Source organism: Paraburkholderia rhizosphaerae (assembly GCF_004366595.1).
Taxonomy (GTDB): domain Bacteria; phylum Pseudomonadota; class Gammaproteobacteria; order Burkholderiales; family Burkholderiaceae; genus Paraburkholderia; species Paraburkholderia rhizosphaerae.
Genome location: NZ_SORE01000005.1, coordinates 286,649 through 343,556, shown reverse-complemented (window position 1 = coordinate 343,556; position 56,908 = coordinate 286,649). Strand labels below are relative to the sequence as shown.

Here is a 56,908-nt window from a genome sequence, read left to right as displayed (position 1 = left end):
GGCGCTCCGGCCTTCAGCGCCTACAGCGCGAGCAAAGCGGCAGTACGTAACCTTGCGCGGACCTGGGCGGAGGACCTGAAGGGCACCGGCATCCGGGTGAACGTTCTCTCGCCGGGGGCGACGGCGACCGAACTCGCGAAGGAAGCGCTAGGCGAGGAAGGTCAGAAGGTCTTCGCGTCGATGACTCCGCTCCAGCGGATGGCTGATCCGTCAGAGATCGGCGCAGCGGCCGCCTTTCTCGCCTCGCCTGACAGCAGCTTCATGACCGCGAGCGAACTCGCCGTTGACGGCGGTCTTGCGCAACTCTAAGGAGAGAGATGAAATGACACAGCCACTAAAGGGCAAAACCGCTCTCGTGACGGGCGCATCGCGGGGCATTGGCCGAGCCATCGCCGAGCGTCTCGCAAAGGATGGTGCACTCGTCGCGCTGACTTATAACGCCAGTCAAACAGGCGCGGACGAGGCGGTCGCCTCCATCGAGAAAGCGGGAGGCACGGCATTCGCGATTCATGCGGATCTTGCTGACCCGGTAACCGTCCCGTCATTGTTCGACAAGCTCGACGACACTTTCACCCGACGCAACGGAAGCAAAGCGCTCGACATTCTCGTCAACAATGCCGGCAACTCCGGTTGGGTCGGCTTCAAGGACGCGACGCCGGACAGTTGGGACACCTTGATGGCGGTCTACGCACGCGCGCCCTTCTTCATTGTTCAGGCTGCTCTGGAGCGTCTTGCCGATGGCGGACGCATCATCAACATTTCTTCCGCTGCCGCCACGAAGCCCGTGACCGCCGCGCCCGTCTATTCGATGGCGAAGGCGGCCATCAACAACCTGACCCATGCGCTCGCAGCCGAGCTCGGGCCGCGCGGAATTACCGCGAACGCGGTCGCGCCGGGCTACACGCGAACCGACGCGAACGCCGCCTTCCGGGAGAATCCCGAACTCGTGAAAGCAGTCGAGGCCCAAATCGCGCTGGGACGCTTTGGTGAGCCATCGGAAATCGCCGCCGTCGTGGCATTCCTCGCTTCCGACGAAGGTCACTGGGTGACCGGCCAGACAATCGAAGCGAGCGGCGGCTACAAGCTCTAACTGCACTTGAAGTCGAAGGAGAATCTCATGAGCTATGCAATCATCGGTTTCGGCAAGATTGGCCGCGCGCTGGCCAACGCGTTCGCCCGCAATGGCCTCGAAGTATCCGTTGCCACCACGCGGGAGCCGGCGAGCTTTGAATCCGACGCAGCCGCCATCGGGCCGACGATCATTCCCAAAACGCTGGCGGAAGCCGTCAAGGCGGACGTCATCTTTCTGGCAGTCCGTTTCGAGTCGCACCCGGAGGTCGCGAAGGCGCTTTCCAACTGGAACGGAAAGACCGTCATCGACGCCATGAACACGCAGGCCCCACTTGAGGAATCAGGTGGGCTCCCATCCTCTGCATTCGTCGCGAAGGCGTTCACCGGAGCCCGTTTGGTGAAAGGTTTCAACCATCTGGCTGCTGGCGTCCTTGACCAGGACCCTGCTATACAGGGTGGCAGGAGAGTCGTGTTCCTCGCGAGCGACGATGCTGCAGCCGCTGCGGATATTGGTGCGCTTGCGAAAAATCTCGGTTTCGCGCCGATCCAACTGGGCGGGCTTTCGGAAGGTGGATGGCTTGTGCATGCGCGCGGAAAGAACTGGGGTCACCTGATCTTCAAGGACCTGGTCAAGTTCGATTGACGATTGTGGTTGAACCCAGAGGTCCAGCCGCGTCGTGCCTGGTGAAAGCTAGCTGATCGACGCGACGGGCGGTGCCCGGCTCTAAACGTTCCCTCCGCCAGATAGAAAGACCGCACCGACATTAAAGGCAGGTTGGTTTTTCAGTTAGGCATCCTTCTAAACGAAGTGGAATGGTCCGACATCAAAACGCGCAGAATAACAGAACAACTGGGCCGTCTTTGGGGCCGTCTTTGGGACCGGCTATCCGGTAGAAACCGTTCACTTTGCCCCCGCACTCGCAGTCGCGCAACGCAGCGCAAGCGCGACGGCCGCAATCGCTGTTTCAGTCGGCATCCCGCTTAAGCACGCCGCCGATCCAACGCTCTTCCGAAGCCATCAGATGAGCGCGCATCGCGGTCTGCGCAGCGAGCGGGTCGCCGGACTGCAGTGCCCGCAGGATATCCTGATGCTCTCTCACGGCGTCGGTCCATGTCGCCGCGCTCTCAGTGTGACCTCGCATCGCTGCCGCAATGGGATCGTGGCGGCTGTCGAACAGTTCGCCCACAAAGCGGGCAAGCACCGAGTTACCGGCCGCCTCCGCGATCAACATATGGAACTGCCGGTCGGCGTCCACCGGCGTCTTGCCGGCTGCGGCGAGCCTACGCATCCGCTCCACGGTCCGCCTCAACCGGTCCACCATGGCGGCCGTCATACGCGCGGCGGCAAGCGCCGCAACACTGCCCTCGATGGCCGCACGCGCCTGCATCAGTTCCGATGGACTGTCGCCCAACGCGCCAACCGCGTTTTCATCGTCCGCCCCCGTGTCGCGCACGTAGACACCCGACCCCATCCGGATTTCGACGCGGCCACCGATCTCGAGTGCGATCAACGCTTCGCGCAATGACGGACGAGACACGCCGAGTCTTAGCGCAAGCTCGCGCTCGGGCGGCAAACGCTCGCCGACTGGAAATTCACCCTGGCGGATCAGGGTAAGAATCTCCGCAGCGACGGATTGGTAAAGCCGCTTGGGCTCTTGTGATTTCATGAACGGCCAGCATCCGGTACACAGAAGGCGCTCGAACCAGCGCCGTGGCGAAGTCTAGCAGCGGCCGATGCGAACCCGCAAATGAACTGGTTTACCCGGGAACGTTAGAATTGGTAAGGTCAGTTCTTTAATTTCAAACTGGATTGACCAAGCGCCGATATTGCGCTTTAATGTGTCGCAATTGAGCTGGCCCGCGCGACGGGTCAGCCGTCACAGGAGACACGATGAGCACGCTTCGCAGCCTGCCTGACTTCGCTCGCAAGCCGAACAGCCGCATGTGGGAAGGAGAGATTCTCCGGCTCGAAGGCATTCGCAAGCAGTTTCCCGGCGTGATCGCGCTCGACGGCATCAACCTCGATCTGCATTGCGGCGAAGTCCATGCCATTTGCGGTGAAAACGGAGCGGGCAAATCGACGCTGATGAAGATCATCAGCGGCCAGTACCGTCCCGACGAAGGGAACATCCTTTACCGCGGCGAGCGGGTGACTTTCCGGTCGACGTCCGACGCCCAGGCGGCAGGCATTGCGATCATCCACCAGGAACTGAACCTCGTTCCCGATCTTTCCATCGCAGAAAACCTCTATCTCGCGCGTGAACCCAAGCGCGGCCCCTTTGTCGACAGGCGCAGGCTCAACGCCAATGCCAGCGAATGTCTCGCCCGCATCGGACTCACCCTCGCACCCACCACCAAAGTCGGCGCGCTTTCCATCGCGCAGCAGCAGATGGTGGAAATCGCGAAGGCACTGTCGCTCGACGCGCAGGTGCTGATCATGGACGAGCCGACCTCGTCACTGACGGAGTCGGAAACCGTCCACCTCTTTCGCATCATCAAGGAATTGCGGGCAGACGGCGTGGCGATCCTGTACATCTCGCATCGTCTCGACGAGATGGCGGAGATTGTCGACCGAGTGACGGTGTTGCGGGACGGCCGCCATATCTCGACCGACAACTTCGCGGCGCTTACCGTGAACGATGTTGTCGCGCGCATGGTGGGGCGCTCGCTCGACGATGCTTATCCGCAGCGCCAGTCGGTACCGACCGACGAAGTGCTGCTGAGCGTCAACGACCTGCGGCGCGAAGCGGTGTTCGGGCCGCTTTCGTTTGAACTGCGCAAAGGCGAGATACTTGGCTTCGCCGGCCTGATGGGCGCAGGACGCACCGAGGTCGCGCGCGCGATTTTCGGCGCCGATCCGCTCGACGGCGGAACGATTTCGCTGCGCGGCGAGCCAGTCACGATACGTTCGCCGCGCGAGGCCATTCGCCACGGTATTGCTTACCTTTCCGAAGATCGCAAGAAAGAAGGCCTCGCACTCAGCATGCCGGTCGCTGCGAATGTCACGCTAGCCAATGTTCGCGGTATCTCGTCGCGTGCGGGCTTCCTGCGGTTTAACGAGGAAGCGCGTGTGGCGGACCGCTATGTGCGCGACCTCGCGATTCGCACGCCTTCGGTCAATCAGATCGCGCGCAACCTTTCCGGCGGTAATCAGCAAAAGGTCGTGATCGGCAAGTGGCTGTATCGCGGTTCGAAAATTCTGTTCTTCGACGAACCCACACGCGGTATCGACGTCGGTGCGAAGTTCGCCATTTACGGCCTGATGGACCGGCTTGCTGCGGATGGCGTGGGCGTCGTGCTGATCAGCTCGGAATTGCCCGAGTTGCTCGGCATGACGGATCGGATCGCCGTGTTTCACGAAGGTCGCATCGCGGCGGTTCTCGAAACAAAACACACCAGCCAGGAGGAGATCATGCACTACGCTTCGGGGCGCACCCATGCTTGAAATAACATCGGATCGCACGCAGGCCGCCAATCGCTCCGCACAACAGCGGCGACGCGAACTCATTCAGAAATTCGCGGCATTGGGCAGTCTTGTGGTGCTCGTAATCGCGTTCTCGATTGCGAGCTCCGCGTTCTTCTCGGTCGACAATCTTATGACCGTGGGTCTGCAGGTCACTTCGATCGCCTATCTGGGCGTGGCCGCGACCTGCGTGATCATCACCGGCGGCATTGATCTTTCTGTCGGCTCGGTACTCGCACTTGCCGGCGTTTGCGCGGCGCTGCTCGCCAAAGTCGGCGTGCCGGTGCCGGTCGCCATGCTCGGCGGCATTCTGGTCGGTGCGCTGTGTGGCCTCATCAATGGCATCTGCGTCACGCGCATGGGCCTGCCGCCGTTTATCGCGACGCTCGGCATGATGCTCGTCGCTCGCGGGATGGCGCTGCAGATCACCGGTGCGCGTCCCGTATCCGACCTCGGCGAAGCATTCGGCGAGCTCGGCAATGGTGCGTTGTTCCGCATCTCCCACATCGGCGCGGACGGCTTTCCGGACACGACCTTTCCGGGCATTCCCTACCCGGTCGTCATCATGGTCGTGCTGTTCGTTGTCGTCTCCGTTCTGCTTTCGAGGACCTCGCTTGGCCGTCACATCTACGCGGTCGGCTCGAACGCGGAAGCCGCGCGGCTGTCCGGCGTCAATGTTCAGGGTGTCAAACTTTTTACGTATGTGCTTTCCGGCGCCCTCGCCGGCGTAACGGGATGCGTGCTGATGTCTCGGCTCGTGACCGGGCAGCCGAACGAAGGCGTGATGTACGAACTCGACGCAATTGCGAGCTCGGTGATTGGCGGAACATCGTTGATGGGTGGCGTCGGTACGATTTCGGGTACGGCCATCGGCGCATTCGTGATCGGCGTGCTGCGCAACGGGTTGAACATGAATGGCGTTTCGAGCTTCATCCAGCAGATCATCATCGGTGTGGTGATTCTCGGCACCGTCTGGATCGATCAGCTTCGTAACCGCAGGCGCTAAGCACAAGCCTTTAAGGCAGTCAGAAGAAGTCCAACCACTAAAGACAGGAGCGAGACATGAAGAAGAGCTTTCCGATGCTGGCACTTTCCGCACTGCTATGTGCAGCATTCAGTACAGGCGCGTACGCGGCGGGCGGTGAGATCGCCGTGATCGTCAAGACCGTCAATTCGAACTATTGGCAGAACGTGCAGAAAGGCGCAAACGCCGCGCTCGCCGACGCGAAGGGCTACACGATGACGTTTCAGGGGCCGGCTGCCGAATCGGATATCACCGATGAGGTCAATATGGTCGTGAATGCGGTCAACCGGCATGTCGCGGGCATCGTGCTCGCGCCGTCCGATCCGGACGCGCTCGTTCCCGCGATCAAGCAGGCGTGGAACGCGCATATCCCGGTCGTGCTGATCGATTCGGCCATTTCCGCTTCGGGCAAACAGTACTACCAGTCGTTCCTGTCGACCGATAACGAGAAGGCGGGCGAGCTTTGCGCGCAAGCGCTGATCGATCGTGTCGGACAGACCGGCAAGATCGCGATCATGTCTTATGTGCCTGGCGCTGGCTCCGAAGTGAGCCGCGTCGGAGGCTTCCGCAAGTACATCGCCAGCCACTCGAAACTGCAGGTCGTCGGGCCGTACTACTCGCAATCGCAGATGGCAATGGCCTTGAACCAGACGACCGACGTGCTGTCCGCCAATCCCGACCTCAAGGGCATCTTCGGCGCGAACGAGCCGACGGCGGTCGGCGTGGGCCGCGCGCTCAAACAGTCGGGCAAGGCGGGCAAGCTCGTCGCGATCGGTTTCGACGGCAACGAAGATCTGCAAGGGTTCGTGCGCGACGGAACCGTGCAATCCATCGCTGTTCAGGGCTCGTGGCAGATGGGACACAAGGGCATCGAAACGGTCATCGGCGTCATCGAGCACAAGCCGGTGCCGAAGCAGATCGATACGGGCGTCGTGATGGTCGACAAGCAGAACCTCGATTCGCAGCAAGCAAAGGACGTCCTCTATTGACAGAGCCCCGACGAATCGTGTCGGACCCGCCGCGTCGCAGGTGCGCCGCGCGGGTCTGGTCAACGGATCGATGAAACTCACTTAGGGATCCATACTCTCTCATGAAGGCAAGCGAAAAACGCAATCTGCCGCGCAGCGGTCTGTCGATGACCGCACTCGGCCTCGGCTGTTCCCAATTCGGCGGACTCTACCGGCCGATGGCGGCCGCCGAAGCGGCCGCGCTTGCCGACGCCGCGTGGTCCGCCGGATTGCGTTACTTCGACACGGCGCCGTATTACGGCTACACGCTTTCCGAGCGGCGCGTCGGGCATGCGCTCGGCGCACGCGAGCGCAGTGCCTACACACTAAGCACGAAGGTGGGCCGGCTAATGCGCCCCGACGCGAGCGTCAAACCTGGCGATGACGGCTGGGCCGAGCCGCTACCGTTCCGTCCTGTGTACGACTACACTTACGACGGCATCATGCGCTCATACGAGGATAGTCAGCAGCGTCTCGGGCTCGCGCAAATCGATGTGATTTATGTACACGATATCGGCCGCATGACGCACGGTGGGCAGCACGCTCACTACTGGACGCAACTGACTGACGGCGGCGGCTTTCGCGCGTTGCTTGCGCTGCGTTCGAGCGGCGAGGTCGGCGGAATCGGCCTTGGGGTCAACGAGTGGGAAGTCGCCGCCGATGCGTTGAACGAAGTCGAGCTCGACGCGATCATGCTTGCGGGCCGCTACACGCTGCTCGAGCAGACCGCGCTGGAACCGTTGCTCGATGTCTGCGTGCGTCTGAAGACCGCGATCGTCGTTGGCGGCGTATTCAACTCAGGCGTGCTGGCCGGCAACGGCAAGTTTAACTACGCGGATGCTCCTGCCGAGGTTGTCGAAAGAGTGAGTCGGCTTTCGGCTTTGTGCGAGCGCTTCGAGGTGCCGCTGCCCGCCGCCGCGCTGCAGTTTCCGTTCGCTCACCCGGCAGTCGTGTCGTGTGTCGTCGGTGCGCGCAGTGCATCGCAGCTTCAGCAAAACATTGCGTGGCTCGATCAGTCGATACCAGCGGATTTTTGGGCAGCACTACGATCCGGAAACCTGATTGACGCGCAGGTGCCGCTTCCGGAAGGGCACGCATGACTCGTCTGTCCGTCTTTTGCGTCGGCGCGGAAAACGCCACGGCTTTTCTTCCGCTCATGAGGATATCAACATGCTTAGCGTAATTTGCGACTCTCCCGGTGTGCTTCGCGCGCACCAATCCGACGTTCCAGAGCGCAAGACTGGAGAAGTCTTGCTGCGCGTGAGCCGGGTTGGCATCTGCGGCACCGATCTCCATATTTTCACCGGCACTCAGCCGTACCTTCAGTATCCGCGCGTGATGGGCCATGAGCTCTCCGGCGTCGTCGTCGAAGCGGATGGCGATTCGGGACTCGCTCCCGGCGACGGCGTATATGTGATGCCGTATCTTTCGTGCGGAACATGCGTTGCCTGCCGCCGGGGCAAGACCAACTGTTGTGTGAACATCAAGGTGCTTGGCGTTCACCGCGACGGCGCGATGACCGAGTATCTGAGCGTGCCTGCCCAGTTCGTTCACAAGGCTGAAGGCGTCTCGCTCGACCAGGCGGCGATGCTCGAATTCCTCGCCATCGGCGCGCACGCGGTGCGACGCGCGAACGTGCAGGCGGGACAACGGGTGCTCGTCGTGGGCGCCGGTCCGATCGGCATGGCGGCCATGATCTTCGCGAAGCTGCGCGGCGGTAACGTCGTGTGTCTCGACACGCGCGCCGACCGGCTCGCGTTCTGCACTGCGCAGCTCAACGTAACCGCCGCGGTCCCGGTCGGGCCCGACGACACCGCGCAACTTGCGTCGCTGACGAACGGTGAATTTTTTGATGTCGTTTTCGACGCAACCGGCAACATCGACGCGATGAACCGCGGCTTCGGCTTTGTCGCCCATGGCGGCACCTACACGCTGATTTCGATCGTGCCCGGCCAGGTCACCTTTTCGGATCCGGAGTTCCATAAGCGGGAGACGACCTTGCTCGCGAGCCGCAACGCGACGGCCGCCGATTTCGAAACGGTGCTCGAAGCGATGCGCGCCGGGCAGATTCCAGACCAGGCGCTCAACACGCATCGCATGCGCCTTGCCGACGTGCCGGAGGATTTTCCCCGTTTGCTGGAGCCGGGGCAGACGGTCGTGAAAGCACTGATCGAATGCTAAGGCAAGCCGCCACGCAATCAGGATTCCGCTTATGAGTACACCGATACTTCAATTTGGCACCAGCCGTTTCCTGCTTGCGCATGTCGCGCTCTTTGTCTCCGAGGCGCTGGAACGTGGCGAAGCGATTGGCGGCATCAGCGTTGTGCAGACAACAACGAACGAATCGAGCCGCGCGCGGATCGCGGCGCTTTCTCACGCGGAACACTACCCGGTACACATACGGGGTCGCGAAGCTGGCGAGGTGGTGGACCGGGTGGTCGAATGCCGGGTGGTGCGCAATGCGTGGTCAACCGATACCGACTGGGCCGCGATCCGTCGCGCGGTGATCGATGATGCGCGGGTCATCGTATCCAACACCGGCGATGCCGGTTATCAACTCGATGAGCGTGATTCGGCCGATCTGCTGGCGAACGACGCGCTCGTGCCGCACAGTTATCCGGCGAAACTGCTGGTGCTGCTGAATGCTCGCTGGCGTGAGCGTCCGCACCACGGTGTATCGGTCTACCCGTGCGAACTCGTCGACAGAAACGGCGATACCTTGCGCGATATCGTGCTTGGTGTGGCCCGGCAATGGTCGCTACCCGAGCCTTTCATCGGTTATCTGCGGGAACAGTGCGTGTGGGTGAATTCGCTGGTCGACCGTATTGTGTCCGCGCCCATCCATCCGGTAGGCGCGGTCGCGGAGCCGTATGCGCTATGGGCAATCGAACGGCGTGCCGGAATGGAGCTGCCGTGTACGCACGAGCAGATCGTGCTTACCGATGAACTGCGCCGTTATGCGCAGCTTAAGCTGTTTTTTCTCAATCTCGGTCATACGTGGCTGGCGGATCAATGGCTCAGCGAGCGCCGCTCGGCGCAAGAAACGGTGCTGGAGGCGATGAACGCCCCCCGCGTGCGCGGTGAACTCGAGGCGGTGTGGCACGACGAGGTGCTGCCTGTCTTTGGCGCGATGGGTCTGCAAAGCGAGGCCCATGCTTACGTCGCCAGCGTGCGCGAGCGATTCCTGAATCCATTTCTCGCACATCGCATTTCCGATATTGCCGCCAATCATCGCGAGAAGATCAGGCGCCGGATACAGCCGCTCGTCGAACTGGCGGATTCACTGTCGTCGCCGATCGCACAACCGCGATTGCGCAAACTGCTCGCGGCGAACGATCTGCCTCTGGCCAGTAAGGAGTAGTGGCGTCATGAAAGATCAGGACCTCATCGTTCTTCACGATGACGACAACGTTGCCGTCGCATTGCGGGCGCTCGAGGCCGACGCGTTCGTGGATCTGAACGGACAGCGTCTGCGCGTGCTGTCACCGATCCCGGCGGGGCACAAGCTGGCGCTACGCGACATCGCGCAAGGCGCTCAGATCACGAAATACCGGCAGACGATCGGCATTGCATTGCGCGATATTCTCGCCGGCGCGCACGTTCACGTGGACAACGTCGGCATGCCGTCGCAACACGACACTGAAGCGCGCGCGTATGCGACGGATACCGGTGCTGTGCCCGCTAAACGTGCGGATACATTCCTCGGGTACCTACGCGCCGACGGCCAAGCTGGAACGCGCAACTATATCGGCGTGATTGCCAGTGTGAACTGTTCGGCCACCGTGTGCCACGCGATCGCGGATGCATTTCGCGGCGATGCCCTCGACGCATTCGAAAACGTCGACGGCGTGGTTGCGATCACGCATCAGAGCGGATGCGGGATATCCTCGGCCGGGGAAGGCATGGCTGTGCTCCGCCGCACGCTGACCGGTTACGCGCGCAATCCGAATTTCGCGAGCGTGCTGTTCGTGGGACTCGGCTGTGAAGTAAACCAGATCGAGGGGCTAGTCGATCTGCTCGAAGCGTCTTCGTCCCGGCCGGTCCGCACGCTCGTCATCCAGGACGAGGGCGGCGTGCGCGACGCCGTTGCTCGCGGCGTCGCCATGGTTCGCGAGGAACTCCACGCGGCAAACCGCGCAACGCGCGCGCCGGTGCCGGCTTCGCATCTGAAACTTGGGCTTCAGTGCGGCGGCTCCGACGGATACTCCGGCATTACTGCGAATCCGGTGCTCGGTGTGGCGGTCGATCTGCTCGTGCGCAGCGGCGGGACCGCGATACTGTCGGAAACCCCCGAGGTTTACGGCGCCGAACATCTGTTGACCGCGCGAGCTGTATCGGCAGAGGTGGCGCAGCGCCTGATGGACAAACTGCACTGGTGGGAAGGCTACACGGAGCAGAACGGCGGCGAGATGAACAACAACCCGTCTCCGGGAAACAAGGCCGGCGGCATTACGACCATTCTTGAGAAGTCGCTCGGTGCGGTGTCGAAGGCAGGAAGTTCGGCGCTTAAGGCGGTCTACGATTATGCGGAGCCGGTTCGTGAAGACGGTCTCGTGTTCATGGATACACCCGGTTACGACCCGGTCTCGGCGACGGGTCAGATCGCGGGCGGAGCGAACCTCGTCTGCTTCACGACCGGACGCGGCTCAGTGTTCGGTTCGAAGCCCGTTCCTACGATCAAGATCGCGACGACGACCGCTCTTTTCGAGCGGATGCGGTCCGACATGGATTTCAACAGTGGTGCGACTATCGATGGCTCGCTGAATGTCGAGGAAGCCGGCGCGCGTCTGTACGATCTGATACTCGAGGTCGCGTCAGGACGCAAAACCTGCAGCGAGGAGAACGGCATCGGGGACCGCGAGTTCATCCCGTGGTTACGCGGCGCGATCATGTGACGGGGACGTTCGGTATGCGGGGTCGACAGATGGTGAAGACAGGAGTCCAACAACAACCCGAGATCGTTGCATTTGGCGAAGCAATGGTCGAATTCAGCCAGTGCTCGGTCGGCGGATCGGATTATCTTCAGGGATTCGGCGGCGACACATCGAATTTTTGTATCGCGGCCGCGCGCCAGGGCGCGAGGACCGGCTTTATCTCCGCGGTGGGCGGCGACCGGTTTGGACGTCTGCTTCTCGAGCTATGGCAGCGGGAAAACGTCGATACGTCCGCTGTGCGTATCGATGAAGCAGCGCATACCGGCGTGTATTTCGTTTCACACGGACCGGGCGGACATCAGTTCGAGTATCTGCGTGCGCATTCCGCCGCAAGCCGGTACGCCGCGGACGATCTTCCGCTCGATACGCTCGCGGCGGCTTCGGTATTGCACCTATCCGGCGTGAGTCTTGCAATCGGAACGACGGCCTGTGACGCGGCATTCGGCGCAATCGCGCATGCGCGCAAACACGGTGTGCAGCTGTCGTTCGACACGAACCTGCGGCTCAAGCTCTGGCCGCTTGCGCGCGCACGCGCGACGATGCTCGAGGTCATCCGCCAGACCGACATCTGTCTGCCGAGTTGGGACGATGTGACCGCGCTGACGGGGCTCGACACTCGCGATGCAATCGTCGACTTCCTGCTTGAACGCGGGCCGCGGATCGTGGCACTCAAGCTCGGAACCGAAGGGGTCTATATTGCAACGCCCGAGCGTCGGCAACAGGTGCCTGCGCATCCGGTGAGCGCAATCGACGCAACCGGTGCGGGTGACTGCTTTGGCGGAGCCTTCGTCGCGCGACTTTGTGCCGGTGATGACCCGTTCTCCGCCGCCCGTTACGCAAATGTTGCGGCTGCCCTGTCCACGCTCGGTTTTGGAGCGGTCGCGCCGATCCCCACACGCGCAGCAGTTGAGCAGATCCTGAGCGGAACGTCAGTGGTTAGCTAAAGGCCGCGCATGTGAATCGTCGGGCTCGGCGCCCGACGGCGCACCGCTCCTCTCAGGTGTCACAATTTGTCGCGGCCCTCACCATTTCAACGCGCATCTCCCAATCTGCCGCATAGCATTACCGAATAAAGTCGCAATAGAAGAGACGAATTGATGCAATACGCTTTAATGCACGCCTTTTTCTTCCATCATTTCCGATGAATCGATTGAATTAAACGCCATTTCACTTATCCTGTTTCAATAGTCGTGTGATGGTCCAAACCTGCAGTCCTCTTGTCGGAGGTCACGCACAATGAGTCCCTTCATCATCACCCTGCTTGTGCTGCTTGGCATCGGGTTGATACTCGCGCTGTGGCTCATGGGCATCTACAACGGATTGGTGGTCGCACGGAACCGCTTTGCAAATGCCTTCGCGCAGATCGACGTGCAGCTCAAACGCCGCTACGAACTGATTCCGAACCTGGTCGAAGCGGTCAAGGGCTACATGAGCCACGAGAGGGAGACGCTCGACGCTGTCATCAAGGCCCGTCATAGCGCGATGGCGGCCGAGCAGAAAGCCGCCGCCAACCCGAGCGACCCAGCGGCCGTGAGGGAGCTTAACCAGGCCGAGGCCCAGCTGGGCGGCACCCTCGGCCGGCTGTTTGCGCTGTCCGAGGCATACCCGGACCTCAAGGCCAGCCAGAACATGCTCGCCCTGCAGGAGGATCTGACCTCAACCGAGAACAAGATCGCCTTTGCCCGGCAAGCCTTCAACGACGCCGCCACCGAGTACAACATCCGGCGCGAGGTCTTCCCGGCTGTCACGGTAGCCGGCATGTTCGGGTTCAAGGAGGCGGCGCTACTCGAAACCGCGGAGGGCGAGCGCGCGGCGCCCAAGGTGTCGTTTGGGTAATGCGAATCGCCGCGGCTCTGTGTGCTTGATGCTCCCAAAGCCGCTCTGACCATGGCCACCAATTTCTTTCAGCAGCAGGATTCTGCCCGACGCAAGACCTCCCAGCTGGTGGTCTATTTCGTCCTGGCCATCGTAATTCTGATCGCGCTCGTGTACGGGCTGCTGGTGGCGCTCAGCATGTATGGCAGCCACGAGCCCGTGTCCTGGTGGCAGCCGGAACTGCTCCTGATTGCGGCGCCGGGGGTAGGCATTGTGGTCGGCGGTGCCAGCGCGTTCAAGGTGGCCCAGCTCGCTTCTGGCGGGCAGGCCGTTGCGCTGATGCTGGGCGGCAAGGAGGTGCCAGGCACGACCACCGACGCGCGGCAGAAGCGGTTGCTCAACGTCGTCGAGGAGATGGCGCTCGCCGCAGGCGTGCCGGTGCCCCCCGTTTATGTTTTGAATGAGCCCGGAATCAATGCCTTCGCGGCCGGCTACGCCCCGGGCGATGCCGTGATCGCCGTCTCAGAGGGTTGCCTCAACTACCTGAGCCGAGACGAACTGCAGGGTGTGGTGGCGCACGAATTCAGCCACGTCCTCAACGGGGACATGCGCCTCAACATCCGGCTGATCGGCCTGGTCTTCGGAATCATGGCGTTGTCCATCATCGGACGCAGCCTCATGTTCGCATCCCGCGCACGCTCGCCCGGACGGCGGGACTCCCAGGGCGGCGTGATGCTGCTCGGCCTGGGCGTGCTTGTGCTGGGCCTGGTGGGAGCGTTCTTCGGACGGCTGATCATGGCAGCGGTCTCCCGGCAGCGCGAATACCTGGCCGACGCCAGCGCGGTCCAGTTTACGCGCAACCCCGACGGCATTGGCGGAGCGCTCAAGAAGATCGGCGGGCTGGCCGAAGGGTCGCGCATCGGCAACCCCCAAGCTGTCGAGGCGGCTCACATGTTCTTCGCTAACGCCTTCGCCAGCGGTGGGCTCGCCGGACTGCTGGCCACCCACCCGCCCCTCGTCGAGCGCATCCGCCGACTCGATCCGCAGTTCGACGGCCAATTCCCGGAGGTGCGGCCAGTCGGTGTCGATCGGGAAGAACTTGAAGGCGCCCGCCGCGGCCGCACCCCGCCGCTCGCCGGGGTTCCGACGATACCGGGGCTGCCGCAGGTGCCAGTGCCGGTCTTGGGGTTCGCCAACGAAGTCGTGTCCCGGGTCGGCCACGTCGATCCTGACGTGATCAGTTACGCCCAAGGGTTGAACGACGGCATGCCCGATGTCCTCCGGGCCGCCGCCCAGGAGCCGTTCAGCGCTCGCGCGCTGGTCTATGCCCTTCTCATGGACCCACGGGCAGACCTGCGGGAACGCCAGCTGACCGCGCTGAAGGCCGGCGCTGACCCGCGGGACTTCGCCGAAACCTCGCGGCTGGTCGCCGCTGCCCACGCCCTGGCGGACACACATCGGTTGCCGCTCCTTGACCTGGCCTTGCCAGCCCTGCGGCAGATGTCGCCGCAGCAACACCGGGCGTTCCGCGCCCAGGTCGAAGTGCTTATCAGCGCCGACCAGCAGCTGAGCCTGTTCGAGTACACGCTCCGCTGTGTGCTGCATCGCCATCTCGATGCCCAGTTCCTGCGTCAGCGTCAGACGCGATCCGTACACAGCTCAGCGCAAAAACTGGTGCAGCCGGTCGCGACGGTGTTGGCGCTAGTGGCCTGGGAAGGCCACCCGGAACCCGATCATGCTACCCAGGCCTTCGATACGGGCATGCGCAGCTACATGGGCGACCAGCACAGCCACCGCTTGCCGCCCCGTGTGGAATGCTCGCTCGCCGCGTTCGACGCGGCACTGCAGGTGCTCAACGAGGCCGTCCCGCCCATCAAGCTCAGGATCGTCGTCGCGTGTGCGGCCTGCATTGTGGCGGACCAGCAGGTCACGCTCCGCGAAGCGGAGCTGATTCGGGCCATTTGCGATACGCTCGACTGCCCGCTACCGCCGCTCACGGTGGGAAAAGCGAAAGGACTATGAACGACATCGCCGCCGGGCGATCTCTGCCCAATGCTACGAGCAGAAGAGACTTTGTTGCCTGGCGCGGACAGGACGATCGCGCATGCCCGTTAGCTGGGGGTTGCTGATCGGGTTCGACGGTTCGAGGTCGAGGTGTCCGCCCCCGGCCCCGAGCCACTGCCGTCAATCCAGGATCACGTGCCGTTGGGCGCCCAGATGGGCGACACCGCACTCCAGTACATCGCCGGGCTTCATGAACCGGTCTTTGCCGAATCCCACTCCCGGCGGCGTCCCAGTCGCGAGGATGTCGCCTGGCAGCAGCGTCATATGCGTCGAAAAGTAGGCAAGCATTTCACCAATCGAGAACAGCATGTCGCTTGTGTTGCCATGCTGCTCGAGTTGGCCGTTCAGCTTCGTCCACAGATCAAGGTTCGCCCCATCGACACCGGTTGTCAGCAATGGACCGATCGGCGAGTAGCCAGGACGCGACTTGGCGCGCACCAGATGCTGCCGGCCCTCCGCGTCGACCTGGGTTGTGCGGTCCGAGATGTCGTTGATACAGACATAGCCGAAGATGTAGTCGGCCGCGTCGGCCGCTGCGATGTCCCGGGCTTCGCGCCCCACGACGATCGCCAGTTCCACTTCCCAATCCAGTTTCGTGCCGGGGCTCGGACCGCGCGAGATTGGGTCGTTCGGGCCGGCAAGCGAGGTCATCGCCTTCAGAAAGACTTCCGGTTCGGTCGGCGGCTTCATCTTGAACTCTTCGATGTGCTTCCTGTAATTGAAGCCGGTCGCGGCGACCTGACGGACGCCTTCGATCGGCGCGAGATAGGTATGTTCGCCGCGCAACGGATGGAGCGCAGTCGTATCGACCCGGTTCAGAACGCCACTCGCGATGGCTTGCGGTGTGATGTCCGCCACGACCGGACGCAGATCCAGATGCTCGCCACCGACGATGATGACGGGAACGGCGCTGCCGTTTACGAGGACTCGGGCAAACTGTTGCATATCAACTCTCCTTGAATTTGCGGCAAACGCGTCATCTGTATCGCGCGCGTCCGCCGTTCGATGGACACCTTCCGCAATCGCGGAATGGACGTGTTTCGTTTCGCGTCTGACTACAGAGTAGAGATTGGATGCATAATCGTCCAAGACGCGTTTCCTACACTTTCCATAAGTTTTTCTTATAGACAATGCTGCTTCGCCATCTCCGCTATCTGACCGCGGTCGTCGACCACGGGAGCTTTACCCGGGCAGCCCAGGCGCTGCATGTGTCGCAGCCGGCGCTGTCACAGCAGATCAAGGAACTCGAGGATCGCCTGGGCGCGCAATTGCTTGACCGAAGCGGGCGCCAGGTGCGCCCTACGGACAGGGGGGCCATGTACCTTCGTTATGTCCGGCGCATTCAGGAAGAACTGGATGAAGCCGCTCGCGCGGTGAAGGATGTCGAGGACCTCTCGATCGGATCGCTGCGGCTTGGTGTGACGCCGACCGTGGCGAACTATCTGATCGGCCCGTTGGTGCAGCGCTTCAGATCGAGGTACCCGGGAATCTCGCTGTCGGTTCGCGTCGCGTCGCAGCAGGAAGAAATCGAACCCGCGCTTCGGGACGACGAACTGGACCTGGGCATTGGGTTTGGCGACATGCCCGTAGAGGACATCGAAGTGACGCCGCTGCATAAGGAGCGGCTTGCGTTGATCGCCGGCGCGGGTCGCTGGCCCGCGCGCAAGACGGTCGTGACGCGAGCCGAGCTTCTAGCGACGCCGCTGGCATTGCTGGACGCATCCTTTTCGATCCGCAGGAGCGTCGATCGCTATTTCGCAAAAATGCGCGCACGTCCCGCTATCGTGGTCGAGGCGAACTCCATCACAGTACTGATCGAGATTGTTCGTCAGACAGACGTGGCGACTATCTTGCCGGCAAATGTCGCGGGGCCCGGTTTGAGCACGGCGAAATTCCAGCCGGAACTCGAACTCAGGCCCGCCGCCTTGCTTCAACGACGCAACGCTTACCGCTCTGCCGCAACGCAAGCGTTTGTCGCAATGGCGCTGGAGGCGACGGCATCGTTCGTGGAGGTGAATAAATAGGAGGTCGCGTCCGCGTCGAGCCGTCAAGCCGGCCAGGAACCCGGCAACAGGCGATGCACCGTCGTGCCTTCGCGTCGCGTCGAGATGCGCACGTGCCCGTCGGCATCGACGGGCAACGCGCCAGTGCGCACATCGTCAGGATTGCCACTCACCAGCGCGACCGAGCAATGCTAGATCTGCTGCTGACCGCCGTCGACGAACAACTCGATGCCATTCACGAAGCTCGCGTCGTCCGACGCGAGGAACAGCGCCGCGCTCGCGATCTCGCCGGGTTCGCCCAGGCGCCCCATTGGAATCAGGCTGGCCAGGTAATCGGCGAGACCTTGCCGCTCGCCGGCGTCCGGACCGGCGAGATCGAGCAGACCAGGCGTGCGGGTCGCGCCCGGGCTGATCGTGTTCACGCGAATGCGGCGGTCCTTCAGGTCGAGAATCCAGCTACGTGCGAAGGAGCGCACCGCGGCCTTCGAAGCCGAATACACGCTGAATGCAGCCGTGCCCGCGCTGCCTGCCGTCGAGCCGGCGAGAATCACCGACGCACCGACGGCCAGCAGCGGTAGCGCCTTTTGCACGGTGAACAGCACGCCCTTCACGTTGCGATTGAAGGTGTCATCGAAATGTTCTTCAGTGATGCTGCCAAACGGCAACAACGAACCGCCGCCGGCATTTGCAAACAGCACGTCGAGGCGACCCCGTTCTTCCTTGATCTGCGCATACAGCGCATCGAGCTCACTGAGCTTCGTGGAATCGACGCGTACACCCGTCGCGTTGCCGCCGGCTTCGCGGATGCTCTTCACCGCGGCATCTAGCTCAGCCTGACGGCGCCCGGTGAGGTAGACATGTGCGCCTTCTGCCGCGAAGCGCTGCGCGGTCGCGAGGCCGATGCCGCTGGTTGCGCCGGTCACGAGTGCGATCTTGTTATCGAGTGTGCGTGCCATGGTGCTTCTCCTTTCTGGGTGTGTCCGCGTTCGGTATTGGGTACTGCGATGTAAGGAGAATATCGACGCCTCTATCTTTTCGAAATAGAATTGATCGCAAACTAACGTTGCAAAAATGCAAAGATGAGGAAAAATGGCGAAGCTGCCTGACTTCGAAGGGCTCGCGATGTTCGCAAAGGTCGCCGAGGAAGGATCGTTTGCGGCCGCGGCGCGCGTGATGGGAGTATCCGTTGCGACGGTCTCGCGCGGCGTCGCCCGCCTCGAGGACCGGCTGGGCGCGCGGCTCTTCAACCGCACGTCGCGCCAACTGTCGCTCACCGAGTTCGGCCGGACAATCTGCGAGAAGGCCGGCGCGATTTATCGTCAGGCCGAAGAAGCGGAAAGTGCCGCGCGCGAGATGTCGGTACAGCCGCGTGGGCTGGTGCGCCTCGCCGTGCCGATGTCGTTCGGGCTGCGCTGGGTCGCGCCGCTATTGCCCGGCTTCTTCCGCGCGTACCCGCAGGTGTCGATCGACCTGCACCTGTCGGATGCATCAGTCGACCTGGTGGCCGAGGGTTTTGACGCCGCGCTGCGTATCGCCGCGCTGCCGGATTCGTCGCTCGTGGCACGACGGCTGTGCGCGGTCACGCAATACGTGGTCGCGTCGCCGCAATACCTGCAGCGCGAAGGGCGCCCTACGCATCCACGCGATCTGGTGGAGCGACCATGCCTCTCGTACGCGTATCGCGCGCGCAGCGACGTGTGGCGCTTCACGAACGACGCGGGGCATGAGGAGCCGGTCATGCCGACCGGTCCGCTACGCGTGACGAATTCCGATGCGCTGTTGCCCATGCTGCTCGATGGCCTGGCGATCGCGGAGCTTCCCGAGTTCATCGCCGGCGAATATCTGGCCGATGGCCGTCTCGAAGCGATTCTCACCGACTGGTCGCTGACGAAGGGTGGCCTCTACTTCGTCACGCCGTCGGCGCGCGCGCGTCCTGCGAAAGTTGCCGCGCTGTCCGACTACTTTGCCGAACACCTCTCCGAGCCGAGCTGGCGATGGCCAAAATGATAGCGGTTGCGAAAACACATATAGGGCTTTTAACTTCCTGAACAGCCACGGATCCGCGAGATCAACTCTCATACAGCCACCCGATTTCCTTCGGAAAACCCGAAGGTTTTATCACTAGTGGGCTGGCTCCACACACTGGAACGAAGCTGCTGAATTGACGTCGCCGCCCTTGTATTGAGGCCATTCCGGATAGTCGCATAACGGTCGAGTGCGGCCAGGCACGCCGGCCGTGTCGGTGGTCACCTGTCCGACGGGCGCCACTCCCGCTTCCGCCCATTGCTCGAGGGCCGTCAGCGAATCCCAGGTGGCATTGAAGACACTGCTCGACGCATGACCCATGCCGGGGATCTCGTAGTAGCGCACGAACGTGTTGACCTGATCGACGCCCATCTGCGCTTGAAGCCGTTGGTAATACTGCTCTGTCGCGCGAGTGCTCACCAGCACGTCGACCAATCCATGTACCAGCAGCAGCTTCCCGCCACGCGCCTTGAAAGCAGAGATGTCCGTGCGCGTATCGAGTTGCGAACTAAGCGCACTGATGCGGTCGGCCCAAACACCCGGTTGCTCCGGGTCGAGCGACAGCGAATCGAAGTTGGCGTCGCGCGCGACCGAATACTTGAGCCACTGGTCGGTCAGCACGCTGATGTAGGGCGCCGTCGCTGGCATGGTCTGAGCCGGCTGTGAGCTACCGAGTGCGAGGAACGTGACGACCGGCTCCACCGGTGAAGTGCGCGTCGAGATACCTAGATCCGCGCCCCAAACGTTGTAGCCAGGATATTGCGTCTCGCCGCTCGCGAGGGAAAAGCGGAAGTTGGTGGGCGTATTGATCGTTTCCAACGCCCCGATTTGGGCATCGGACAAACAATTGTCGCCGGTGTCCGCACCGTTGGCGCAGCGCAGCGGAGCGCCATTCAGGACGGCCGTTGCCGGATCGAACTGCGCATTGCATTGTTGCTGGTTGCTGATCAAACCGTCAGCAACACCATCGAGCGCGTCGCAGGCTTCCATCGCAGCGTCGTACAGCGATGCTCGCTTGCCCACGGAAAGATAAGCTCCCGGCTGCGCGAGCGCCCGGCTCATGCGGTGACCGCCGAGCAACGCTGCCGCATCGTCCCAGGCCGGATACCACGCGATGGCGCCGTCCCAGTCCGACGGCCAGCGCTGAATCGCGGCAAGCGCTTCGCGGCCGCCCGTCGATCCCCCGGCAAAATAGGCCTTGCCCGGCGTACTTGCGTAGCGCGCCTTGATGATCGCGAGCGCCGCGTCGTGCGTCTTCTTCAGCGCATCGCCGCCAAAATTCGCCAACGCTTCGTCATTCAATCCGAAGCGCCCGTCCTGCGACCCCAGTGCATTAGCCTGATGGCCCGAGTCGCTCGCGAACGTCGCGTAGCCGCGACCAAGCGGCGTGAGTTTGTCGACCGGACCGTTCGGCACGTTCCCTGTCACATCAGGGATGCTTCCATCGAAGCCACCGCCACCGAACATCACGACCTTCCGGTTCCATTGCGCAGGCAGCGCAACCTCGAACTTGATAGCCGGCGCCGACGGATCGACGGGGGCAATCTGCCCCGTCACCGCGCAGTATTCAGGCAATTGAGCAGCGCCTGCTCCGCTGGCAGCGACAGTTTTCGCCGCGGTGACCGTCGCTCCGGACGTGGGCAACCCGATCGTCGAAGCGGGCACTGCCATGCCCGCGAGCTGTTCACAGGCGACGCCTGCCACCGCCGGTGAAGCAGCGCCGTCGCCATCCCTGCCGCCGCAACCCGCGAGGATCAAAACGATCGCGAGGCAGGCCACGCGCGCGACCTTCCGACGACCGCGATGTATCACTGTCATGATGTCTCCGTTGTTCGTTTTAGCGGAATTCCACCGGCTTTTCGACGAGATGCCAGGACACGACGCCCTTCTAGAGGTGTTCGACGTTGCCGTCGACGCTAATGGCCTGTCCTGAGATGTGCTGACCCGCCGGCGATGCAAGGAACAGAGTCATGTCCGCGATATCGTCGACGGTGACCATCCGGCGCAGCGAAATCTTGCGAAGGTATTCGTCCTTCATCGCGTCGAAGGTGACACCTGTCGATGCGGCGCGCGCGGCAATCACGCGGTCCATACGCTCCCCCTGCACGACGCCGGGCAGGATCGCGTTGACGCGAATGTTGGCGGGTCCGAGTTCGATCGCAAGCGACTTCACAAGCCCGACAATCGCCCACTTGGTGGCGGCATACGGCGTGCGAAACGCGTAGCCGAGGCGACCGGCGACTGACGACATCGCAACGATGCTGGCGCAATCCGACGTTTCCTTCTGTATCGGAACAGCCCTGCGCAGAAAGTAGTATTGGCTGTTGAGGTTCGTCGAGATGGTACGGTCCCACTCATCGGGGTTGATTGCTTCAACTTCGCCCGTGGGCCCGGCGATGCCGGCGTTGTTGACGAGGACATCGAGTCCGCCAAGCCTTGTGCGGGCGTCTTCGATAACGTCGTCGACCTGTTGGCGGTTACCCACGTCGGCAACGCCGGCGTGAAGTTTCGGGTTCTTCTCTTTCGCACGCGCGATGGCTGACGGGTCGACGTCGCAGATATAGACGTTCGCGTCCGCCTCGAGAAACGCCTCTGCAATCGCGGCTCCGATACCGGACGCCGCACCCGACACCAATACGCGCAGCCCTGGTCGCGGCTTCAGGCGTTCAAGAATATTCATATCGTTTCGTGATCAGGTAATCGGCCAGAAATCCCGTGGAAGTCCAACCCGAACGTACTGCACGGATCAGCCCGGCGAATCGGCCTTCGACGTTTTCAGATGCGCTGCGGCGCCATGTCCGGCGCCGGGCCGCTCTTCAGCGCGAATAGCCCTCGCGAGAAGCGGCACGAGACACAAGCCGATGACCGACGCCGCGACAATCACGTTAAAGCCCGAGTCGCTTCTTTTGCTTAGCGTCTCTGTCAGCCCGAAGAGATAAGGACCTGCAAAGCCGCCCAACAATCCGACCGTGTTGATGAAGGCGAGACCGGCAGCGGCCTGGACACCCTGGAGGCGCTTCATCGCAACGGCCCAGTACGACGGCAATATGCCGCCCGCGAAGAAGCCGGTCGCGCCGAGAAGAATGATTTGAACCGTCTGGTTTCCCGTCGCGATGAACGCGCAACCGCTGACTACCAGACCCGCGGTCAGGCTGCCAAGAAATGCGCAGTCGTTGCTCACGCGACGATGAATGCGCGGAAGCGCAAGCACACCGACCAGGAAGCCAAACCCGACGCTGCTCGACAGCAGCCCGACGAGCAGTGGCGACGTCACATGCATCTGGCCAACGATGGCCGGCGTGAAGAAGTACAGGCCAACGAATGCCACCTGATTCAGGAAGTAAATCAGGCTGATAAGGATGGTGGTGCGCCGCTTGATCGCAGCGAGCCAGTCTGTCGAGAAGCGTTCCGCGTGACCGTGGACATTGACGACTGCGTGCGTTTCGAGGGCTTGCGCTTCCTGCGCCGTTAGCCATCTGACGGAAGTCGGCCGGTCGGGAAGCTTGAAGTAAATAACAATGCCCGCGACGATGGTCGGCACACCCTCCAGCAGAAACATCCATTGCCATCCGTGCAGGCCCCCAACGCCACCCAGTTGCATCAGTGCCGCGCCAAGCGGATTGCCGATGATCAGTGCGACAGACGGCGCGGTATAAATCCAGCCGACAGCGACAGCACGATCTTTCGGCGCGAACCATAGGGTCACCATGTACATCAGCGCCGGGAAGAGCCCCGCCTCGGCGACCCCGAGGAGAACGCGAAGGATGTAGAAGGACCACTCCCCTTGCACGAACATCATCGCCGTCGACAACACCCCCCAGCTCACCGCAATGCGTGCGATCCATCTGCGTGGTCCGACGCGATGCGTTGCAAGATTGCTGGGCACTTCGAGAAGCGCGTAGCCGATAAAGAAAATACCCGCCCCGAGCCCATACGCAGCGGCACTGATACCCAGGTCCGCGGCCAGAGCGGTCTTGGCAAGCGCGACATTCGTGCGGTCGATAAACGACAGGAAATAGATCGCGCACATCAATGGGATAAGCCTGACCATCGCCTTGCGCGTGGCAAGTCGATGAATGACGCCCATGCCTTCATCAACGGTAGTGGCATTCATAAACTCTCCGGATGTTCTCGCTCACAACGAAACGTTGTCGCGCCCCTTCAGCCCGAGCATGTCGCGAGCGTCCGCGGGCGTCGCGATCTCGAACGACAGCTCGTCAAGAATCCGGCGAATCTTGCGGACCTGTTCGGCGTTCGTCTTCGCTTTGACGCCCTTCGACAGGTAGACGCTATCTTCCAGTCCGACGCGCACGTTGCCGCCCATGATCGCGCCCATCGTCACGAGTGACATCTGATGGCGACCGGCGCCGAGCACGGAGAACTGATAGCGATCGCGGCCAAACAGACGGTCGGCCGTCGCGCGCATCACATTGAGATTCTCCGGGTCCGCGCCTATTCCGCCGAGAATGCCGACCACCGATTGGATAAAGAACGGCGGCTTGACCAGTCCGATGTCGACGAAATACGCGAGGTTGTAGAGGTGCCCGACGTCGTAGCACTCGAACTCGAAGCGAGTGCCGTAGTCGCGGAACTCAGTCAGGATGTTTTTGATGTCGCGAAAGGTGTTGCGGAAGATCATGTCCTCCATGCCTTCGACGTATGCCTTCTCCCAATCGAATCGCCACGACGGCATCCTGGCCGCGATGGGGTGCAACGAAAAATTCATCGAGCCCATGTTGAGCGAGCACATCTCGGGCTTCGCGATGCGCGCATAGGCCAGTCGTTCTTCAAGCGTCATGCGCGTACTGCCGCCGGTCGAGATATTGATGACCGCGTCGGTCTGCGCTGCGATTGCCGGCACGAACTGCCTGAACACTTCCGGAGAGGGCGTCGGCCGACCATCGTCGGGATCGCGTGCATGCAGATGCAGGATTGCCGCGCCGGCCTGCGCCGCTTCAATCGCCTGCGCTTCGATGTCCGCGGGATTGAACGGCAGATACTCCGACATCGACGGGACATGCGCGGATCCGGTTACCGCACACGTGATGATGACCTTACGATTTGTGTCGGTCATTTTTTGAGCGCGCTGTGAAAGCGTCCATGTCTGTCTCCGATATGTTTTGCGGGCTGCTGTTCGGCACACGGCCCGCATCTTGTTGTACCGATGATAGTTAGATACGATTTGCCCGGTAAGGTCTATTCCGGACAGAGTGGTGTCCCTGGAGGACATCGTGAGGAGGCAAGTTGTCTTCGAAACTTCCGCTACTTAACGAGCGCATTTACGCGCCGTATAAAATCGCGGCACTGGTTGAAGTCCTCGCGGAACAAGGCATTAGCGCGGAGGAGAGCCTGCAGGGAAGTGGCGTTGCGCCCAGCCAGATCTACGATGCCGCGTGCCTGACGTCGGTACGTCAATACGCCGCTGTCTGCCGCAATGCCGTCAATCTCTCCTTGAGTCCCGCCACGCCTTTCAGAACCGGTTCGCGCCTCCACCTGGCTGCGTACGGTATGTATGGGTACGCGCTGATGTCGTGCCTCTCGCTGCGCGACTACTTCAGGCTTGGCGTGAAATATCATCGTCTCGCAACGCCGACGCTGACGATCGAATGGACCGAGTATCCGGACCGCTCCGTCTGGACGTTTCCGGATGCGTTCGCGTCGAACCTGCCCCGCGACGTACAGCAGTTTTTGCTCGAGCAGCAATACACGCAGCACGTCACCCACCTGCAAGACGTTGCAGGAAGAAGCTGCCCACCTGTGAAGGCACGCTTCTCGTATCCAGCGCCACCTCACGCGAGCATTTATCCGGAGTATCTCGGCTGCCCGTGTGAATTCGACGCGCAACAGAGCGAGCTGATCTATGACAGCGCGATACTCGAATTCAGCCCGCAGCTCGCGCACCGACACTCGGCGGCACTGCTTCAGGAAACATGCGACCGCCTGATCGGGCAAGCCAAAACATCGTTCGGTGTGTCGGGCGAGGTTTATCAGGAGTTGATGCGCAAACCCGGCGAGTTTCCGGACATGGAAACCGTGGCCGCCGTCCTGAAGATGACCAGCAGAACGCTACGCCGGCGGCTCGACGCGGAAGGCACGTCTTATCTGGCTATCGTCGACGATGTGCGCTGCTCGTTGGCAACCGAATACCTGAAGACGACGAAAATGAGCATCGAAGATGTCGCTATGCTAGTGGGCTTTAGCGACGCGGCGAATTTCCGCAGAGCGCTGAAACGATGGACAGGAAAGGGGCCGGGCGGAATCCGGCACAAATGATACATACGTACTGTGCAGCGAGCGCGGACCCAAACGGCCACGGGCAACGCCTACGCTAATCGCAGATCCCACAAGACATCGAGTACGTGTTGAGTGGCACGCTCAACATGCCCCGCACGGTGCGCAATGCCTAGTCGACGCCACAGCGCCGGGCGTAGCGGACGCATGACGATGCGCGTGTCGGGTAGTGGCGTGGTGGCCTCATGCGGCAAAAGCGTCGCGCCGTAACCTGCCGCTACCAGGCTCTTGATCGCGTCGTTGTAGTTGAGCTGAATGCGCGGCGCAGGATGATGCCCCGCGGCGGCAAACCACTCTGCCGTCAGGCGCGACAGACGCGTCGTCGCGTCATTCAGAATGAGCGGCTGAGCGGCGAGCCATGCAGGCGTTACGCGGGCGGGGCACCGCCAATGCGCGGGCATGAAGGCCATCACGGGATCGCGGCGCCAAGGCTTTATCACGAGCCCAGCGACGGGCGGCTGCGGCAGCGCGACCAGCCCGACATCCAGCGTCCCTTCCGCCAATCGGGACAGCGTTTCATGCGACGTGAGCACCGCAAGCTGAATATCGATTGCGGGATTGCGCTGGCGCAGCACCTCGAGCGCTTGCGGCAACAAGTATGCGATCACGCCGGTCGACGCACCGAGCCGCACGCGCCCTTCGAGCCCTTGCACCTGGCGCTGAATATCGTCTAACGCCTGCTCCGCATCGGCCAGCAATCGACGCGCGCGCTCCACAAGCACCTCGCCTATCGCCGACGGCCTTACCTGACCTCGCTTGCGTGACAGCAGTGGCGCCCCGATGCGTTCTTCCAGTTCGGCGATATGGAGGCTGACCGTCGGAGGCGCGAGATTCAACGCGCGCGCTGCATCGGCAAACGACCCACGCTCGGTAATCGCGATCAGCGTGCGCAAGCGGTCCAGGCTGATTTCTCGCATGTCGATTGTTCTGATTCAGAAAAACTGAATGTTCAGGTTATGAAATTCAACTTTCCCTATTCTATCGGTTCAGCGAATATGGGCGCTCGTTTTGCCCGTTACAACCACTCGGAGTATTCCGCGTATGAGCGCTCCCATTGTTTTTATCGATGGCGACCAAGGCACCACCGGACTGCAAATCCACGAACGGCTGCGCAATCGGACCGACATCACGCTGTTCACCCTTGCCGCCGCGGAACGCAAAGATGCGCACCGTCGCGCGGAAGCCATCAACGCCTGCGACATCGCGATTCTCTGTTTGCCTGACGCCGCCGCACGCGAGGCCGTGGACGCGATCGTTAATCCTGCCGTCAGAGTCATCGACGCAAGTTCGGCCCACCGCACACAGCCGGGCTGGACATACGGCTTTCCGGAAATGACGCAGGGACAAGCTGAACGCATCGCGGGTGCCCGTCGGGTCACCAATCCCGGCTGCTATCCAACGGGAGCAATTGGCTTGCTGCGGCCCCTGTTGCAGGCTGGACTGCTACCAGATAACTACCCCATCAGCATTCATGCGGTGTCCGGCTACTCCGGACGCGGTCGCGCCGGCGTGGAGGAGCACGAAGGGCAGCGTGCGGTCCACGCGCCTTCATTTCAGGTTTATGGCCTGGAACTCGCGCACAAGCACGCCCCGGAAATCCAGACGCACGCCGGACTCGCACAGCGGCCCGTCTTCGTCCCCGCGTATGGGGCATTTCGTCAAGGCATTGTGCTGACAGTGCCGCTGGAGTTGCGGCTGCTCGCACCCGACGTGGACGGCGCCACGTTACACGCGTGCCTCGCACATCACTATGCGCACGCAGCCCACGTGCGTGTCTTGTCGCCGCATGAAGCGGGCGGCTTGACGCACCTGGATCCGCAAGCGCTGAACGGTACGAACGACATGCGCTTAAGCGTATTTCACAACGTCGAACACGGGCAAGTCCTGCTGTCCGCGGTGTTCGACAATCTTGGCAAAGGTGCATCCGGTGCCGCGGTTCAGAACCTGAACCTGATGCTCACGCGGCAATAGGCCGACAGCTTGAGCTAGCGTTCGGCCACACGTACATTCCAGCAGTTGTCGCCAAAGACGAGACAGCTTGTTAATCCACGCGCAGGCTTTGCTCCATCGCGTAGCATTCATCCCACACGAAAGTGTCAAACGCACCCAACCGCTTGCTCCACTTCGGCGTCAGCGCTTTCACACAAGATCCAGCGACGCGCGCTGTGTAGTCGTCCGTGAGAGCCCACGGGTTTCCAGCTCGAGATCAATCTAAACAAACGACTCATGGCCTTCCTTTCGAAATGGATCACTGATGTCCTCACCAGGCGTAACTTGAGACGCCGCCGGCGACTTCGAGCGTTGCGCCTGTGACGAAGCCGGCGCGTGGAGACGACAGAAAGACGATTGCTGCTGCCGCTTCATCGGCTGCTCCAAGCCGGCCTAGCGGAATGCGTTTGTCCTTTGCAAGCCACGTCCCATTCGCAACTGGTGGCTTGCTAGTCGCTGCCTTCATCGGCCTGAGGATTTTTCACCGGCGTCGGCATAACAACGGATGACCGTGACGAACGCCTTCGCTCATTCGAGGAAGTCTGAGCTACGGCGTGACACCTGTCATCCAAACCACCGTGCTGTCCCGGATCGACCGTATCGTCCACACTTGCAACTCGCGAGCTATGTACGACCGACAGGCAATGCTCGCGTGGCGTTCACGTCAATGCAGTTCGTCATCGTCACTCGACAGCCATGCCGGAATATCACGCTTGCCGTTGAGCACGCGCCAGATTTCGATGTGGGACTCGCGCTCAATGTAGAAGATCAGATGAGGATAGCGCTCAAGCGGCCAGGACCGCAGGCCTGGTATTTCCAACTCATAGGCATAGCGTGGCGACCCGACGTGAGGGTGCTTCGCCAGGCGTTTGTACGCTTTCTCGATCTCCGCAATGAAGCCGAGCGCAGCCTGTTCCGAAGCCTCGTCTATGAGGTAATGGGTGACCTCGTTCTCTACGTCCTGCTCGGCCATCCTCGTCGGTACGACTGCCTTGCTGCTCATTTACGCGAAGTACGCACGCGTGCACGCAACGCTTCGAAGTATTTCTCGTCGACCGGAGCCGCGAGGCCGGACGTCGCGCCCTGCAGAATCATCGCACGCAGACGCTTGCGATCCTGGTCTTTACGGATCAGTTCGCGGACATACTCGCTGCTCGTGCCGTACCCGCACTCACCGACCTGCTCGTCGACGTATTCCTTCAGCGAATCGGGGAGAGAGATGTTCATTGTGCTCATGCAAACTACTCTATCACGTTTTGGCAAAATTTGCCAAGGCGCCTGCGTGACTCGGTGATGTTGCACCGAGGACGGGCTGTGGACGCCTACGTCGCGCCAATGCTCGTCGTTGCCTTTGCCACACCGCGGATTTTTCACCGGCGTCGACGTAAGAAGGCCTGACACTTTTGCGGCGAAGCCCATCTCTCAAGAGCAGGCTGATCGGAATATTGACCTTCGCGGTCGCGGTGACAGGCTGTGTTGCGGCCCAACCTTATGGCTACGGCGACCCGGCATACGGCTACGGTCCAGGCTACTACACGCCGGGCACAAGCATAGGGATCGGTGTCGGCGGCAGCAGTTTCAACGGCGCAGCGTCGGCGGCGTTGTCGGCATCGGCGTCGGTTTCTGATATCGGACGAGATTTCGCTCACGTAGCGAAAGTATGTTGCAACGCAGCTAAAACCATCCTATAACCATCCACATGGATGGCGTACGGATGGATTATGAAAAAAGCGGCGGCTCCCCCCGAGACTCCTCGCGCCAAAGGCGGAGAGTCCCAAAAAATCACGATCAATCTTGTCCCGATCGACCTTGGTCAGATCGATCTTCTCGTTGAAGAAGGCTTCTATTCGAACCGTACCGACCTGATCCGGACGGCCATCCGCAATCAGCTCGCGCTACACGCTCAGGTCCTTCAGGAGACGGTCACACGCCGCGCGCTCGTGCTCGGCATGCAGCATTTTTCCAGACAGGACCTTGAGGCAGTCCGCACGGCGCGCGAGCGCCTCGACATCCAGGTGCTCGGACTGGCCAGCATTGCGGCTGACGTCTCACCGGAACTTGCGCGCGCAACGATCGGAAGTGTCGCGGTGCTGGGGGCATTTCACGCGACGCCCGCCGTCAAAACGGCGCTCGCCGACCGTATCCGGTAGCCGCACGCCACCCAACCTGGCATCTACTCCGCTCACGGGACCACACCATGAAACTGAATGAAGAATTCCTGAACTCGATGCACGAAGCGATGGTCTTGTTGCGTACGCGCGGCCCCGCCGAGGCGACGGCGGCAATACAACGCGCGTTGCGTGGCGAAGGCACGCGGCCGACGAATGGCATGTCGGATGTAACGGTATCCAGTCCCGTGGACGCCCCGCGTTACCGGACGAATAGGTACGACGTCCCTCCGTGTGCGACGGAACGGGTACGCACAGATGTCGAAGATCGCGGGCATTTCAGCACGCACGCGTATTCGAATGCTGCTGGCCGTCGGGAATATCGGCTCTATGTGCCCGCAGGGACCGCGAGCACACCGATGCCGCTCGTTGTAATGCTGCATGGCTGTACCCAGGACGCTGATGACTTCGCAGCCGGTACCCGGATGAATGCGCTCGCCGAGCGTCACCGGTTTCTTGTCGCGTATCCGGTGCAGCCAAAGCAGGCCAACCCGTCAAAGTGCTGGAACTGGTTCAGGCCGGGTGATCAGTCGCGCGAACGCGGCGAGCCGTCCCTGATCGCTGGAATCACGCGCGAAATCATTGCCACGCACGATGTCGACCCTACGCGGGTGTACGTCGCGGGCCTGTCCGCGGGCGGCGCAATGGCGGCAATCATGATTAGCGAGTATCCCGAACTGTACGCTGCGGCCGGCGTACATTCCGGTCTCGCTGCGCGTTGTGCGCATAACTTGCCCTCTGCGCTCGCCGCGATGAAAGGCGGCACACATCCCGCAGAGGCGCGACGCACGCAATGCGATTCGTTTGCGCCGCAACGGCCGATGATCGTTTTTCATGGTGATGCCGATGCCACGGTTCACCTGTCGAATGCCGCCCGAATCGTGCGTGGTTTCGAAAAACAACACGAGGGCGTCGACAAAGAGTGTCGTCGCGGGGCGGGCCGACGTGACTGCACGGTAGACCGGCTGGTTTCCTGCGGCGGCGTCGACGCCGAGCTATGGACCATTCATGGCGCGCCGCACGCATGGGCAGGCGGCAGCTCGCGCGGGAGTTATACGGACGCAAGCGGGCCGGACGCGAGTGCTGAGATGCTGCGTTTTTTTCTTGAACACCCGCAACCATAGTGCATGCCAGAGCGATGTCGTGGCGGCGCCATTATCCGAGCTCATCTTACGGATGTCGTCATGCCCGGCAGCGCGCGGAGCATGGAGTCTACGGTCGGCCATGAGCGGCCGGTCGAGGTCGTCGTCCAGTTTGGCTGACCGAGGCCTCGTCCGCCCTCGCTCAATGGCCGGTCTTCGGTTAGCAAATCGCAGGTGGCATTGCCTCCACGCGGCCAGAAGCGGCCGCACAAGACGCAAGGAGAGTGACCATTTCCTGGCGGATGACCGCCGGTCAGATTCGATTGACTCGGACGCTATGGACCGAGCCTTAGCCTAGAAACGGCAGGTGCACATGACCTCCGGTATCTGCCCCGCCCCTTCTACATGAGGTCGCAACTGGCTGATGTATTTTCAGCAGCCGCTGCGGCAATTAACCGTATCCATTGGCTTGACGACACAGCGCGGATTTAGTTGGATAGCGTCGGCGCCCGATGCCTCTGTGAACTCACGTCCTGGCGGCGACCGGGAGTCGGAATGGGGCGCCGAGACGGTTGAAGGCGTTCATCGCGGCAATCGTTATCGTGAGGTCGACAAGTTCCTTCGGAGAGAACGCCGCCGAGGCCGCCGCATAGGCTTCATCTGAAGCATGCGTTTCGCTGACGAGAGTCACCTCTTCGGCCCAAGCCAAGGCGGCGCGCTCCTGAGCGGAAAACAGGTGCGGGACTTCGTCCCACACGGGCACCAGTGTCACCTTGTCGATGGACATGGTCTTTCTAAGATCGCGACTGTGCATATCGATGCAATGGGCACATCCGTTAATCTGTGAAACACGGAGGAACACGAGATGAATGAGTTCCTCGGGCAGGTTGGTGCTTTTGGTCACATAGTGATGGACACCGAAAAGCGCTTTTGCGCCGTCCGGTGCGATCTCGCTCCAGTTCAAGCGTGTCATCTTCGTCCTTTGCCGTTTGGCCATAAAATAACGTCTCTTGCGTCACGGTCGCGGGTTGGTTACTTCCCCTTCGCGCATGACTCATGACATAACGCGACGTTACTAGCCCGAGATTACGGACAACAGGCCCAAGAATTGGCGAAATGACTGAGCCAAAGACTATGCCCACGCTTGCGATCGAGATAGACCGTACTGCGGCGGCGCCCGTTGGCGAGCAGATCTACGCGAGCCTTAGGCAAGCGATTGTCGACGGCCGTCTTCAACCCGGAAGACGGTTACCCTCCGGAAGGGATCTCGCTGCGCAGCTCGGCGTCGCGCGCGGAACGATTCTGGTGGCCTACGAGCGGCTGGCTTCCGAGAAGCTAGTGGTCGGCGCAGGCTCCGCCGGCACACGCGTCTGCGCGCAACTTCCTCCAGCGCCAACCGCGACCGAGATTCCGCTCGATGGGCCACTGGATGCTTTTACACGACCGTATTCGAGCGCGCCACTACCGTTCCAGATGGGCGTACCGGCTCACGATGCATTCCCCGCCAAGGTCTGGGTTCGAATGCGAGCGCGGGCTGTCCGTGCGGACGCGACCGGATACACGACCTACGCCGACCCTCGCGGCGAGCGCGACTTGCGCGCACAGATTGCCAGTCACTTGGCCATCAGCCGACAGATTCAATGCCATCCCGATCAAGTTATTGTGACCAGTGGATACCGTCACGGACTGATGCTTACACTGATCGCGCTCAGAGCTCACGGTCGCACCGCGTGGATCGAAGAACCAGGCTATCCGATCGGAAGGAAAGCTCTGGAGCTGGCGGGGCTTACGGTTGCCCCCATCTCCGTAGATGTCGAGGGATTACGTGTCGAGGAAGGCATCGCTCGTGCTCCGCATGCCGCGTTAGCGCTGGTCACGCCGGGCCAACATGCGCCGCTGGGCGTCGCCCTCTCGCCGATGAGAAGACGTACTCTGCTCGAATGGGCTGAAGCAAAGGATGTCTGGATCATCGAAGATGACTACCTGGGCGAACTACAGTTGGTCGGACGGGCGGCGCCCGCCCTGGCTGCGGGTGATGGCGCGCAACGCGTGATCCACATCGGCGCATTCAGCAAGACAATCAGCCCCGCGCTGGGCCTCGGCTTCGTCGTCGCGCCGCGCGCACTGGCCGAACGCGTTGTCGAAACAGTTTCAGTAATGGCACCTGCTCCGAATAGGACGACACAGCTGGCACTAACGGAGTTTCTCGCAGATGGACACTTCATGCGCCACCTCCGACACATGAAGAAGGTCTACGCTGAGCGCCGCCATCTCGCTGTTGAACTGCTCAGAAAGCGATTCACGGAGGTCGTGGAATCGGGATTGGGGTTGATTGTCAAGTTGCCTGATGGCGTCGATGACCTGGAAATCGTTCATTCCGCGCGCAAGCAAAATCTTGCACCGTCAGCGCTGTCTACGTGGTACCTGCGGACAGAGCTCGCGAGGAACGGCCTACTTTTGAGCGTAACGAATCTTCGGCCCGACAACATCCGTGCGGCGTGTGATGCGCTCGAAGATATTGTTTCAGCACGCATATCGCAACATCGAGGCGTCGATGCAAGCCATCGTTTCTTTTGATCGGCTTGGAGGGACCGGTATTGAGAGCTTTGCGGTCATCCGTCTCAGCATATCTGCGGTCCACTTCGGGTCGACTTTACGCATTCCACCTTCGGCGAATCCGGGCCCGACGGGGAACGCACCAAACCGACCCACTCCGGTCAGACGGCCGTCTCCAAAGCGGTCAGTAAGTCGAATCAAGGTTGTCGCGAACTGGAGTGCCATAAAGCGGTCGTTGGCGACCTCACATAATCGGCCAGGAGGTCATTCGACGGAGGTGATCAATTCGTTGACGATACGGTCATCGTCACATCAAATTCGGCCATCGATAGAAATACTTCGGTGCAGCCTCCCTTATCAACAAAGCCAAATATCGATGACAGCCGGTTTTCGCCTTATAGCGGTATACGCCGAAGCCGAAATGCGCTCGCATGCTCGGAGATACGTAGCAGATTGCGCCGTAACGGCGCTCGATCTTGAACCAACCCGGCCTTGGTTTCTGATCAAAACAAACACCGATGCGGAGCGCGACCTGCTTATCGGAAACGAGGCGCTCCTTAAGGAATTCAGGGCGGTGTTTCGGGCGCGCGAGTGCCCTGACGAAATCGTCGAAATTCTCACATTCACTTTCCAGTCGCAGGAAACTGTGGAGCGAGACTACGCAGGCAACTGGCATTGGGCGTTGACTTAGTCAACTTCCTGAGTGTCCGCTATCGGAGGCATTGACAGACCGTTGTGGGTCGGGCCGCCACCACCCGACGCGGCGCACACTTAATCTCCATTCGCTTGAAAGGAGATTGCCATGAAATCCGAGAATGTCGCGGTTGCCGACCGCGTGCCGTGGAACAAGGGCAAGCTGACCGGGCAGAAGTCGCCGTTAAAGCTTCGGGAAATCCGGGCGATTCGGACGAGACTTCAGATGGCGTCGAATGTTCGTGAGCTCGCGATGTTCAATCTGGCGATTGATAGCAAGCTGCGGGCGTGCGACCTTACACGGTTACGCGTCCAGGATGTCCGCCACGGAAGCCACGTAGCGTCGAGGGCTACAGACAGCCTCGAAGCGTGGATCGAAGCCCGGGCACTGAAGGCGGCGGATTTCCTGTTCCCGAGCCGGATTCATACGTCACCGCACCTGTCGACCCGGCAATATGCCCGGCTGGTACACCGCTGGGTCGCATCGATTGGCCTCGACGATACCGCATACGGTACCCACACGATGCGCCGCACGAAAGCTTCGCTGATCTACCGGCGGACGAAGAACCTTCGAGCGGTGCAGTTGCTGCTCGGACACACAAAGCTGGAAAGTACGGTTCGTTACCTGGGAATCGAGGTCGACGATGCCCTTGAGATGGCGGAGCAGACCGAGGTTTGATGGCATGGCGGCCGGCGAGCGGTCGCTTGCCGGCCGAGGCCGTGTGAAAACTCGCCCTGAACGAGCCATATGGCATTTGGCACCGGTACGCCGACCGCTCGCCCGTGGAATTCAGTCGAGATGCCAAATTGCGGTCCGCGCGTTATGTCATCAAAGCGTTCATACGGCGCGGCGGCCCCGACCGGTCGCCCTCTCCGGGCTGCGCGCCACGGATGCGCGTGGTTGTCTGCCACGTTGCAGCAGAAATACACCACCGAGGATTGCGCCCATCGCGAACAGTTCGACTGCGCCAATCGGCTCCTGCGCGAGCCACGAACCCATCAGCAACGCAACGACCGGCGGAATGTACGTCACGCTGGACGCGGCCACGGCTCCGAGCCGTGCGACGATAAAGTAATAGAGGATGTAAGCGATCCCGGTGCCCGTCAGACCGAGTCCCAGTACGAGGCCGCTCAGCGCTCGTGCATCGCCCGTCACACGCATGATGCCGTGGAAATCCGTGACGCAGCCGATCTGGACCAGTGCGAATCCGATCTGCCATGTCGACAGCGCGACCGGCGAGAGGTCCAGGCCGGAAAGAAAGCGGCGCGCGTACACGAACGAGCAGCCCACGCTCAGTGAGCCGGCGACCATATAGCCGACTCCGAGCAGGTTGACGCCAGCCGCCTGCGCATTCCACGGACGCGCGATCAGCAGTACACCGACGAATCCGCTGACGATGCCCGCGATCATTCGCGCGTTCGGACGCTCCTCACGCAGCAGCGCCCATGCGCACACGAACGAAAAAAGCGGAATGGCGCCGCTCAGCATCCCGGCAATGCTCGAGAACAGCAGCCCGGCCCCTTTCGCGAACGCGTAGTAGTAAATCACGGTCGCAAGCAGCGACATCACCACGAAGTGGTGAGCATGCCGAAGATGGCGCCATTTGAGTGCCTTAGTGAATAGCGCGACGGCGAGCAGCGGGATGAAGCCGAAAAGCACGCGCAGGAAGACGATTTGACTGGCAGCCAGATCGACGCTCGCCCACTTCATGAACAGGAAGTTGGTGCCCCAGATGAACCCGAGGGCGGCGAAGGCGAAATAGGCGGGATTCATGGCAGCGCACCAGGAAAGCGGATGAAGTCCCGATTGTGTTCCGCACCACCATGCTCTACAAATGATTTAATGTCGACTATGGAATAGAAAAACTGAGCTATGCGATCGACTCCCCCCCTGAAAGCCCTGCCTACATTCGAAGCTGCCATGCGTCTCGGCAGCTTTACTCTTGCATCCCGGGAACTGAACGTCACGCCCGGTGCGATAGGGCAGCAGATTCAGAAGCTTGAGGAATGGCTCGGCGTCGCGCTGTTCGTGCGACAGATACGGCAGGTAACGCCGACGGAGGACGCTCGCGCATACTTCGCGCAGATTCAACCCGCGCTGGCGCAACTCGTTCACGCGAGCCACCGCCTTCGTGAGCGCCGCGGTAACGGGGTGCGCGTGTCGATGCCGCCGAGCTTTGCCGCGAAGTGGTTTGCGCCGCGCATGGCCGATTTTCTGCAAGCAAATCCGGGGATCGCATTGAGCCTGAGCACGACGACGACAATGGTCGACTTCGAACTGGACGGCGTGGATCTCGCGATCAGGCATTTCGACGGGATCGATGCGCGGTTATCCGTTCAACTGCTGTGCGATGACGTGGCTCGCGCGTATTGCAGCCCGGCATACGCGAAACAGCGCCGATTGAAGCGCCCCGACGATTTGCGTACGGCGACGCTTCTGCACAACACGCTACACCCGCATTGGGCAGCTTGGCTGACGCGATTCAGCGGTCTCGACGGTGCGCGGATCGAAACCATCGCCGGTATCCGGTTCGACCAGTCGTTGATGGCGATCGACGCTGCAGTGCGCGCGCAAGGCGTTGTGCTCACCAGCCCCCTGCTGGTAGAAGCGGAACTGGCTCGCGGAGAACTGATCGAGCCATTCGATAATGCGCTTACGTTAGACGCCGGATACTACCTCGTCCATCCCGCCAGTGCGGAAACCAAACAGGCTGTTCAATTGCTCAAGGCGTGGTTTACCGACAGCATCGCCGTGGGATGTGCGCGGCGTGTGGGCTTTTAGCCGCGAATATCCCCTAAATGACTGCTGTCGGCGCTAGTGCCGACGCCGGACAATGCGATCCCGATCGGCAGCAAAGGGTCGGTTTCGGGCGACCGCGTCGGGGAGTGACGGCCAAATCAAAGCATGCCCTCCGCGATTTCCGGAGGCAAATCACCGCAAGCGGATCTGACAAATTCACTCGCTCCGTACTGGGAAAACGTCGCTGACGCGACAGGTGTCGCTTATCGTGGCTATGCGACAGACCTCTGCGGATAGCGAAGGGATTGAGCGGGCGAGTGCAGCACGGCGAATTCGCCGGCTCGCCGTCCCGACTCTGCTACAAGCATTCCTGCATACCTGCGCTTGCTCAGGTAACGGGCACGAACCCTCCTTCGCCGAAGAACCACGCCGCCATCGTCCGTGCCAGTTCGAGCACGACCTCCGCGTCGGTCCGGCCGGAGGACGCGCGCACGTGTAACGAATGATCTGCGTCGTCCACCACATGCAGCGTGGCGCGTGGCCCCAGCGTCTCGACGACCGACCTCAGCAGGTGAAGCTCCGCCAGTTTGTCGCGCGTGCCCTGCAGAAAGAGAAGCGGCACCGTGACGTCCGCCAGGTGCCGTGCCCGCTCCACGCCGGGCGCGCCCGCCGGGTGCAACGGGAACGCGACGAAAGCGAGGCCACGCACGCCGTCGAGTGGGGAGATGGCCTGGGCCTGGGACGTCATGCGGCCGCCGTACGACCTGCCGCCGGCGAAGAGCGGCAGGGCCGGCAACCGCCGGCGGCCCTCTGCGACGGCGGCCTGCACGGCAGCATGTGCCACGGCCGGCGAGTCCACCCGCCTGGAGCCCCGCTCCATGTACGGAAACTGGTAGCGCAATGTGGCGACATTGACCGCCGCAAGCGCGTCGGCCAATGACGACATGCCGGCGTGCTGCATGCCCGCCCCGGCACCGTGTGCGAAGACATACAGGGCTCGCGCGCCCTCCGGCACCCGAAGGAGCGCAGAGACCTTAGTGCCGTCGGGCAGTGCCATGGAAAGCGATTCTGGGTCGTCCATCGTATTCAGGTCGTGTCATTGTGGCCTCAGCCCCGATTCTGCATCAATGAGGCATCGGGGAGCGTTTGTGGCGGCCTCCGGCAAGACATTGCGCAGGTGGAGTTTGCCGGGCCGCAGCGTGATCCGCACTTTGAGACATCTGCGGCAGCGTGGCCCGGCTTCGCCAAGTCTGCTTCGCCTGGTGCGCTCCGCCTGGATCATTAAGTCCGGATCGATCACTTTCAGTTGACCGCGTCTGGCGTCGGCGATTCGTACTTGGTACGTTGCCACTGATCGAGTATTCCATGGGCTTCGAGTAAGCGACGCTCAATGCTCTTCTCATCTTTCTCCACCTGTGCCGTCAACTCGATGACGTAACCGTTAGGATCGCGCAGGTAGATTGACTGAATCGCCCCATGATCCGATGGACCGCGCACTTCGACGCCAGCGGCGACCGCTTTCTCCTTGTAGCTCATCAGGGTCCGCACATCGGGAATTTCCAGAGCAATGTGCAGATCGAAATCTGACTTGGGTTCAAACATACCCTCGCGCTCTTCCCCCACGACTTCGAAAAACGCGAGAAAGGAGTGGTCGCCCATTTCGAAGAAACTATGTAAGGCCTTGATTGGACGGCCGGTCTTGGTCGCACTGAGTTCAAACGCGCTCGCTAGCCGTAGTCCGAGCAGATCGTCATAGAAACGCCGCGTTTCTTCAGAATCCCTGCATCGGTACGCGTTGTGATGCAAACCTTTGATATCTGGTGATAGCCAGTCATATGTCCTTCTATACAAGAGAGGGCTGTGCCCGCACCGTCCCACGTTACCGTACGCGATCATCTCGTTGCACGAGGTGGGCGATCGACGGTCGCAACACGATATTGGACAGATCTGTCATTATTAACGGACAAAGTGTGTTTGACACGAATGTCAATATTAAATTTCACTGGGTCCGCTGATCAGCGACCTCGTAACGCTTCGTGCAATCCTGTCCTCCGCTTTCTTGTGCTCATTTCGTGAAAGCTCAAAGCGAGGACGACTGTGGCAGCGGTAAAAATTGTCGAGTAAGCTTAGCTTGAGTTCGTGGTGTTAAGGAGGTGTCCAATGGCCGGGGTCATTCATCCTTTTTACGAGTCGCATCGCGGTGATATGGAGGCTGCCATGCGGCATCGCCTCGACCTTGCTGAAGCGATGCTGCGTGCGCGCGCACATCTATCCGATATTGATGGGATCAAGCAGGAGGTGATGGACGAACTCGAAATCGTACTCACGCAAATGCCCTATGTCGGAGGCGCGGCAAGTCGTATGAGCGACTTCTTCATGCGTCTGATGGGATTCATGGCTATCGGCCGAGTGCTGCGGCGACACGGCGTTTCGCTATCCATGATCGGCGAAATTGAGCGAGAAACCTATAAGGCGCAATTGCTCACCGTGCCCGAAGCGGAACGTCTCGCGTCCGGGCGTCAATTCATGTCGCCAGAGAATCAGACTTTGCTGCGCGAGCAGGCTGCAAAAAGTCATCAGAGAGAGTTTTCAGAAGATTTCGTCTACGATTTTGTCGAGCCGGGCCCGGATGACAATTTTGAGTTCGGCATCGACTACACAGCGTGTGGCTTTTGCAAATTCGCGGCTCGCCATGGAGACAAGGAAATCTTGCCGAGCATCTGCGGACTTGATTTCGACGCCTATGCAACGCGAGGGATCCGCCTGGAAAGGACACAAACACTGGCAGGCGGCGCGAGCCATTGCAATTTCCGATTCTCACGGCTCCCGAAGGCCTAGGACGACATGCGCGTAGGCCTCGAGGGGCGGCTCGCGGGAAGCTGAACGATTGGCACTCGAGTGGCCGGTCCGCCAAGGATATCGGACCATTACCCCATACCCGCGCGTCGATGCGGAGTTTTCTCTGAATCTCACTCTTTTCACATCGAGTTGCGCGGCGTCTCCCGGTCACCGTTACCCCGCGAGACTGCCAACAAATTGCTTGACCTTCTCCAGAACGGGTTGCTGATCGCCCGCGAAGGGCCAGTGATCAGCGCCGTCGAGCTCGACGAATCGCGCCTGCGCAATGTGGCTGGCGAGATGCCGGGCGGCGCCGATGCGAACGGCGCGGTCATCGTGACGATGCAGCACCAGGGTCGGCACTGAAATTCGACCCAGGAGATGCCGCACATCCATGTCGCGCAACGCCACGAGCACTCCCTTGATGGCGCCCGGGCTCGACGCGGCGCGAAGCAGGCCTGCCCACCAGGCTCTCGCCCGAGGATCGCCGGACAGGCTCGGCGCGAATGTCTCAATGCCTGCTGGGCCGCCCCAGAACGCGACTAGCTGCTGCAGCCACATGTCGTACTGACTCGCTTGGAGTGCGTGGGGATAGTCGTGCGTTGCGGTTCCCTTCGCCAGCGAAGCGAACAGAATGAGACCGGCAACGCGGTTGGGGTGATCAACGGCGAACTTGATGCATGCTGGCCCACCCTCCGACGCGCCGAACAACACGACCCTTTGGCTGCCAGCGGCGTCTAGTACGGTGCCGATGTCCTGCGCGGTCGCGTCGACGTTGGGATTGAACCCGACCCGGTCGGAAAGCCCGACGCCGCGACGATCGAACAGGATGAGACGGCCCATCCCAGCGAGAGAAGACAGGAACGCCCGGCACCGGGGCTCCTCCCACACCCGTTCGACGTGAGACACGAAACCGGGCAGCACCAGAACATCAACGCGGCCGGCGCCGTAAGTCTGAAATGCCAGATGGACGCCGCCACTGCTGACGTAGCGCGTCGACGGCGGGTCCTCGATGCGCAACGTTGCGCCGGCATCAAGCAGCGCGCGGGTCTCGGATTCAGGGGCCGTATTCAGCCCGTCACGAAGACGCTGCGTCAGAGCCTCAAGGTGGCGCTGGGCGGTGGCCCGGTCTCCCGCGAGCAGAAGGTTGCGGATGAGGTGCCGGCCGTAGACTTCGCTGAACGGATCGAGCTCAACAAGACGGCCGGCGTGCGCGGCCGCGGCCGCGTAGTCGCCCGCCGCATTCCTGTCGTGCACCACTCGCTCGAGTGCTTGGATCACCCGGCCGCGCAAGGCCTCCCGGCGAAAAAAAGCCCACTCGTCAAACTGCGGGCAGTCGCCCGGCGAAAAACCCTCGAGAAAATCGCCGGCATAGTGACAGCACGCCTGCTCGAATTCGCCGCGGTCGCAGGCTTGCTCAAACAGTTGGGAATCCACCTGCGGAGTGATCGCTGTCGACCATCTAACCGTAGACCGATCTATGGTAAGCGTGTCGTCGCCGAGCGCGTGCCGGAGGCGATGCAACAGACGCCGCAGCCGCGCCCGTACAACCTCCTCGTCGCCTTCCGGCCACAACATGGTGGCAAGGACGTCGCGCCCGACCGAGCCCTCCGCTTCGGCCAGGTAGACCAACAGAGCCAGGCCTTTGCGCAAGGGTAGTTGGCACAGCCTGTGATCCCGACGGATCTCCGGAAATCCAAGCGTCCGCACGCTAAATAGAGCCATGGCGAGGCGACCCTCAATGACGGCGCCCAAGGGACGCTCAGGGGACGAACCAATCCTACCATTCACCGCAAATGAGGGTCGCTGCACCTATCGCGCGGATCGAACTGGAGTATTGCCATGAAGAAACTGGGTGAACATGCCATCGTGATCGGCGCCAGCATGAGCGGGCTGCTGGCCGCCCGCGTACTGTCGGATTTCTATACCATCGTCACCGTGCTCGAACGCGACGCGTTTCCGGACGCAGACGCGCCGCGCAAGGGTGTGCCACAAGGCTGTCATACCCATGGACTCCTTGCGCGCGGCAGCGCGGTACTCGAGAAATTCTTTCCCGGATATAACAGCGAGGTCGTTACGCAAAGCGGCGGTTTGATCGGTGATGTGGCCAACGATGTGATCTGGATAGGCCACAACGTCAGGCTTGCTAACAGTGCGAGCGACCTGATCGGTCTGCTTGCAAGCCGTCCCGTGCTCGAAGGCCATCTACGCCGACGGCTTATGAGGTTGCCGAACGTGCGCGCCATCGAAAATTGCGCGGTGCGGGGTCTTGCGACCGACTCCGCACACAGGAGCGTGACCGGTGTGCGCGCGTTTGCCGAGGGCAAGGCGGAAGAGACTATCAACGCGGACCTTGTCGTCGATGCGACTGGCCGTGGCTCTTCCAGTGTGGCGTGGCTGGAAGAGTTCGGTTACCAACCTCCCACCAGGGAGAAGGTTGAGATCGGCATCAGCTACGTGACTCGTACTTATCGACGCCGACCTGCTGATCTCGATGGCAAGCACGGTATCGTTGTCGCCGGTAGTGCGCCGAACTGGCGCAATGGCGTCATGCTCGCGCAGGAAAGCGACAGCTGGATCGTCAGTACCGGCGGTTATTTTGGCGACGATGCGCCCGACAACGACGGAGGCTTTCTCGCGTATCTTGCGACGTTGCCGACCATGGAGATTCACGACGTTGTCGCAAGGGCGGAGCCTCTAACCGGCTACAGGCGCTACCGCTACGTCTGCAACCTGCGTCGGCGGTACGAGAAGCTCGCACGTTTCCCCGACAATTACCTGGTTTTCGGTGATGCGATCTGCAGCTTCAATCCTCTCTACGGGCAGGGCATGACGGTCGCGGCGGAGGAAGCGCTCGCGCTACAGCGGTGCCTGCGGGCGGGTTCGAACGATCTTGCGCGTCGATTCTTCGGAGCGGCCGCGAAGATCGTCGATATTCCGTGGGACATGGCGGTTGGCAACGACCTCCGCCATCCACGAGTCAAGGGCGCCCGCCCACTGATGTTGCGTTTCATCAACTGGTACATTGGCAAGCTTCACCTTGCCGCTCAACGCGACAGCATGCTGGCGACAGCGTTTCTGAAGGTCGTCAACCTCATGATGCCCCCGTCGTTGCTGCTCAGCCCCGCGATCGCCAGGCGGGTCTGGCAGGGCAACCGGAGGCCTGTGCTATCGATTCCCTCGCCTGCAACCGAAGCAGCGAGGCGGAATTGCGCATCGTCATGACCGGCGGGCGCCATTCGAGGGTATCCCCAAGGCAGCGCGTCAGATTTCCTTCTTCGAAGTGATCAGGCGTGGTGCGAATGCGTGTGACGTAGGTCGCTCGACGGTTCCCCGCCAACATGCCCTGAGCGATTGTTGGTCCCCGCCCGTCACCGTTGAACGTGCTGTGCCGTCGCGGCGGGCTTCACGTGATTGGCACGCTCCGTGCCTTTCAGAGCGTGGGCTCGCCAGCCGGCTCGCCACGTCACCGAAGGAGCACCACGATGAACACGCTGACCATCAAAAACCTGCCAATGACGAAGGAACTCGAACCCGCGGCGCTCGCGAACGTGCGCGGCGGCATCGGCAGAACGCCGCAACAGATTCTGGCCTGGGAAATATCCGGCAAGCCCGCGACCTGGCAAGGTCTGGTGCTCGGCGACGACGGACGGCTGCACCCGCCAACGCCGTAATGGCGTCGCTCGATCGCTTGCGAAGTGCAGCTCCCTTCGGGTCGCGTGCTGCCGATCGCGACCCTCGCGAGGTTGCTTGTCACCCCGCGCGGGCACGCAAGGCGTGATTCGCAGTTGAGTTTCGCGCATCCCGAGGCGCACCAGGTGGTGCGAGCTCGAAAGGAGCGTGGCGTGCTCTGCGATTATCGTGAGCCGCACGTGTTGCGCTTCGGCTTCGCACCGCTCTACACACGCGGCGTCGATGTATCGGACGCTATCGACGCGCTTTACGCCGCGCTCGTTCGCTAGTTGAGGTGTTCTATGCCTCGTTAAAAATGGCGTTATTCCCGACTGGTTGATGCATGTGTGTTCCCGAAAATTTACCTGGCCTGAGCTGAGGGGCCTCGGTAAACGGTGCCATCATGTAAGCGATCTAGCGGCGCACTTTTCGACGGGAAGGACGTAGTCGGCCATGTCGCCGACGTCCGCTTCATGCAGAGATTGGACCTTCACGGGCTGTTTTATCAGAGACCGCAACGGGTCGGGTTGTGACTGCCGCACGCTGAATACGCCGCGTGCCTTATCGATTCAGCATCGGACGGAGTGCGGCCACGAGCGGCCGGTCGAGGTCGTCGTCCAGTTTGGCTGACCGAGGCCTCGTCCGCCCTCGCTCAATGGCCGGTCTTCGGTTAGCAGATCGCAGGTGGCATTGCCTCCACGCGGCCAACAAGAGACGGTCGATGCGAGCATCCAAATTGTCGACAATGAAACTCGGGTAGCTAAGATGACCGCTGTCGCTGGCTAATCCATGCGCTCGATGCCCCGGGGCATTTCAACCCAGGAGTGCATGCGTTCTTCGTACACGGAGAAGTCTGGGGCGGGAAATGTCGGGTCTGCGAATGCCCCAACGGTGATAATGATGCTGTCTTCACGTTCCTCATTGGTGTAGTACACCGTGGCGCCGCATGTGGGGCAGAAATGGAACGCGCTCTTGCTTGCGCCGTCACCAACTCGAACGAATGTGTTTGAGGTACCGGTAATGGTCACCGACCTTGCGAGAAATCGTGCCTGCGCAGCGAACACGCTACCGGTTCTGCGTTGGCAATCCAGGCAGTGACAAACGGAGACGCCAACCGGGGCAGTCGATGTCGTAGCTGTGAGTTGGCCGCAAGCGCAACTAGCGGTTCGGTTCGTTTCGGTCATGCTATGCCCGCTCCTTAGACTTGGTGTTGTACACATCTAGTGTCAATGCTTCGGCGTAACCCGGTGTGAGAACCTCTGCCTCGGTCGTGGGCAGGCATCTAACGAGATGCGCATTAATTTACCTTTCCAAGAAATCGATTCTGCGGTAACGAATGACCGCCTCCAGAAAAGCTTAGAGGCCGCCGTGGGGCGAGTTGAGCCGGACGCAGGCGACCGCTGTCAAGCGGGAGTCGAAATCGGTTTGCACTAGCTTCTATAAGCGTCGAATTGGCTATCAGGCATGATTCTCCGTCAGGAGAGGTTAGTATATTCATCGCTCCGGTGTCGAAGGGACTATGCAGCCATGCAAAGAAAGATTATCGCCACAGCGCTAACTGGAACGGCACTGCTTCTGGGGGCGTGCGCGTACATCCGCCGACCCGGACCGGTCGGCAACCACGCGGTGCCGCAGCCGCTCCGATCGGTGAACCTCTCCAGATACATGGGCCTGTGGTACGAACAATTTCGCTATGAGGCGTGGTTCGAGAAGGACATGGACGACGTCACAGCGGCGTACTCGCTTAACGACGATGGCACGGTCAAGGTCGTCAATCGCGGCCGCCGCGGCTTCGGCGATTTCAGAGAATCGGTCGGCAAAGCGAAAATTGCGGACCCGGAAACGTATTCAAAGCTGAAGGTGTCGTTCTTCGGGCCGTTCTACGGGAATTACTGGGTGCTAGATCATGGCGACGATTATGACTGGACGATTGTGGGCGAGCCGTCGGGTCGCTACCTGTGGGTACTGACGCGCTCAGCGCACCCGGCCCCCGAGGTTCTCGCCAGTCTTGAGGCCCGCGTGAAAGCGCTCGGTTACGATTGGTCGCTCGTCAGAATTACGAAACAGAGTGGGTCATATCTGGAGCTCACACCGTTACGTCATTGATTGTGTGGAGGCACACTAACAAGCGTAAGGGCATTCGGCGGGCAGGGCCGAGTTGCGAATGCGCGGCACCGATGAGGGCCGCAGCGCATCCTGCAACTGCCGGTTTCGGCCATTCGCAGCCATCGACTTTTCTCCGCGAACGTCTGCTGTTGGCCGCCGACCCGACGCTTGCAGCCGCCATCGTCGAAACGTCAGAGGAGTGCGACCATACCCAGCCTTCGAGTGCCAAACTTTTCCTGCTGTATTCACCTATGGCAGACTAAGCTCTTACCGGTTGGGCCGACGTGAGTAAAGCGCTTTTCCCTTCGCGGCAACAACCGGGCTTAGCGATGGAGGCTTCCAGTTGGATCCTTCTCATCAGTTCGGCGCGCATCGGGGTAGCGGCTTCCAGGTCTTATGGGACGACGGCGAGTGCACGCTTTGCCGGACCGGGTGGCCAATCGATGGCGCGCAGCGCGCCGTGCTGGCCGTCCGACCCACCTCCGAATACCCGACGCTTGCGAGCGTCGAGCGTCTGGTCCATGAGTACGGACTGAGGGAAGAACTGGAATCGACCTGGGCCGCGCGGCCGCTGAAACTGCTGCGCGAAGGTGATCGAACTCTCCTGTTGCTCGAGGATCCTGGCGGCGAGCCGCTCGTTAGTCTTTTGACGGCCCCTTTGGAACTGGGGTGCTTCCTGCGCCTCGCCATCAGCATCGTCACCGCGCTCAGCAAGGCGCACCAGCGAGGCCTGATCCACAAGGACCTGAAACCAGGCAATATTCTTGTGAATGCGAATGGTGAAGTGCGGCTCACCGGATTCGGTATCGCGTCACACCTGGCCCGCGAACGGCAGGCGCCCGAGCCGCCGGAGACCATCGCCGGCACGCTCGCCTACATGGCCCCCGAACAAACCGGGCGCATGAACCGCTCCATCGACGCGCGCAGCGATCTCTACGCGCTCGGTGTCACGCTGTATGAAATGCTCACCGGGACCCTGCCATTCACCGCGGCCGACCCGATGGAATTGGTGCACTGCCATATCGCACGCAAGCCGGTGCCGCCTGGCGAACGGGTGGGGACGGTTCCCGCGACGGTCTCGGCAATCATCATGAAGCTGCTCGCCAAGACCGCCGAGGAGCGCTATCAGACCGCGAGCGGCGTCGAGCGTGATCTGCAACGGTGCGTCACGCAGTGGGAACACCACGGTCACATCGAAGTGTTCCCACTGGGGCGACAGGACACGCCTGATCGGCTGCTGATCCCGGAGAAGCTGTACGGGCGGGATCGCGAAGTCCAAGCTTTACTCGCCTCGTTCAATCGCATCGTCAGGAGTGGCACGCCGGAGCTGGTGCTCGTTTCCGGTTATGCGGGCATTGGCAAGTCAGCGGTCGTGAACGAGTTGCACAAGGCATTGGTGCCGCGCGGACTCTTTGCCGCAGGCAAATTCGACCAGTTAAAGCGCGAGATACCCTACGCGACGCTCGCCCTGGCTTTCCAAGGCCTCGTGAGGCTTCTGCTCGGCAAGAGCGACACCGAGCTCACCGAGTGGCGCGACGCCCTGTTGCAGGCGCTGGGCCCGAACGGACGCCTGATGGTCGACATTGTCCCCGACCTGAAGTTCGTCATCGGCGAGCAACCGCCGGTCCCCGAGCTGCCGCCACAGGACGCCCCGCGGCGTTTCCAATGGGTGCTCCAGCGCTTCATCGGCGTTTTTGCCCGAGCAGAACACCCGCTGGTACTTTTTCTCGACGACCTGCAATGGCTCGACGCGGCAACGTTGGATCTGCTCGACGGCCTCTTGACCGGGTCCGATCTACAGCATCTGATGTTGATTGGTGCCTATCGCAATAGCGAAGTCACGGCCGACCATCCGCTGATGCGCAAGCTCGAAGCGATCAAAGCTGCCGGCGGTAACCTCTCGCAGATTGCGCTGGCGCCGCTCGCCGAAACGCATCTGCGACAGTTGATTGCGGACGCGCTGCACTGCAAGCGGGAGCGTGCCGCACCGCTTGCGCAACTCGTGCATGAGAAGACCGGTGGCAATCCGTTTTTCGTCATTCAGTTTCTATACGCGCTCGCCGAAGAGGGCTTTCTTACCTTCGATCATGAAGCTGCGCGCTGGTCCTGGGATGTAGAGTGCATCCGCGCCATGCGCTACACCGACAACGTCGTAGACCTGATGGTCGACAAGCTCTCTCGCTTGCCGGCCGAAACGCAGACGGCGTTGCCGCTGCTGGCATGTCTGGGCAACGCAGCCAGGGTGGCGACCGTGTCAATCGTTCTCGAGACACCGGAGGAGCAGGTCCACGCGGCGCTATGGCCTGCGGTCCGTCAGGAATTGATCGAGCGCCTGGCCGGAGCTTACCGGTTCGTGCATGACCGCGTACAGGAAGCAGCCTACTCGTTGATCTCGCCGGAACGGCGCAGCGAGGTGCACCTTCAGGTAGGCAGGCTGCTCGCAGCGCATACGCCTGCTGAGAAGCAGGAAGAGGCGATCTTCGACGTCGTCAACCACCTTAACCGTGGTGCAACCTTGATAGTCTCGCAGGACGAGCGTGAGCAGCTGGCCGAACTCAATCTGATCGCGGGCCAGCGCGCCAAGGCTTCGGCTGCCTATGCGTCGGCGCTAACCTACCTCGCCGCCGGTGCGACGTTGCTACCGGAAGATGCCTGGGAGCGTCGTAACGAACTGAGCTTTGCACTGGAGCTGCAGCGCGCCGAATCTGAGTTCGCGACGGGCGCACTGACGGAAGCCGAGGCGCGCCTGGCGGTGCTGTCAATGCGCGCCGGCACCACAGTCCAACGCGCAACGGTGGCCTGTTTGCGGGTCGATTTGTACATGACTACCGATCAAAACGACCGGGCCGTCGTGGTCGGTCTCGACTCGCTCCGCGACCTTGGAATTGATTGGCCGCAGCATCCGACCGAAAAGCAAGCGCGCCGCGAATACGAGCGGATCTGGTCGCGGCTCGGCAGCCGCACGATCGAGGAACTCCATGAACTGCCCTTGATGAGCAATCCCGACGCGCTCGCTACGATGGAGCTCCTGATAAGAATGGCAGTGCCTGCGTACTTCAGTACCACGTTGCAATTGTTTTCCCTGGCAGTTTGCCGGGCCGTCAACCTCAGCCTTGAGCACGGCCACGGCGACGCCTCATGTGTCGCGTATGAGTTGTTTGCGATGTTGGCCGGCCCTTATTTCGACAACTATGACGCTGGATTTCGATTTTCCCGGCTCGGCTATGAACTCTCCGAAAAACCTGAACTCAAGCGTTTTCAGGCGAGGACGCTCGAGACCTTCGGGTTCGTCTGCGCGTGGACCCGGCATGTCCGGACAGGACGTGACCTGCTACAGCGCGCGTTTCATATCGCGAACCGTACTGGCGATCTGACCTATGCGGGGTACGCCTGCGCTCAATTGAACACCAATCTTCTGATGGCGGGCGATCCGCTCGACCACGCACAAAGCGAAACGGAGCGCGGCCTCCAGTTTGCCAACAAATTGGGGTTCGGCGCGATCGTCGTCTGGATCACCGGGCAGCTTGGGCTGATCCGGACGCTGCGCGGTCTCACAACCGAATTTGGCTCGTTTGATGATGGGCGGTTCAACGAGCTCGACTTTGAGCGCTATCTGTCAGGTCATCCGGCATTGGCCGCTGTCGGATGCTGGTACTGGATACGCAAGCTGCAGGCGCGCTTTCTGGCCGGTGGATATCCGGCGGCGGCCGATGCCGCGTTCAAAGCGCAACCGCTGGTGAACGCTTCGCCGTCGGTGTTGGAAACGGCGGAGTATCACTTCTATGGCGCGCTGACGCGCGCCGCATGTTGGGACAGGGAAACAGACGTGTCGCGGCAGCGGCACTTCGAGGCGCTCACCGCTCATTACGGTCAGCTCCAGGTATGGGCGAGAAATTGCCCCGACAATTTCGAGAACCGCGCCGCGCTGGTCGGTGCGGAGGTCGCCCGGATTGAAGGCCGCGCGCTGGACGCGATGGACCTTTACGAACAGGCCATCCGCACGGCGCGCGCCAACGGCTTTGTCCACAATGAAGCGCTAGCCAATGAAATTGCCGCACGGTTTTACGCGGCGCGCGGGTTTCAGACAACTTCGCGCGCTTACGTGAAGGAAGCCCGATTCAGCTATATCCGTTGGGGCGCCGACGGGAAGGTGCGGCAACTAGACGCGTTATATCCGTATCTGAGAACGGAAGAAACCGTGCTCGCTCCGACGAGGACAGTCGAGGCATCGGTCGAACAGCTCGACCTCGCGACGGTGATTAGTGTTTCGCAGGCTGTGTCAGATGAGATCGTGCTGGACAAACTGATCGCCAAGTGCCTGCGCACGGCACTGGAATACGGGGGTGCCGAGCGCGGCCTGTTGATGCTTACGCGAGGCACTGAACAGTGGGTCGTGGCGGAAGCCACGACCGGCGGAGAGACGGTCATCGTGCAACGGTGCGATGCGCCCGTAACCGCGGCAGTATTGCCGGAATCGGTTCTGCACTACGTGGTGCGCACCCAGGATAGCCTGATTCTCGACGATGCGGCGATAGAGACGTCGTATGCCGCGGACCCGTACATCGATCAGCGCCAGCCGCGCTCGATTCTTTGCCTGCCCTTGACCAACCAGGCCAAGCTTATCGGCGCACTGTATCTCGAGAACAATCTCGCTTCCTGCATCTTCACGCCGAGTCGCATCGCGGTGCTGAAGCTACTGGCCTCGCAGGCCGCGATCACGCTGGAAAATGCCCGTTTGTACCGCGATCAAGCTGAACGCGAGGCGAAGATCCGGCGCCTCGTCGAGGCCAATATCATCGGCATCGTGCTCTGGGACTTCGAAGGTCGGATTCTGGAGGCGAACGATGCGTTTCTCCGTATCGTCGGTTACGACCGCGACGACCTGGTCTCGGGTCGCGTACGCTGGACGACTGACCTGACGCCGTCCGAGTGGCGTGACAGCGACGCGCGGGCCATTGATGATCTGAAATTGAACGGGATCGCGCAACCGTTCGAGAAGGAGTACTTGCGGAAAAACGGCAGCCTGGTGCCCGTGCTCGTTGGCGCGGCAAGCCTCGAAGAAAATGGGAACCAGGGCGTCGCATTCGTACTGGATCTGAGCGAACGCAAACGGGCGGAAGCGGAGCTACGCCAGGTGCAGATGGAACTCGCGCACGCGAATCGAGTCGCGACGCTGGGGCAGCTCACGGCTTCGATCGCCCATGAGGTCAAGCAACCGATTGGCGCGGCGGCAACCAACGCTGCGGCCGCCATACACTGGCTCCGCGCGCAGCCGGCCCACTTGCAGGAGGTCCGACAGGCGCTTGATCGCATTGTGAATGACATGAAGCGAGCCGGTGATATTCTTGGCCGGATTCGTGAACACGTCGAGAAAGCACCGCCACACGAAGACAACGTGGACGTCAACGAGGCAGTCCGCGAGGTCATTGAACTCACGCGTGGGGAAGCTGCGAAGCATGATGTCTCTTTGCAGACAGTATTAGGAAATCGTTTGCCGCCTGTTCGTGGCGATCGCGTGCAATTGCAACAGGTGATGCTCAATTTGATCGTGAACGCCATTGAGGCAATGAGCGCAATGCGCGATGGACCGCGCGATTTGCGGATCAGCACGACCGCAGATGCATCGCAGTGCGTTTCGATTGCCGTCTCGGATTCGGGCCCGGGATTGCCCACAGCGGAAATCGAGCGTGTCTTCGATCCGTTCTACACGACCAAGGCGGGTGGCCTGGGCATGGGCTTGTCGATCTGTCGTACGATCGTTGACGCGCATGGGGGACAGATCTGGGCGAAGCCAAACGTGCCCCGCGGCACAGTCTTCCAATTTGCGCTGCCAAGCGGGAGCGAAGAACATGCCCAGCCCGGTGACGATGAGCGCCTGCGGCTGATGTAGTCGATCGACGTTTGCCCAATGCGGCGCGGGAAGGCCGAAACTCGCGCCAGCCATAGGAGCCGTTCTCGGCGCCTGTAAGGGGCGCAATCTGGTCAATGGCGGTTCGTCGAAGCGCAGGAACGCGATCAGTTCGGGCGGCACGTTGCTGCGCACCGCCTAGGCGGTCCAGTCCTCGATCGTCGGTTCGAGCTCGACGACCGTCGCAAAACGCGAGATCACCGGGTCGAGAATGCCGGACATGCCGGCGTTATCGGTGCGCCCGTTGGCCGCCGACACACGCATGGCCGTCGCACCATGCCGCTCCTGCAGCACGCACTACCTTGTCTCGAATACCGAAACGAAGATCGAGATGCACAGCAGCTTCGTCTATCCCGCTTGCGCACAGCGGCTCAGACCCAGACGACACAGAGCGCAACGTAATCCGGATGGTGGTGGAAATGAATAGTCCATTTGGGAGCGTACCGGCCGGCCTGATCGTGCTCACGACGGACGGTCGCGTGCAGTTCGGCTGGATCGATCCGCAGACGGGCGGGCTTTGTCGCAGTAAGGCGGTCTGCTATGCTCAAGGGGAGAAGACGAGAGATGTGATCAATGAAGCAGAACCTGAATCCAGTTGTGGCGCGCGTGCTCAAGCGCTTGCATTACCCGCTTGACGTGATTGCTTGCGGGGATGCCACGACGCCTATGACAGGCTTCCCCGATACGCTAACCTTAGACTAGAAAGTAACGATGTCCGAATCAAGGTGCGAAACGTTGCGGACGCGACATTGCCAGCGTTGCATGGGAGAAGAGTCCGTGATCTTCGCGCGAGAGCCAAGTGGAATCTGGCCGCTAGGGGAACGAACTACACTACTCAATTGGTGCGCGATCTACGTAACAACAACATGTAACTTTCGACGCGGCATATACAATCAATTAATTGCCGAACGGAAGATTTATGAGTAACTGGACAGTTGTCGCGGTCGAGTGACCGTATTGCTTAAGGGCGGAAGGCAGCAGGAGTCGAACCTACCAGAGAGTGTCTGACACCCCCTACTGGGTTTGAAGCCCAGCCGCACCACCAGATGCGTATGCCTTCCGTTACTAGCGATTTAACGGCTACCCGAAACTAGATGCGTTCACAACGTTTCACTGATCCCGCTATCACCCCGTAGCAAATGCACGTCACGCTGAAAGCGGGTATATCCAACGCGGTCAAAGAACTCTAATACCTGAATCGCACGCTTGCGCCCCAGCCCCGTCGCGTCGCGAAACGCCCCCGCCGACAGCGCGCCGCCCTGCTCCATCGCCAGCCGCGCAATCAGAAGCGCAAGTTCCCGCATCGAATCGCGGTGATAGAAAAGATCACGCACCACCTGATACACGTCGCCTTGCCGCGCAAGCTTGCGCAACAATGCGCGCACATCGTCTTCACGCTGACGCACCGAACTCGCCAGTTCACGCACCCATGGAGGGTCGTAGCGGCCAGCCTCGAGCAGGGGTAAAAGCATCTGTTTCAGCGCTTCTTCTCGCCGATCGAGCGAAACCGTATGCATCGGCAAATGCAGCCAGGGTCCACTCTTCGCCACCGCGCCGTCAACCACGAGCGTATTGATCAACGCACGCCACAACGCATCCGGCAAGAGCGGCGCAGCGATGCGCCGCAGGCGCGACGCGTCCGGCCCCTGCTCATCGGGAAAGCGCGTATGAAACTGCCGCAATGTGTCGACGATCTGCTCGCGCATTTGCACCCAGTGGTGTCGCAGCACGACAAACCCGTCATCGGCTACTTTACCGTGAAGCGCGATGTCGACCGCGTCATCAGGCCACGGCACCGCGTCGTGCGGCAACCCTGTCAAACATGTGAGCATCGAGCGCTGCATTCCGTGCGGCGCCTGCTCGAGCAATGGCACAATGCGCGCGTCATCGAGCCATATCCGTAACGCATCGAGCCATGCACGCCGCTCCGCAGTCCTGCGTTTGCGCGCCGGCCCGAAAGGATCGAGCACGCGTCCGCCGCCCACCGTGCGATTCGCCTGCGCGTTGCGCACGATAAAGCGGTCGCCTGGCAGCGCGCAGAGCGGCGTATCGAACACCAGTTGCACACGTGCTGTCTGCCCCGCGGTCAACGTATCGCCATCCAGCAACGCAACGTGCGCGACACGATGCGTCGCGCCCAGATGCACGTGCAAAGGCGTCCAGTGCTGTAACGTGAGCCCGGCGTCATCCAGCAGCGTCAATTCGACGTCCAGCCGCTCCGATAGCTTCGCGAGTCGCGCATCGACAATCCAGTCGCCGCGTTCGATCGCATCCTTGTCAATGCCGGCAAGGTTGAGCGCGCAACGTTGGCCCGCATGGCCGCTTTGCGTCGCGCGATTCTGCGCGTGAATGCTGCGTATCCGAACCGGCTTCAATGCGGGCGCAAGCATCAATGTGTCACCTGCCGCGACGTGTCCCGCGAACACTGTGCCGGTCACGATCGTCCCGTGGCCAGCAAGCGTAAACACACGGTCGACCGCCAGCCTGAACAGGCCGTCGTCGCGTCGCTCGTGCAACGCGAGCGACGCGTCGCGCAAGTACCGATCGAGTTGCACCACTCCCGTGTCGCCATCCGATGTCGCATTGGTTTCGAAAACCGGCGCGCCAGCGAATGTGGTGGACGCGAGCCACGCATCGATCTCGCGATGCACCTGCACAAGCCGCGCCGCATCGACGCGGTCGACCTTCGTCAACGCAATCGCACCACGTGTCACGCCAAGCAATTCGAGTATGGCCAGATGCTCGCGCGTTTGCGGCATGACGCCATCATCGGCGGCAATGACGAGCAGCGCAAAGTCGATTCCGCATGCGCCTGCCGCCATCGTATGGACCAGCTTTTCGTGTCCCGGCACATCGACTACGCCAAGCACATCGCCATTCGCGAGTGGCGTATACGCATAGCCGAGTTCAATCGAAATGCCGCGCGCTTTTTCTTCTTTCAGACGGTCGGTATCGACGCCCGTCAACGCGTGCACCAGCGTCGTCTTGCCGTGGTCGATGTGGCCCGCGGTGCCGACGATCATAGGCGCAACTCCGCGCATTGCGCGATAAACGCTGCCTCGTCCCCAGCCTCGAGGCAACGCAGGTCGAGCCGCAGCGTATCGTCCGCGATGCGGCCCAGCACCGGCCGCGGCAACTCACGCAGCCCCTTTTCCAGATGTACGAGCGCGCGGCCGCCGCGCCGCGCCGTCGCGACACGCAGCGCGACTCCATAGCTCGGCAATTGATCGACCGGCAACGCGCCACTCCCGATCTGGCTGAACATTGGCTCGACCGTCACCGCGTAGCGTTCGCCCAGCGCATGTTGCAGCGAAGGCTGCACACGCAATGCCGCCGCGTGCATATCGGTGGCCGGCCGTGTGAGCAAGCGCAGCGTCGTCAGTCTTTGAGCAAGAAATTCGGGTGCGCGATACAACCGCAGCACGGGTTCGAGCGCCGCGAGCGTGAGCTTGCCGACACGCAGCGCGCGCTTCAATGGGTGCTTCCTGATCTTGCGAATCAACGCTTCGCGCCCGACGATCAGCCCCGCCTGCGGCCCGCCGAGCAGCTTGTCGCCGCTGAACGTGACAAGATCGGCGCCCGCGTCGACGGTGCCGCGCACCGTCGGTTCGGCGGGCAGCCCCCATTGCGCGAGATCGATCAACGTGCCGCTGCCCAGATCGAATGCGACTGGCAGCGCGTGATGGTGTGCAATCTGCGCGAGTTCGTCGATCTCTACGCTCTTTGTGAAACCGCTGATCGCATAGTTACTGCAATGCACCTTCATCAGCAACGCGGTGCGCGCATTGATCGCCTCTTCATAGTCTTTCGCATGGGTGCGGTTGGTCGTACCGACCTCTCGCAGACGCGCGCCGGCGCGCGCCATGATGTCCGGGATGCGAAACGCACCGCCTATCTCGACCAGTTCTCCGCGCGAAACGACAACTTCCTTCTTCGATGCGAGCGCGGATAAGGTCAGCAACACCGCAGCGGCATTGTTGTTGACGACCGTCGCGGCCTCGGCGCCGGTCAGTTCGCAGATCAGATCTTCGATCAGGTCGTCGCGATCGCCCCGTGCTCCGGTCGCGAGATCGAACTCCAGGTTCGCCGGCCGTGTCAGTACGTCGATCACTGAACGCACCGCTTCGTCGGGCAGCAGCGCGCGTCCGAGATTCGTATGCAATACGGTGCCGGTCAGATTGAACACCGTACGCAGATGACCGCGGGCACGCTGTTCGAGAAGAGCACTTGCGCGCGCAACGATCTGTGCGTCATAGCGGGTGGCCGCCTCGGACGCATCCGCGTCGCCACCGGCAGACGCCGCAACATCGGCATCTACATCCGCAAGCAATTCCGCGCGCAGCGCGTCAAGCGACACGCGCACTGCCTCGACCGCCTGCGTGCGCCCATACGCTTGCGTCAACGCCTGCACCGCGTGCATCGACATCACGCGCTCGACCGCGGGCACACTCGCAAGACGTGCGCGCCGCCGCTCACTCGTTGCCGCATCGCTCACCCGGGCCTCCCCGCTCAACGGTCCGACGCCACTTCAGGCCACAGCAGCGGATTGGGCCCGCTGCGCTCGTAGCCCGCTTCGTTCATCAGCAAATCGAGCGTCAGGCTCGCGAGATCGTCGGCGAGCGGCTCGATATCGAAGTCTTTTTCCTGGTAGCCGATCTTTCGATAGGTATGGCATTCGTCGCACGATTCGGCCTTCCACGCCTCGCTGCCGCCTTCGATGCTGTGGTAAGCAATGCCCTTCGTCGAATCGCAGTTAGAGCATTTGACGCGAACCATATGCGCTTCAGTGCCGCACAGCCCGCATTGCAGATAGCGATAACCCTGGTACGGCCCACCTATGCGCACGACGCTGGCCACCGGCTGCGCGCCGCACACCGGGCACGCGCCCGGCGTATCGAGGTACGGAATGTCGTGCACATCGAAGCGGGTAGCGAGATCGGTCCACACCACCTGGAGCGCCGCCGTGATGAACGGCGCGGTGGCCGGCTCGACTTCATTGAAGCGCTGCGCAAGAATCGCGTCGGCCTGCGCATCGAGTTCGGCAGCGCCCATCAAGCGCAATGCATCGATCGCCTTGCCGAGCGCCGGCGCCACCGGACCCGAACTTTCAACGCGATCGAGCAAACGCTGCAGCACATCGCGCCACGCCGGATCGCGATCCGGCGATAGCGCGGGTACGAGCGGCATCGAATTGCGCTGGGCTTGCTCAATCGTTTCAGCGGACGGCATCGCCGCTTCAAATTTGGCGAGCACCTGCTGCTGCGCATCGGCCAACGACGCCATCAGCCGCAGATAGCCGCCGATCGGATTGCCGGTCGCGAGCTTGCGCAAGCGCGCCGCACGCGTCGTAAAGCAGGAAATCCGTTCGGGCAGGCGGATACGTGGAATGGCCGACTGATCGAGCGATTCGATCTGCGCTGGGTCGAGTATGCGCTGCACCAATTGCGGGACTCCCCGTT

49 protein-coding genes, 1 tRNA gene and 2 pseudogenes (1 of these 52 only partly in view) are annotated in these 56,908 nt (G+C 61.5%); 30 read left to right on the top strand and 22 right to left on the bottom strand.

Annotation, left to right across the window (positions count from 1 at the left end; genetic code table 11):
* The 3 genes in view from BX592_RS09215 to BX592_RS09205 are tightly spaced (at most 27 nt apart) and all read left to right on the top strand, a layout consistent with a single transcriptional unit that may run on beyond the window.
* A protein-coding gene (locus BX592_RS09215) for an SDR family NAD(P)-dependent oxidoreductase (protein ID WP_134191342.1) crosses the window boundary here: on the top strand, positions 1-309 show its 3' portion. It extends 426 nt beyond the left edge of the window; the window shows 309 of its 735 coding nt (coding positions 427-735); its start codon lies off the left edge, out of view; it ends in the stop codon at positions 307-309.
* Between the two features lie 13 nt (positions 310-322).
* The gene (locus tag BX592_RS09210) at positions 323-1,090 is read left to right on the top strand and encodes an SDR family NAD(P)-dependent oxidoreductase (protein ID WP_134191405.1); all 768 of its coding nucleotides are present in this window, start codon (positions 323-325) and stop codon (positions 1,088-1,090) included.
* Between the two features lie 27 nt (positions 1,091-1,117).
* Complete coding sequence (locus BX592_RS09205; protein ID WP_134191341.1) at positions 1,118-1,714, top strand: NADPH-dependent F420 reductase; 597 nt, start codon at positions 1,118-1,120, stop codon at positions 1,712-1,714.
* A gap of 322 nt (positions 1,715-2,036) precedes the next feature.
* Here the strand turns inward: BX592_RS09205 and BX592_RS09200 are convergent, their stop codons facing one another.
* Positions 2,037-2,738, bottom strand: a complete 702-nt coding sequence (locus BX592_RS09200) for a FadR/GntR family transcriptional regulator (RefSeq protein ID WP_134191340.1) — start codon at positions 2,736-2,738, stop codon at positions 2,037-2,039.
* 224 nt (positions 2,739-2,962) lie between these two features.
* Here BX592_RS09200 and BX592_RS09195 point away from each other — a divergent pair, with 224 nt between their 5' ends.
* From BX592_RS09195 to BX592_RS09150, 10 genes are all read left to right on the top strand, one after another.
* Positions 2,963-4,516, top strand: coding sequence for a sugar ABC transporter ATP-binding protein (locus BX592_RS09195; RefSeq protein ID WP_134191339.1), 1,554 nt, complete (start codon positions 2,963-2,965; stop codon positions 4,514-4,516).
* Positions 4,509-5,540 (top strand): ABC transporter permease, encoded by a 1,032-nt coding sequence (locus tag BX592_RS09190; RefSeq protein ID WP_134191338.1) that lies wholly within the window; start codon positions 4,509-4,511, stop codon positions 5,538-5,540. The genes BX592_RS09195 and BX592_RS09190 overlap by 8 nt, the downstream gene beginning before the upstream one ends.
* Before the next feature lie 56 nt (positions 5,541-5,596).
* Positions 5,597-6,547 (top strand): ABC transporter substrate-binding protein, encoded by a 951-nt coding sequence (locus tag BX592_RS09185; RefSeq protein WP_134191337.1) that lies wholly within the window; start codon positions 5,597-5,599, stop codon positions 6,545-6,547.
* A 101-nt stretch (positions 6,548-6,648) separates the two neighbouring features.
* Positions 6,649-7,665 (top strand): aldo/keto reductase, encoded by a 1,017-nt coding sequence (locus BX592_RS09180; RefSeq protein ID WP_134191336.1) that lies wholly within the window; start codon positions 6,649-6,651, stop codon positions 7,663-7,665.
* A 70-nt stretch (positions 7,666-7,735) separates the two neighbouring features.
* On the top strand, positions 7,736-8,746 hold the full coding sequence (locus BX592_RS09175; RefSeq protein WP_134191335.1) for a zinc-binding alcohol dehydrogenase family protein: 1,011 nt from the start codon (positions 7,736-7,738) through the stop codon (positions 8,744-8,746).
* 31 nt (positions 8,747-8,777) lie between these two features.
* The gene (locus BX592_RS09170) at positions 8,778-9,926 is read left to right on the top strand and encodes a mannitol dehydrogenase family protein (protein WP_134191334.1); all 1,149 of its coding nucleotides are present in this window, start codon (positions 8,778-8,780) and stop codon (positions 9,924-9,926) included.
* Between the two features lie 7 nt (positions 9,927-9,933).
* Positions 9,934-11,460, top strand: coding sequence for a UxaA family hydrolase (locus tag BX592_RS09165; RefSeq protein ID WP_134191333.1), 1,527 nt, complete (start codon positions 9,934-9,936; stop codon positions 11,458-11,460).
* 29 nt (positions 11,461-11,489) lie between these two features.
* Positions 11,490-12,443 carry a sugar kinase gene (locus BX592_RS09160; RefSeq protein ID WP_134191332.1) on the top strand — a complete coding sequence of 318 codons (954 nt, stop codon included), beginning with the start codon at positions 11,490-11,492 and terminating at the stop codon, positions 12,441-12,443.
* Between the two features lie 292 nt (positions 12,444-12,735).
* Positions 12,736-13,335 carry a LemA family protein gene (locus BX592_RS09155; RefSeq protein WP_134191331.1) on the top strand — a complete coding sequence of 200 codons (600 nt, stop codon included), beginning with the start codon at positions 12,736-12,738 and terminating at the stop codon, positions 13,333-13,335.
* Between the two features lie 51 nt (positions 13,336-13,386).
* Positions 13,387-15,336: a M48 family metallopeptidase gene (locus BX592_RS09150; protein WP_134191330.1), complete on the top strand. Its 1,950-nt coding sequence runs from the start codon at positions 13,387-13,389 to the stop codon at positions 15,334-15,336.
* Between the two features lie 162 nt (positions 15,337-15,498).
* Here BX592_RS09150 and BX592_RS09145 read toward each other — a convergent pair whose 3' ends face one another.
* A complete protein-coding gene (locus BX592_RS09145) occupies positions 15,499-16,323 on the bottom strand; it encodes a fumarylacetoacetate hydrolase family protein (protein WP_134191329.1) in 825 nt (274 codons plus the stop codon).
* Positions 16,324-16,508: 185 nt separating this feature from the next.
* On the opposite strand from BX592_RS09145, the gene cynR reads away from it, so the two are divergent.
* Positions 16,509-17,402, top strand: coding sequence for a transcriptional regulator CynR (cynR, locus tag BX592_RS09140; protein WP_134191328.1), 894 nt, complete (start codon positions 16,509-16,511; stop codon positions 17,400-17,402).
* Positions 17,403-17,572: 170 nt separating this feature from the next.
* Here cynR and BX592_RS09135 read toward each other — a convergent pair whose 3' ends face one another.
* Positions 17,573-18,337: an SDR family NAD(P)-dependent oxidoreductase gene (locus BX592_RS09135; RefSeq protein WP_134191327.1), complete on the bottom strand. Its 765-nt coding sequence runs from the start codon at positions 18,335-18,337 to the stop codon at positions 17,573-17,575.
* A 133-nt stretch (positions 18,338-18,470) separates the two neighbouring features.
* On the opposite strand from BX592_RS09135, the gene BX592_RS09130 reads away from it, so the two are divergent.
* Positions 18,471-19,388, top strand: coding sequence for a LysR family transcriptional regulator (locus BX592_RS09130; protein ID WP_134191326.1), 918 nt, complete (start codon positions 18,471-18,473; stop codon positions 19,386-19,388).
* 114 nt (positions 19,389-19,502) lie between these two features.
* Here the strand turns inward: BX592_RS09130 and BX592_RS09125 are convergent, their stop codons facing one another.
* From BX592_RS09125 to kce, 4 genes are all read right to left on the bottom strand, one after another.
* Positions 19,503-21,224, bottom strand: a complete 1,722-nt coding sequence (locus BX592_RS09125; RefSeq protein ID WP_134191403.1) for a tannase/feruloyl esterase family alpha/beta hydrolase — start codon at positions 21,222-21,224, stop codon at positions 19,503-19,505.
* A gap of 70 nt (positions 21,225-21,294) precedes the next feature.
* The gene (locus tag BX592_RS09120) at positions 21,295-22,086 is read right to left on the bottom strand and encodes an SDR family oxidoreductase (RefSeq protein ID WP_134191325.1); all 792 of its coding nucleotides are present in this window, start codon (positions 22,084-22,086) and stop codon (positions 21,295-21,297) included.
* Positions 22,087-22,152: 66 nt separating this feature from the next.
* Positions 22,153-23,520 (bottom strand): MFS transporter, encoded by a 1,368-nt coding sequence (locus tag BX592_RS09115; protein WP_134191324.1) that lies wholly within the window; start codon positions 23,518-23,520, stop codon positions 22,153-22,155.
* Between the two features lie 21 nt (positions 23,521-23,541).
* Positions 23,542-24,480 carry a 3,5-dioxohexanoate:acetyl-CoA acetone transferase gene (gene kce, locus BX592_RS09110; RefSeq protein WP_134191323.1) on the bottom strand — a complete coding sequence of 313 codons (939 nt, stop codon included), beginning with the start codon at positions 24,478-24,480 and terminating at the stop codon, positions 23,542-23,544.
* A gap of 170 nt (positions 24,481-24,650) precedes the next feature.
* Between kce and BX592_RS09105 the strand changes: the two genes are divergently transcribed.
* Positions 24,651-25,679: an AraC family transcriptional regulator gene (locus BX592_RS09105; protein WP_134191322.1), complete on the top strand. Its 1,029-nt coding sequence runs from the start codon at positions 24,651-24,653 to the stop codon at positions 25,677-25,679.
* Positions 25,680-25,729: 50 nt separating this feature from the next.
* Here the strand turns inward: BX592_RS09105 and BX592_RS09100 are convergent, their stop codons facing one another.
* Complete coding sequence (locus BX592_RS09100) at positions 25,730-26,614, bottom strand: LysR family transcriptional regulator (RefSeq protein ID WP_134191321.1); 885 nt, start codon at positions 26,612-26,614, stop codon at positions 25,730-25,732.
* A gap of 124 nt (positions 26,615-26,738) precedes the next feature.
* Between BX592_RS09100 and argC the strand changes: the two genes are divergently transcribed.
* Positions 26,739-27,668: an N-acetyl-gamma-glutamyl-phosphate reductase gene (gene argC, locus BX592_RS09095; RefSeq protein ID WP_134191320.1), complete on the top strand. Its 930-nt coding sequence runs from the start codon at positions 26,739-26,741 to the stop codon at positions 27,666-27,668.
* Positions 27,669-27,957: 289 nt separating this feature from the next.
* Here the strand turns inward: argC and BX592_RS09090 are convergent, their stop codons facing one another.
* The 3 genes from BX592_RS09090 to BX592_RS09080 all read right to left on the bottom strand — a co-directional run bounded on the left by BX592_RS09090 (position 27,958) and on the right by BX592_RS09080 (position 28,922).
* Positions 27,958-28,152 carry an SDR family oxidoreductase gene (locus BX592_RS09090; RefSeq protein WP_134191319.1) on the bottom strand — a complete coding sequence of 65 codons (195 nt, stop codon included), beginning with the start codon at positions 28,150-28,152 and terminating at the stop codon, positions 27,958-27,960.
* 198 nt (positions 28,153-28,350) lie between these two features.
* Positions 28,351-28,659, bottom strand: coding sequence for a type II toxin-antitoxin system RelE/ParE family toxin (locus BX592_RS09085; protein WP_341803796.1), 309 nt, complete (start codon positions 28,657-28,659; stop codon positions 28,351-28,353).
* Between the two features lie 26 nt (positions 28,660-28,685).
* Positions 28,686-28,922 carry a type II toxin-antitoxin system ParD family antitoxin gene (locus BX592_RS09080; RefSeq protein WP_134191317.1) on the bottom strand — a complete coding sequence of 79 codons (237 nt, stop codon included), beginning with the start codon at positions 28,920-28,922 and terminating at the stop codon, positions 28,686-28,688.
* Positions 28,923-29,407: 485 nt separating this feature from the next.
* On the opposite strand from BX592_RS09080, the gene BX592_RS09070 reads away from it, so the two are divergent.
* Entirely contained in the window at positions 29,408-29,836 is a 429-nt protein-coding gene (locus BX592_RS09070) for a CopG family transcriptional regulator (protein WP_134191316.1), read from the top strand.
* 47 nt (positions 29,837-29,883) lie between these two features.
* On the top strand, positions 29,884-30,978 hold the full coding sequence (locus tag BX592_RS09065) for an extracellular catalytic domain type 1 short-chain-length polyhydroxyalkanoate depolymerase (protein ID WP_134191315.1): 1,095 nt from the start codon (positions 29,884-29,886) through the stop codon (positions 30,976-30,978).
* Between the two features lie 484 nt (positions 30,979-31,462).
* Here the strand turns inward: BX592_RS09065 and BX592_RS09060 are convergent, their stop codons facing one another.
* Positions 31,463-31,909 carry a carboxymuconolactone decarboxylase family protein gene (locus BX592_RS09060; protein WP_062885775.1) on the bottom strand — a complete coding sequence of 149 codons (447 nt, stop codon included), beginning with the start codon at positions 31,907-31,909 and terminating at the stop codon, positions 31,463-31,465.
* Positions 31,910-32,070: 161 nt separating this feature from the next.
* Here BX592_RS09060 and pdxR point away from each other — a divergent pair, with 161 nt between their 5' ends.
* The 3 genes from pdxR to BX592_RS09045 all read left to right on the top strand — a co-directional run bounded on the left by pdxR (position 32,071) and on the right by BX592_RS09045 (position 34,864).
* Entirely contained in the window at positions 32,071-33,513 is a 1,443-nt protein-coding gene (gene pdxR, locus BX592_RS09055) for a MocR-like pyridoxine biosynthesis transcription factor PdxR (protein WP_134191314.1), read from the top strand.
* Between the two features lie 355 nt (positions 33,514-33,868).
* On the top strand, positions 33,869-34,183 hold the full coding sequence (locus BX592_RS09050; RefSeq protein WP_243849412.1) for a hypothetical protein: 315 nt from the start codon (positions 33,869-33,871) through the stop codon (positions 34,181-34,183).
* 111 nt (positions 34,184-34,294) lie between these two features.
* Positions 34,295-34,864, top strand: coding sequence for a tyrosine-type recombinase/integrase (locus BX592_RS09045; RefSeq protein ID WP_134191313.1), 570 nt, complete (start codon positions 34,295-34,297; stop codon positions 34,862-34,864).
* 159 nt (positions 34,865-35,023) lie between these two features.
* Here the strand turns inward: BX592_RS09045 and BX592_RS09040 are convergent, their stop codons facing one another.
* Positions 35,024-35,959, bottom strand: a complete 936-nt coding sequence (locus BX592_RS09040) for a DMT family transporter (protein WP_134191312.1) — start codon at positions 35,957-35,959, stop codon at positions 35,024-35,026.
* A 99-nt stretch (positions 35,960-36,058) separates the two neighbouring features.
* Here BX592_RS09040 and BX592_RS09035 point away from each other — a divergent pair, with 99 nt between their 5' ends.
* Complete coding sequence (locus tag BX592_RS09035) at positions 36,059-36,967, top strand: LysR substrate-binding domain-containing protein (RefSeq protein WP_134191311.1); 909 nt, start codon at positions 36,059-36,061, stop codon at positions 36,965-36,967.
* Between the two features lie 346 nt (positions 36,968-37,313).
* Here BX592_RS09035 and BX592_RS09030 read toward each other — a convergent pair whose 3' ends face one another.
* Both BX592_RS09030 and BX592_RS09025 read right to left on the bottom strand, forming a co-directional pair.
* Positions 37,314-38,006 carry an alpha/beta hydrolase family protein gene (locus BX592_RS09030; RefSeq protein ID WP_134191310.1) on the bottom strand — a complete coding sequence of 231 codons (693 nt, stop codon included), beginning with the start codon at positions 38,004-38,006 and terminating at the stop codon, positions 37,314-37,316.
* Between the two features lie 221 nt (positions 38,007-38,227).
* Positions 38,228-38,731, bottom strand: a complete 504-nt coding sequence (locus tag BX592_RS09025) for a VOC family protein (RefSeq protein ID WP_208327874.1) — start codon at positions 38,729-38,731, stop codon at positions 38,228-38,230.
* 354 nt (positions 38,732-39,085) lie between these two features.
* Between BX592_RS09025 and BX592_RS09020 the strand changes: the two genes are divergently transcribed.
* A complete protein-coding gene (locus BX592_RS09020) occupies positions 39,086-39,763 on the top strand; it encodes an L-2-amino-thiazoline-4-carboxylic acid hydrolase (protein ID WP_134191308.1) in 678 nt (225 codons plus the stop codon).
* A 174-nt stretch (positions 39,764-39,937) separates the two neighbouring features.
* Here BX592_RS09020 and BX592_RS09015 read toward each other — a convergent pair whose 3' ends face one another.
* A complete protein-coding gene (locus BX592_RS09015; RefSeq protein ID WP_134191399.1) occupies positions 39,938-41,488 on the bottom strand; it encodes a bifunctional AfsR/SARP family transcriptional regulator/alpha/beta hydrolase in 1,551 nt (516 codons plus the stop codon).
* A gap of 117 nt (positions 41,489-41,605) precedes the next feature.
* On the opposite strand from BX592_RS09015, the gene BX592_RS09010 reads away from it, so the two are divergent.
* From BX592_RS09010 to BX592_RS34345, 3 genes and pseudogenes are all read left to right on the top strand, one after another.
* Positions 41,606-42,988 carry an NAD(P)/FAD-dependent oxidoreductase gene (locus tag BX592_RS09010; RefSeq protein WP_134191307.1) on the top strand — a complete coding sequence of 461 codons (1,383 nt, stop codon included), beginning with the start codon at positions 41,606-41,608 and terminating at the stop codon, positions 42,986-42,988.
* A gap of 260 nt (positions 42,989-43,248) precedes the next feature.
* Positions 43,249-43,437, top strand: coding sequence for a hypothetical protein (locus BX592_RS09005; RefSeq protein WP_134191306.1), 189 nt, complete (start codon positions 43,249-43,251; stop codon positions 43,435-43,437).
* A gap of 75 nt (positions 43,438-43,512) precedes the next feature.
* Positions 43,513-43,725: pseudogene (locus tag BX592_RS34345) on the top strand (kynureninase/PvdN C-terminal domain-containing protein); the annotation flags it as partial.
* 492 nt (positions 43,726-44,217) lie between these two features.
* On the opposite strand, the gene BX592_RS09000 reads toward BX592_RS34345, so the two are convergent.
* Positions 44,218-44,619 carry a GFA family protein gene (locus tag BX592_RS09000; protein ID WP_134191305.1) on the bottom strand — a complete coding sequence of 134 codons (402 nt, stop codon included), beginning with the start codon at positions 44,617-44,619 and terminating at the stop codon, positions 44,218-44,220.
* A 343-nt stretch (positions 44,620-44,962) separates the two neighbouring features.
* Between BX592_RS09000 and BX592_RS08995 the strand changes: the two genes are divergently transcribed.
* A complete protein-coding gene (locus BX592_RS08995) occupies positions 44,963-45,541 on the top strand; it encodes a lipocalin family protein (RefSeq protein WP_134191304.1) in 579 nt (192 codons plus the stop codon).
* A gap of 343 nt (positions 45,542-45,884) precedes the next feature.
* Complete coding sequence (locus tag BX592_RS08990) at positions 45,885-51,431, top strand: trifunctional serine/threonine-protein kinase/ATP-binding protein/sensor histidine kinase (RefSeq protein WP_208327873.1); 5,547 nt, start codon at positions 45,885-45,887, stop codon at positions 51,429-51,431.
* Between the two features lie 159 nt (positions 51,432-51,590).
* Here BX592_RS08990 and BX592_RS08985 read toward each other — a convergent pair.
* Positions 51,591-51,707: pseudogene (locus BX592_RS08985) on the bottom strand (ATP-binding protein); the annotation flags it as partial.
* A gap of 161 nt (positions 51,708-51,868) precedes the next feature.
* On the opposite strand from BX592_RS08985, the gene BX592_RS08975 reads away from it, so the two are divergent.
* The gene (locus BX592_RS08975) at positions 51,869-52,084 is read left to right on the top strand and encodes a hypothetical protein (protein WP_134191302.1); all 216 of its coding nucleotides are present in this window, start codon (positions 51,869-51,871) and stop codon (positions 52,082-52,084) included.
* Positions 52,085-52,417: 333 nt separating this feature from the next.
* Here the strand turns inward: BX592_RS08975 and BX592_RS08970 are convergent.
* The 4 genes from BX592_RS08970 to fdhE form a co-directional block, all read right to left on the bottom strand.
* A tRNA-Sec gene (locus BX592_RS08970) sits at positions 52,418-52,510 on the bottom strand.
* 39 nt (positions 52,511-52,549) lie between these two features.
* Positions 52,550-54,472, bottom strand: coding sequence for a selenocysteine-specific translation elongation factor (gene selB, locus BX592_RS08965; RefSeq protein WP_134191301.1), 1,923 nt, complete (start codon positions 54,470-54,472; stop codon positions 52,550-52,552).
* A complete protein-coding gene (selA, locus tag BX592_RS08960) occupies positions 54,469-55,944 on the bottom strand; it encodes an L-seryl-tRNA(Sec) selenium transferase (protein WP_134191300.1) in 1,476 nt (491 codons plus the stop codon). Before selA ends, selB begins: the two co-directional genes overlap by 4 nt.
* Positions 55,945-55,958: 14 nt before the next feature.
* Complete coding sequence (fdhE, locus tag BX592_RS08955; protein ID WP_134191299.1) at positions 55,959-56,891, bottom strand: formate dehydrogenase accessory protein FdhE; 933 nt, start codon at positions 56,889-56,891, stop codon at positions 55,959-55,961.
* Positions 56,892-56,908 lie beyond the last annotated feature (17 nt).

What these genes read in the sequence shown, in the direction of transcription:
- argC (WP_134191320.1), top strand. Translation starts at nt 26,739, where the DNA reads ATGAGCGCTCCCATTGTTTTTATCGATGGCGACCAAGGCACCACCGGA.
- BX592_RS09045 (WP_134191313.1), top strand. Translation starts at nt 34,295, where the DNA reads ATGAAATCCGAGAATGTCGCGGTTGCCGACCGCGTGCCGTGGAACAAG.
- BX592_RS09040 (WP_134191312.1), bottom strand. Translation starts at nt 35,959, where the DNA reads ATGAATCCCGCCTATTTCGCCTTCGCCGCCCTCGGGTTCATCTGGGGC.
- BX592_RS09155 (WP_134191331.1), top strand. Translation starts at nt 12,736, where the DNA reads ATGAGTCCCTTCATCATCACCCTGCTTGTGCTGCTTGGCATCGGGTTG.
- BX592_RS09175 (WP_134191335.1), top strand. Translation starts at nt 7,736, where the DNA reads ATGCTTAGCGTAATTTGCGACTCTCCCGGTGTGCTTCGCGCGCACCAA.
- BX592_RS08995 (WP_134191304.1), top strand. Translation starts at nt 44,963, where the DNA reads ATGCAAAGAAAGATTATCGCCACAGCGCTAACTGGAACGGCACTGCTT.
- BX592_RS09160 (WP_134191332.1), top strand. Translation starts at nt 11,490, where the DNA reads ATGGTGAAGACAGGAGTCCAACAACAACCCGAGATCGTTGCATTTGGC.
- BX592_RS09020 (WP_134191308.1), top strand. Translation starts at nt 39,086, where the DNA reads ATGGCCGGGGTCATTCATCCTTTTTACGAGTCGCATCGCGGTGATATG.
- BX592_RS09170 (WP_134191334.1), top strand. Translation starts at nt 8,778, where the DNA reads ATGAGTACACCGATACTTCAATTTGGCACCAGCCGTTTCCTGCTTGCG.
- BX592_RS09150 (WP_134191330.1), top strand. Translation starts at nt 13,387, where the DNA reads ATGGCCACCAATTTCTTTCAGCAGCAGGATTCTGCCCGACGCAAGACC.
- BX592_RS09205 (WP_134191341.1), top strand. Translation starts at nt 1,118, where the DNA reads ATGAGCTATGCAATCATCGGTTTCGGCAAGATTGGCCGCGCGCTGGCC.
- BX592_RS09050 (WP_243849412.1), top strand. Translation starts at nt 33,869, where the DNA reads ATGACAGCCGGTTTTCGCCTTATAGCGGTATACGCCGAAGCCGAAATG.
- BX592_RS09085 (WP_341803796.1), bottom strand. Translation starts at nt 28,659, where the DNA reads ATGGCCGAGCAGGACGTAGAGAACGAGGTCACCCATTACCTCATAGAC.
- BX592_RS09035 (WP_134191311.1), top strand. Translation starts at nt 36,059, where the DNA reads ATGCGATCGACTCCCCCCCTGAAAGCCCTGCCTACATTCGAAGCTGCC.
- BX592_RS09130 (WP_134191326.1), top strand. Translation starts at nt 18,471, where the DNA reads ATGGCGAAGCTGCCTGACTTCGAAGGGCTCGCGATGTTCGCAAAGGTC.
- selB (WP_134191301.1), bottom strand. Translation starts at nt 54,472, where the DNA reads ATGATCGTCGGCACCGCGGGCCACATCGACCACGGCAAGACGACGCTG.
- BX592_RS08975 (WP_134191302.1), top strand. Translation starts at nt 51,869, where the DNA reads ATGAATAGTCCATTTGGGAGCGTACCGGCCGGCCTGATCGTGCTCACG.
- BX592_RS09200 (WP_134191340.1), bottom strand. Translation starts at nt 2,738, where the DNA reads ATGAAATCACAAGAGCCCAAGCGGCTTTACCAATCCGTCGCTGCGGAG.
- BX592_RS09100 (WP_134191321.1), bottom strand. Translation starts at nt 26,614, where the DNA reads ATGCGAGAAATCAGCCTGGACCGCTTGCGCACGCTGATCGCGATTACC.
- BX592_RS09005 (WP_134191306.1), top strand. Translation starts at nt 43,249, where the DNA reads ATGAACACGCTGACCATCAAAAACCTGCCAATGACGAAGGAACTCGAA.
- BX592_RS09060 (WP_062885775.1), bottom strand. Translation starts at nt 31,909, where the DNA reads ATGACACGCTTGAACTGGAGCGAGATCGCACCGGACGGCGCAAAAGCG.
- BX592_RS09000 (WP_134191305.1), bottom strand. Translation starts at nt 44,619, where the DNA reads ATGACCGAAACGAACCGAACCGCTAGTTGCGCTTGCGGCCAACTCACA.
- BX592_RS09210 (WP_134191405.1), top strand. Translation starts at nt 323, where the DNA reads ATGACACAGCCACTAAAGGGCAAAACCGCTCTCGTGACGGGCGCATCG.
- BX592_RS09165 (WP_134191333.1), top strand. Translation starts at nt 9,934, where the DNA reads ATGAAAGATCAGGACCTCATCGTTCTTCACGATGACGACAACGTTGCC.
- cynR (WP_134191328.1), top strand. Translation starts at nt 16,509, where the DNA reads ATGCTGCTTCGCCATCTCCGCTATCTGACCGCGGTCGTCGACCACGGG.
- BX592_RS09090 (WP_134191319.1), bottom strand. Translation starts at nt 28,152, where the DNA reads ATGAAGGCAGCGACTAGCAAGCCACCAGTTGCGAATGGGACGTGGCTT.
- pdxR (WP_134191314.1), top strand. Translation starts at nt 32,071, where the DNA reads ATGCCCACGCTTGCGATCGAGATAGACCGTACTGCGGCGGCGCCCGTT.
- kce (WP_134191323.1), bottom strand. Translation starts at nt 24,480, where the DNA reads ATGACCGACACAAATCGTAAGGTCATCATCACGTGTGCGGTAACCGGA.
- BX592_RS09125 (WP_134191403.1), bottom strand. Translation starts at nt 21,224, where the DNA reads ATGACAGTGATACATCGCGGTCGTCGGAAGGTCGCGCGCGTGGCCTGC.
- BX592_RS09010 (WP_134191307.1), top strand. Translation starts at nt 41,606, where the DNA reads ATGAAGAAACTGGGTGAACATGCCATCGTGATCGGCGCCAGCATGAGC.
- BX592_RS09180 (WP_134191336.1), top strand. Translation starts at nt 6,649, where the DNA reads ATGAAGGCAAGCGAAAAACGCAATCTGCCGCGCAGCGGTCTGTCGATG.
- BX592_RS09195 (WP_134191339.1), top strand. Translation starts at nt 2,963, where the DNA reads ATGAGCACGCTTCGCAGCCTGCCTGACTTCGCTCGCAAGCCGAACAGC.
- BX592_RS09030 (WP_134191310.1), bottom strand. Translation starts at nt 38,006, where the DNA reads ATGGACGACCCAGAATCGCTTTCCATGGCACTGCCCGACGGCACTAAG.
- BX592_RS09070 (WP_134191316.1), top strand. Translation starts at nt 29,408, where the DNA reads ATGAAAAAAGCGGCGGCTCCCCCCGAGACTCCTCGCGCCAAAGGCGGA.
- BX592_RS09185 (WP_134191337.1), top strand. Translation starts at nt 5,597, where the DNA reads ATGAAGAAGAGCTTTCCGATGCTGGCACTTTCCGCACTGCTATGTGCA.
- BX592_RS09080 (WP_134191317.1), bottom strand. Translation starts at nt 28,922, where the DNA reads ATGAGCACAATGAACATCTCTCTCCCCGATTCGCTGAAGGAATACGTC.
- BX592_RS09065 (WP_134191315.1), top strand. Translation starts at nt 29,884, where the DNA reads ATGAAACTGAATGAAGAATTCCTGAACTCGATGCACGAAGCGATGGTC.
- BX592_RS09115 (WP_134191324.1), bottom strand. Translation starts at nt 23,520, where the DNA reads ATGAATGCCACTACCGTTGATGAAGGCATGGGCGTCATTCATCGACTT.
- BX592_RS09015 (WP_134191399.1), bottom strand. Translation starts at nt 41,488, where the DNA reads ATGGCTCTATTTAGCGTGCGGACGCTTGGATTTCCGGAGATCCGTCGG.
- BX592_RS09120 (WP_134191325.1), bottom strand. Translation starts at nt 22,086, where the DNA reads ATGAATATTCTTGAACGCCTGAAGCCGCGACCAGGGCTGCGCGTATTG.
- BX592_RS09190 (WP_134191338.1), top strand. Translation starts at nt 4,509, where the DNA reads ATGCTTGAAATAACATCGGATCGCACGCAGGCCGCCAATCGCTCCGCA.
- BX592_RS09145 (WP_134191329.1), bottom strand. Translation starts at nt 16,323, where the DNA reads ATGCAACAGTTTGCCCGAGTCCTCGTAAACGGCAGCGCCGTTCCCGTC.
- BX592_RS09135 (WP_134191327.1), bottom strand. Translation starts at nt 18,337, where the DNA reads ATGGCACGCACACTCGATAACAAGATCGCACTCGTGACCGGCGCAACC.